We start from the raw sequence: 57,671 nt of genomic DNA, 5'->3' as shown, positions 1-57,671 counted from the left end.
TGAATACTAGGAAAATTGAATGAAAGTCACCCTGTTGATCCCTGCACGCTATGGTTCCAGCCGTTTTCCCGGCAAACCTCTGGCACCGATTAACGGTAAACCTATGATCCAGCACGTTTATGAGCGCGCCGGACTGGCCAAAGGGTTGGATAACATCTATGTGGCAACCGATGATGTACGCATCAAGGACGCTGTAGAGGCCTTTGGCGGCAATGTTGTGATGACCGGCGCCGAAGCGGCCTCCGGCACCGACAGGATTAACGATGCCATTACCCAATTGGGGTTGGCGGATGACGATCTGGTGATCAACCTGCAAGGGGATCAACCCCTGATCGATCCCATCTCCATAGAGCAGATCATCAGTCTGTTCCAGCGTCATCCCGGTGAGTTTGAAATGGCCACCCTCGGCTATCAGATCACCGAAGAGGAAGAGCTGGACGATCCCAAGCATGTGAAGATGGTGTTCGACAACGAATTCTATGCGCTTTATTTCTCCCGCGCCCGGATCCCATTCGGCCGTGATGTCAGCGACTACCCTGTCTATAAGCATCTTGGGGTTTATGCCTACACCCGTCGTTTTGTCGAGACCTTTGCCAAGCTGCCTTTGGGCAGACTGGAAGATCTGGAAAAACTGGAGCAACTGCGGGCCCTGGAATATGGTCACAAGATCAAGGTCGCCATCAGCGCATTTGACTCGCCAGAGGTAGATACACCTGAAGATATCCGCCGCTGTGAACAGCGCCTGGCCGTAGACTGAAGCAGGTAGCAAGAGATGGAAATGTCATCTTTGGAAGTCTGGTTGATCATCATTTTGGTGATAGGCGTTATTGCCAGCAACCTGGCAGTGCTCAAGTACAGTGCCAAGTTCAAAATGCCGCAATTTGGCCAGCACAGTAAAGACAAGCAGATAAAGCGTAAGGGTGAAGCCGCTGGCAACACGGATAAAGCCCCGAGCTCCCAGGCTGATGGAAAACATCAGGACAAAAACAAAGACTGACACAAAAAAGGCGCCATTGGCGCCTTTTCCATATCCATCTCTACTTAAACCTAGACTTGAACAGGGCTTAGGCTCAATAAAACTGCACATCGGAAACCCGGGTCAACCGGACACCATCAACCACCATCTGCCAGTCGCTTCCGACCCTGTGTGGCGGCTCTGACACTTCAAAACGACTGGAGATAAAACCGATCCCCACTTCAAAGTCGTTACCATCAAATTTCTGGATACCACCACTGATCGAGGTGCGGCTGTTGCCATCATAACGCTGATACTCCACAGAGCCATCGTGCTGAATAAGCAGATACATGTCAGCACTCTGCCACTCTCCGGCATACTCGGCCTTGTCCAGCGGCAAGGGCTGGCCGCAACCACCAAGGAGCCAGGCAAAAGCCAAAACCAGCATATATTTGAGACCGGAACATAGCCCGCTCAGTTTGCTGGCTTTAGATGAGTAAACAGATGAAGGAATTACCGCTGAGTCGTACATGACAAAACTCCTTTTAATCAGATCCTGAAACGATTAGTGACGAAAGCCGCTGGCGAAAAAGGTGTTTCCACAGGCAGGGCAAGACATTTTAATGGGTAACGGCTGAAATCCAAGTAAAACCATGATGCAGAGTCCAACTGGTACTGCTAACCAGTTGCCGGCAAAATGAGAAATGATCTTGGCTTCAGTGATATGGTCGGTTTGGGGCTGAAACGAACATGCCTGACAATGACAGGCGTTGTAATGCTTGATGATGCGCTCAAGTCTCACAAAAGGCTCCTCCCTGAGTCATACGGCTTATTTATCGGCAGCCGTTGCAGCAGCAACAGAACTGATCAATAAAAACCAATAGCCTACACTTTCCAAATCAAGCTACCCTAAAGCCAATAACAGTGCAAGCCAGCCTAAAGGACTAAAATTGTTGATTTTGTTGCCTATAAAAACACCGGAGCAAAGAAAAGGCTACCTCGGGTAGCCTTATTCATTCACTGCCTGATGCTCACAACGCTGCGATGGCTTCCTGGCATAGCCTGGTGATCCTGGCCCAGTCGCCCTGCTCCATCGCTTCCACCGGGGCAATCCAGCTGCCACCGATACAATCGACATTCCCCAGCGCCAGGTAGTCTTTATAGCTGCTCGGGGTGATCCCGCCGGTTGGGCAGAAACGGACATCGGCCAGTGGACCACTGAAAGCCTTGAGCGCATTGACCCCGCCTGAAGCCTCTGCCGGGAAGAACTTGAAGTGGGTATAGCCCAGACCCAGTCCCACCATGACTTCGGAGATACTGGCCACCCCAGGAATAAGCGGGATCTTACCGGCTTTACCCGCCTTGAGCAGTTCCACAGTCGCCCCCGGGGTGATGGCAAACTGAGCGCCGGCCTCTGCTGCCTGCGCCAATTGCGCTTCATTCAGTATGGTGCCGGCGCCGACCAAGGCTTCCGGTACCTCGGCAGCTATCCGCCCTATGGCCTCGAGGGCACAATCGGTACGCAGCGTCACTTCCAGTACCCGAATACCACCGGCAACCAAGGCCTTGGCCAGGGGCACCGCATGTTCAATCTTGTTGATAACCATTACCGGAATGATCGGGCTCAGTTTAAATATGTCCTGAGGTTGCAAGGACCAGTTATTCTCAAGCATGTACTTTATTCCTTAATGATTAGTAATAGTCATCTATGGCACTGGTACTGCGAGCACCGGTTTCAGGGCTGCTGAGATTGGCGCGCAGCGCACTGAACAACTCACGGCCCATACCGTAACGCACACTTCTCAATTCCACTTTATCGGCACTTCTTGCGGCCAGTTGCTGCTCATCGACCAGCAGACTGAGTTCGCCTTTTTCGGCATCGACCCGCACCAAATCACCGCTGTGCACCTTGGCTATCATACCGCCATCGAGCGCTTCCGGCGTCAGGTGAATGGCTGCGGGCACCTTGCCTGAGGCTCCTGACATGCGGCCATCGGTCACCAGGGCAACTTTAAAGCCCCTGTCCTGCAAAGTCCCGAGAATAGGCGTCAGCTTATGCAGCTCAGGCATGCCGTTGGCCTTGGGGCCTTGCCCCTTGACCACCACCACGCAGTCCTTATCCAGCTGACCACTGGTAAAGAGCTCATTGAGTTGATTCTGATCGTCGATAACCACAGCCGGTGCTTCCACCACTCTGTGTTGCTCCTGCACCGCAGAAACCTTGATAACCGCCCGGCCCAGATTGCCCTTGAGCAGCTTAAGACCACCGTTGCTCTGAAACGGCTTGACCACTGAAGTCAGCACTTCGCTGTCCAGACTTTCGGTCGGGCCATCCACCCAGCTGAGCTCGCCATTGAGCAACTTGGGCTCTTTGGTGTAACGCTCAAGACCAAAGCCGGCCACTGTGTTGACGTCTTGATGCAGTAAACCGGCATCCAGCAACTGCCGCACCAGATAAGCCATCCCACCGGCGGCATGGAAATGGTTGATGTCGGCATGGCCGTTGGGATAAACCCTGGCCAGCAGCGGCACTACATCCGACAGTTCGGAGAAATCGTCCCAGTTGACTATGATGCCGGCCGCACGGGCCGCCGCCACTATATGCATGGTGAGATTGGTCGAACCACCGGTGGCCAGCAGAGCCACTATGCCGTTGACTATCGACTTTTCACAAACCAGTTCGCCTATGGGGCTGTATTGGCTGCCAAGTTCGGTCAGACGGCACACCTGTTTGGCGGCCGCTTTATTGAGCGCCTCACGCAAAGGGTCGTCCGGATTAACAAATGAGGAGCCGGGTAACTGCAGCCCCATGACTTCCAGCATCAACTGGTTGCTGTTGGCCGTACCGTAGAAGGTACAGGTTCCCGCGCTGTGATAGGACTTGGACTCGGCTTCGAGCAAGGCGGCTCTATCGACCTTTCCTTCAGCAAACTGTTGGCGAATACGGGCTTTTTCCTTGTTGGGGATCCCGGACTTCATCGGTCCCGCCGGCACAAACAGCATGGGCAGATGACCAAAACTCAGGGCGCCAATCAGTAGCCCAGGGACTATCTTGTCACAAATACCCAGCAGTAAGGCACCATCAAACATATTGTGGGACAGGCCAACAGCGGTAGCCATGGCAATCACTTCACGGCTCAGCAGGCTGAGCTCCATTCCGGGTTGGCCCTGGGTAACACCGTCACACATGGCCGGTACACCGCCTGCCACCTGAGCAACGCTGCCCACTTCATTGCAGGCCTGTTTCAGCAATTCGGGATAGTGTTCATAGGGTTGGTGCGCCGAAAGCATGTCATTGAATGCTGTTACTATGCCTATGTTGGCCTTGGTCAGCTGGCGCAGGCTGTCTTTATCGGCCGGCTGACAAGCGGCAAACCCATGGGCCAGATTGCCGCAGCTCAAGCTGCTGCGGTGCACGCCCTTGGCTCTGGCTTCGGCCAATGCCGCCAGGTACTTACCCCTGTGCTCTTGGCTGCGGGCAATAATCCTGTCTGTTACGGCTTGAACTCTTGGGTGCATCTTGCCTCCTTAAGCGCTCCAGAACACATCGACCGGGGTCTTGCGCTGCGCCAACACGGCGCGGATCGGCATTTCCCTGGGATCGTCACTCTCGAGAGCTTGGTGATATACGGAAAGTTTGGTTTCACCGACCAGATGCAGATAGATCTGGCGGCTGCCGAGCACGGCTTTACGGCTCAGGCTGATCCTGGCGTGAGGCGCATTGCCCGGATGCACGGCACACAGCAGTGCATCGGTTTCCAGCGCCTCGGTCAGTTGCGCTTCGGGGGCGCAGGGAAACCAGGAGCAGGTATGACCATCATTGCCCATTCCCAGCACTACCACATCGAAAGGCCGTGGGAAGTTGGCCAACTGCTCTGTGGCCATACTCAAACCCGCTTCCGGGCTGGCAAACATATTCTTCAGGCCACGAAACTTGGCGCTGGCGGCGCGATTTTGCAGTAGATGCTCGCGCACCAGCCGCTCGTTGGAGTCCTTGTCTTCGGCATCCACCCAGCGCTCGTCGGCGAGCGTAATGTAAACATCACTCCAGTCGATCATCTTGTGGCTGAGCTCGGCAAACAGTTTCAGCGGCGTCGAACCACCGGAAACCACCAGGCTGGCCTTGCCGCGGCTATCTATCGCGTTTTGCAGCGCGCCGGCAATACGCTCGGCCAACTGGGCTTCCAGCGCAGTTGGGTTATCGAACGATTTGAATACGGTTTCTTTAATCATGCTGTCTCCTTATTCATCCCAGGAGCGGCCGTCTTTGGTGATCAAGGCCACTGAGGCCACAGGCCCCCAGGTACCGGCAGGATAAGGCTTGGGCTTTTCGTTGCTCATCTCCCAGGATTGAATAATGCCATCTACCCAGGTCCAGGCCTGCTCCACTTCGTCGCGGCGCACAAACAATGCCTGATTACCCAGCATGGCTTCGAGCAACAAACGTTCATAAGCATCGGCGATACGTTCGTTCTTGAAGGTGTCGGAGAAGCTCAAATCCAGCTTGGTGGTTTGCAATCGCTGTTTCTGCTCAAGCCCGGGCACCTTGTTCATCATCTGGATCTCTACCCCTTCATGCGGTTGCAGACGAATGGTCAGCTTATTGGGCGGCAGATTACGATGGCTTGAACGATACAGGTTATGGGGTGGATTCTTGAAATAGATGACAATTTCAGAACTCTTGAACGGCATACGTTTACCGCTGCGCAGATAGAAAGGCACCCCGGCCCAGCGCCAGTTGTCGATATCGACACGCAAGGCGACAAAGGTCTCTGTGTTGGAATCCACGTTGGCGCCCTCTTCCTCCAGATAACCGGGAACCGGCGATCCTTTGAGGAACCCGGCCGAATACTGGCCGCGCACAGTGTTTTCAAATACATTGTCCTGATTGATGGGACGCAGCGACTTGAGCACCTTCACCTTCTCATCGCGAATGCTATCGGCATCCAGGTTCACAGGTGGGTCCATAGCAATCAAGGTGAGCACCTGCAACAGGTGGTTCTGGATCATGTCTCGCATCTGGCCGGCTTTGTCGAAATAGCCCCAGCGCCCTTCAATGCCCACCTCTTCGGCCACTGTGATCTGTACATGATCTATGGTGCGGTTATCCCACTTGGAGGCAAACAGTGAATTGGCAAAACGCAAAGCAATCAAGTTCTGTACTGTTTCTTTACCCAGATAATGGTCGATACGATAGACCTGACTCTCACTGAAGTAGGCAGAAACCTGGTCATTGATCACTCTTGATGACTGCAGATCTGAGCCTATGGGCTTTTCCAGCACCACTCGGGTATCGGGATGGATCAGTTGTTGTTCATGCAGGCAACGGCAGATATCACCGAAGATGGCTGGAGGCGTCGCAAAATAGTTGACCATCACCCGCTTGGCAGGCTCGAGCAGTTGGTGGAAGGCTTTGTATCCTTCAGATTCGGTAAAATTGGTGCCGACATAATGGCAACGTTCGAGGAAGCGGGAAAGCGTGGTGTCGCACAGGGGTTCTTTAACAAAGGTGCTCAGGGCTGTTTTAACCAGTTCGCGAAAATCTTCGGCAGAGAATTCGTCTTTGGCAACACCTATGACCTTAGTGTCCCGATTGAGCAGGCCAGCCTTATCCAGCTGGTAGAGCGAAGGCAACAATTTGCGCCTTGCCAAGTCGCCCTTGGTACCAAAGAGTACAAAATCACAAGCTTTGGCCTCTGATGTTGTTTTGCCCATTGCTTAATGCTCTCCTTTTGTCGGTGGTGGTTCCGCTATGCGATGAAGAATTCCACACTTTTGTTGTAATATAACAACAGTATTTATTAAATGCATCTATAATTTGCAAATAAAGCCATGAGGCCAGTCTAGGCAGGTTTGGCAATAATCTGGTATGCTTTTCTTGCTTAAAACCTTCTTATCTCGGAAGTTAGCCTGTTTTCATTCCGGTATATACAGGACTTACGTCAAGATTGGTTTGCACCCTACTTTGTAGTGCTCATGCCTCAAAGAAATAATAAAATTACATAATTTCAACCCAGCGGACGTACGCGTATGAATACCCTAGAAAAGGTTCAAAAAAACCTCCCCCATTTCAGCAAGTCAGAACGCAAAGTAGCCGAAGTTATCCTGGCATCTCCCCAGACAGCTATTCACTCAAGCATAGCAACTCTGGCCAAGATGGCGGATGTCAGCGAGCCTACAGTCAACCGCTTCTGTCGTCGTTTGGATACCAAAGGTTTCCCGGATTTTAAATTACATCTGGCCCAAAGTCTCGCGAATGGTACCCCTTACGTCAGTCGTCACGTTGAGGAAGATGATACACCCGAGTCTTACACCACCAAGATCTTCGAATCTTCCATGGCTTCTCTGGATACAGCACGCCAGAGCATAGATACCACGGCTATCAACAAGGCGGTAGACATACTGACTCAAGCGAAAAAGATCTCATTCTTCGGTCTTGGCGCCTCGGCCTCAGTAGCACACGATGCCCAGAACAAGTTCTTCCGCTTTAATGTACCGGTTTTATGTTTCGATGATGTGTTGATGCAACGCATGAGCTGTATCAATAGTGATGAAGGCGATGTAGTGGTGCTGATTTCCCACACTGGCCGCACCAAGTCTTTGATCGATATAGCAAGATTGGCCAGAGAAAACGGCGCTGCTGTGATTGGTATAACAGCGCGCCACTCGCCGCTGTCGCAGGAATGTACCCTGCCGGTTACCATGGAGGTGCCGGAGGACACTGATATGTATCTGCCTATGGCATCACGTTTAGCTCAGTTGGTGATTATTGATGTGCTGGCGACCGGATTCACGCTACGTCGGGGCCCACGCTTCAGGGAAAGTCTCAAGCGGGTCAAAGAGGTATTGAAAGAATCCCGCATCGATAAGAGCGAGCCGCTGTAATCCCCTTTCCCGTAAGCTCCAGGGCAGTTACCAAAATTGGCAACTGCCCATGCCCCGCCTAAAATTAGCCGTAACTCACAAAAATAAAACTTTGAGTTAGATCATTTTGTCTGTAAGTTTCCTACATATTGAGCTGATGTCTGTTAATATAGCGTAAGATTTTTTTAAAACTTAAACGGAGTATATTATGTTCCGCAGAACCAAGATCGTTACCACGCTGGGCCCAGCCACAGATCGTGATGATAACCTGCGTCGTATCATAGCAGCAGGTGCCAACGTTGTTCGCCTCAACTTCTCCCACGGTTCCCCCGAAGATCACCTCAAACGCGCCAGCCAGGCACGCAGTATTGCGAAAGAGCTTGGTGTACACGTTGCCATCCTTGGCGATCTCCAGGGTCCGAAAATCCGTGTTTCCACCTTCAAGGACAATAAGAAAGTCCAACTCAAGCTCGGCCAGCCATTCATTCTGGATGCCGAACTGGGTAAAGGCGAAGGCGATGAAACTCAGGTGGGTATCGATTACAAGGAACTGCCGGACGATGTGGTTGTCGGTGATATCCTGATGCTGGACGATGGCCGGGTACAACTGAAAGTCGAAAAGGTAGAAGGCCGTAAGGTACATACCAGCGTGACAGTTGCCGGTCCCCTGTCCAACAACAAGGGGATCAACAAGAAAGGCGGCGGTCTGTCTGCCGCTGCGCTGACAGATAAAGACAAGCAGGACATTGTCACTGCGGCACAAATTCAGGTGGACTACCTGGCGGTATCCTTCCCCCGCAGCGGCGCCGATCTTAACTATGCCCGCGAACTGGCGCAAAAGGCCGGCAGCAATGCCCTGATAGTATCCAAGGTAGAGCGCGCCGAAGCCGTGGCTTCCGATGAAGCGATGGACGATGTGATCCTCGCCTCCGATGCCGTCATGGTTGCCCGCGGTGACCTGGGGGTTGAAATCGGCGATCCGGCTCTGGTTGCCGTGCAGAAGAAACTGATCAGCCGCTCGCGTCAGCTCAACAAGGTGGTGATCACCGCGACCCAGATGATGGAGTCTATGATCAGCAGCCCTATGCCTACCCGCGCCGAAGTCATGGACGTAGCCAACGCCGTACTCGATGGTACAGACGCAGTGATGCTCTCTGCCGAGACCGCTGCCGGGGATTATCCGGAAGAAACGGTTCAGGCCATGGCCAGGGTTTGTCTCGGCGCCGAAGCACATCCCAGTGTGCGGGTATCCAAGCACCGTCTGGATGAAAGCTTCAGCTCCATAGAAGAAACCATAGCACTGTCTACCATGTATGCCGCCAACCATATGCAGGGTGTGAAGGCGATTATCGCCCTGACCGAATCCGGTGCAACGCCCAAGTTGATGTCACGGATAAGCTCGGCGCTGCCTATCTTCGCCCTCGCCCGTCATCAACCTACTTTGGCCAAGATGGCGCTCTATCGTGGTGTCTATCCGGTTGAGTTTGACTCCACCGTTTATGCCGCCGATGAGCTGGCGAAAAAGGCCCTTGAAAGCCTCAAGGCCAAGGGGTATCTGGAGAGTGGTGACATGGTGCTCATGACCAAGGGTGATGCCATGGAAACCGTAGGTGGCACCAACACCTGTAAGGTGTTGATCGTAGCCTAATGGCTTGCCAATAGCGCTAAGCTGATAACAAAACAGAAAAGGTACGCCGAGGCGTACCTTTTTTATTTCTGCTGCTTTTGTTCTGTTTCAGGCTTGGTGATTTTGTTTACATCAGAGCTAAGCCCGCCCGGGACAGGCTTACCAAACTGAAATTCACATACCAATCAATCTCAATTACAGAGTTTCAAAGTCATCGACATTGATTGCCGCTAACCGCAGCTTATCGGCCTCAAGCAACTGCTCATACTCGGCTTTACTGATAACCTCAACGTCCAATGCCGCCTGATACAGAGATAAAGGGGCCAGTTTGGCAGGCAAACGGCCATCTTTTTGTGCCTTTCTCAGTTTGCCGTGCAGTTCACGGCACTGATATTGAGCCTTGAATGCCGCTTCCACCTCGGCAATACCACTGGTGTCGCCGTCAAACTCAGGACAGAGGAAGGTCAGCCTGTCACGGGCCGGACCAGGTTTAAGCATGCTCTTGACCAGCTCAATGGACTGACTGTCTTTCGGGCCGTTGAAGTGGTTCCCCAGTGGGAATACCAGCACACGCATGACCCAGGCAACCGGACGATTGGGGAAGTTGGCTATCGCCTGCTCAAGCGCCTTGGCAGCCAGTTGCAATCGGGTATCCATCACATGTTTGACTATCGGCAGATCGTCAAACTGGCGGCCATTGTCTTCAAACAGTTTCAATGTGGCCGAGCCCAGATACAGCTGACTGAGCACATCACCGAGTCTGGCCGAAATCATCTCCTTGCGCTTGAGATCGCCGCCCAAGATAAGCATCGACAAGTCAGTCACCAGCGCCAGCGCCTTGGACAGACGGGCCATCTGCTTGTAATAGTCGCGAGTATCGCCACTTACGGGTGAGCGCTCAAAATAGCTACGGCTGAGAGCGTTGCCCAATGAGCCGAAGGCATTACGCAGCGCATAACCTATGTGGCCCATCAGCAAGGAGTCGAAACGCTCCAGTGCTTCACTGTTGTCTTCCATGCCGGCAGCTTCCATCTCGGCCAGCACATAAGGATGACAGCGGGTCGCGCCCTGACCGAAGATCATCAAACTACGGGTCAGGATGTTGGCCCCTTCCACTGTGATGGAGATAGGGTTGGCCATATAGCCATGAGCCAGATAGTTTTTTGGCCCCATCTGAATACCCTTGCCGGACTGAATATCCATGGCATCGTTCATCACCTGACGGCCAAGCTCTGTCATGTGATATTTTGCAATCGCGGTAACCACAGATGGTTTAACCTTGAGATCTATGCCTGTGGTTGTCAGACGACGGGCCGCTTCCAGCTGATAGGTGTTGGCGATGATCCTTGCCAGCGCTTCCTGAACCCCTTCAAACTGGCCTATAGCCATGCCGAACTGTTTACGCACGTAGCTGTAAGCGGTTGTCGTCTTGGTCGCCATATGCCCTGACGCCGTCGCCAGCGCCGGCAGTGAAATACCACGCCCGGCAGAGAGGCACTCCACCAGCATACGCCAGCCGCGACCGGCGTATTGCGGGCCACCTATGATCCAATCCAGCGGAATAAACACCTCTTCCCCTTGAGTGGTACCATTCATAAAGGCCATATTGAGCGGATTGTGACGGCGGCCAATTTTCACGCCGGGATGATCGGTTGGGATCAGGGCGCAGGTGATCCCCAAGTTAACCTTGTCCCCCAACAGCCCGTCTGGGTCACGCATCTGAAATGCCAGCCCCAGCACAGTGGCCACAGGTGCCAGCGTGATGTAACGCTTGTTCCAGCTCAGCTTCAGCCCCAGAGTTTCCTCGCCCTGGAACTCACCGCGGCAGACTATCCCTTCATCGGGAATGGCTCCTGCATCTGAGCCGGCTTCGGGGCCTGTCAGGGCGAAACAAGGGATCTCTTCCCCTTTGGCCAAGGCCGGTAACCAGTGCTCTTTCTGCTCCTTGGTACCATAGTGAGTCAGCAGCTCACCCGGACCGAGTGAGTTGGGTACCATCACAGTCACGGCGGCGCTGACACTGCGGCTCGCCAACTTACTGACTATGGTGGAGTTGGCATAGGCAGAAAACTCACGGCCACCGTATTTTTTGGGGATGATCAGCGCAAAGAAGCCTTCTTTCTTGAAGTACTCCCACAGCTCAGGCGGTAAGTCCTTGCGGTTGTTGACTATGTCATAGTCATCAATCATCTTTAGCGCCGTCATCACCTGATGGTCGATAAAGTCTTTCTCTTCGGCGCTCAGTGCCGGCTTGCCATAGGCGTGCAGGCTTTCCCAGTTGGGTTTACCACGAAACAGCTCGGCTTCCCACCAGACATCACCGGCCTCCATCGCTTCACGCTCTGTATCAGAAAGCGGCGGTAACACCTTACGAAAGAAGGCCAATACCGGCCGTGTCACGAACTGCAGGCGTATATTGCGCACGAAGAACAGCGCTATCAGGGCAACAATTATTAGAAGGATAATACTCATAACCAGACCTTTATTCTGCTTGAGAAACCAGCGGCACAGCCACACCGGCAGCCATGTAGGGGATCACCTTGCGGATGACCGCCTCTATATCATTATGTTCACCAAAGTCGGCTTCGGCTATCTCGTTGAGCGCATCGGCCGATGCCATGGTGAAAACTATAGTTCCCAGGGTAAAGTGCAAGCGCCAGAACATCTCTGCCGGTGGAATGTGAGGTGCACTGCCGGACACAGCCTGAACAAACTGATCCAGATGCTCACCATAGTGGGTGGTAATAAACCAGCGCAAGTGCCCCTGACTTTCGATGTAGCCGCGACCGAGCAGTTGCAGGAAGATACTGGTTCCTTCGTTGCGGACTTTGTTGAGTTCCAGCAGCGGCCCCACCAGGGAGGAAAAAATGGCATCCAAAGAAGCCTGTTTATCCTGGCCGATAAGCTCATTGATGGCGTTGGACGCCGACGGCATAAACACGTCCAGGTAACGTGCCAAAACCGCCCGAATGAGCTCTTTTTTGGAACCAAAATGGTAGTTTACAGATGCAAGATTCACTTCTGCTTTGCTGGTGATAAGCCTGAGGGAGGTTTCTGAAAACCCCCGTTCGGCAAACAGCTTCTCCGCGGCATCGAGAATTCTTGTCTTGGTATCAGATCGACTTGCCATTCCGTGACCTTAGTTAATTTAAAACACTCGTTTAAATTAAACATTGGTTACACTTATGTCAAACTAAATCTCGGCCTCTTGCAAGGCCTGCAAACCGCCGTTAAAAACAGCTCAGCGAAAGCCTGCTCCTTTGTGGTTGGTCTCGCGGGATTCAAGCCGTTTGGCTTCTGATTTAGGCAACATCACATAGAGGGCCCCATAGCCGCCATGTTCGCGCTGAGCGCTGTGAAACGCTTGCACTTCATCCATCTGCGACAACCAGAAGTTGACACAGGACTTGATAAGCCCAGGAAACGGCTTACGATTCTGCCCTTTGCCATGGATCACCAGCACGCAGCGGTGGCCCAAAGCCACCTGAGCTTGAATGAAACCGAGCAGATAATCTCTGGCTTGGCGCACCGACATGGCATGAATATCCAGCTCGGCGGCTATCTTGTATTTGCCGAGACGTAAATTCTTGAATACCGCCTCCTGGATCCCCTGCTGCTTGTAGCTGAGCATATCATCGGGTTTCACTCTGGGGATCAGCGCTAAATCCAAGGTCAGGCGCTGCAGGTACTCATGGGCCTCGGCGGCGGCTTTGCGTGCCTGTTTTGACTCGCTGGAAAGAGGTTTCGCTCTGGTCTGGGCCTGGGTTTGTTGCTTGAGCGGCACCACATCGGCCATTTCTTGCATAAAAAGTGTCAGATCATCTGCTTTCATGATGCGACTCCTCCAACTTATGACGAGGTTTACACACTTTGTAAAGAAATCAATCTTCTGTTACCAAGGGGCTTCTATTATAGTGAGGTCAGATGAGCCTGCTTAGATGATTTTAATGAAATTCCTGACCCTATTGTTCTTTTGCCTGATTTCTGTGCTTCAGCCCCTCAAGGCCGCCGAATTGCAGGATAAAGACCAAGCAGCCCTTAATCGTGTCTATGTCATGTTCAACCGGGCATTTAATGAACTCGACTCAGCTCCTTTGGAGGATATATACGCCGAGGATGCCACTTATATTCCTGAACAGCAAAGCCTTGCCATAGTTCAGGGGCGTGAAAACGTACTCAAACTGTATCAAAAGTTCTTTGACCGAATTCGCCATAAACAAGCCAGGATAGATGTGGATTTTAGGGTTGTTCAGCGTCAGGCACACGGAAAGAGCGCCACTGACATAGGCTATTATCTGGTGCGTTTTCACCCGCCAAAAGATACTGAAGAACCCATGAGCGAGTTTGCCGGTAAAATCGTTATCGTCAGCCACAAAGATAAAAAAGGTAACTGGTTAGTGGATGTTGATACCAGCAACCGCGCCGAGCCTGAGCATTATTTCAACGCCAAACCCCAACCTAACCTGTATTATGGCGAGCAGTTTGCCCCCGTGCCCCCTGCCAGCGATCTCCCACCCAGTGTTGAAATTGAAATCGTTCATGCCAAGTAATTGGCAGTACTTGAGCGTGTGCCCTACGGATATAAGAGCGCTATCGTTTTTGCTGCAATTACAATGACGGATTACCTTGTTCACTTCTCTTGCTGAAGTTCACGACAAATAAAAGGAATTATGAGTCAGATGACGCCATCCTAAGGAAGGTGCAAATAAGTCCTCTTGGCACTCTGGCTTGCACAGCAATTGGCGTTCAAGGCATCTGACTGAAGGCATGTCGGGGCATGTCGAAGTCGGATAACGCAGAGAGCCGGTTGCTGTGAAAGCCCCGAAGGGCGTGGCTTACAGACCTGTCTGCTGTGTTGTGTTTCTTGCAAAGGACTAAGGCCATTTGCTGCAAACCACGCCTTGCATCCAGGCCTGTAAGCCAACGCAGAGCACACATGGGACTTGTTCGCACCTTCCCTGCCTTATTGAACGATTGTAAATGGTTCGATCGCACCTTTACCGGCAAATACACTAACCTGGATTTGGTAAGCGAAATCACTTTGCCCATCTCTTTGAGCTTTTTCACTTTGCCCTGGAGAAAAGAGCTGCCGCTGCTTTTGAGCCTAGTTCCCGTTATTGTGCTGGCCACTCTGCTGGCACCTTTTATGGGAAAGGTTCAGTTGCTGTTGCTCCCTGCCTGTCAGGGCGGGATCCCACTTTAAATTGAACTTTTACGGTTGGTCATGATCTGATCTGCCTTGCCCTTAATCCACAGATGACCATGACCCTTTTGAAACAACTAGAACAGATTACCGATCCCCGTAAGGACATCAATCTAAAGCATAATTTAGTGGATGTGGTGTTCCTGACACTCAGTGCTATCCTCAGCGGTGCGACTGGGTGGAAGTCTATTCAGGAATTCGGAGAAGAACAGCTAGATTGGCTCCGTCTGTACCGAAAATTCGAAAATGGCATCCCTAAAAGGCATTGTATCAGTAATATAATCAAAGCATTGGACAGCGAACTGCTCCTTCAAGCCATATTTGGCTGGATCAATGAGCAACGGCAAACGGAAGGGAAAACCGTTATCGCGCTGGATGGAAAAACCCTGCGCGGGGCGTGGAGTGAGGATGCTAAGAATGCACTCCATGTTGTCAGCGCATTTGATGTCGGCAACGGCATTACACTTTACCAAGACAGTTCACATTCTAAAGGGAAAGAAGCTGAAGTCGCCCGCAACATGATTGATGCTATGGCACTGGATAATGCCGTTCTGACGCTGGATGCACTGCATTGTCAGGTGTCTACCATGAACAAAATTAAACAGGGGAACGGTGATTTCATTATTCAGCTCAAGTCGAACCAGCCGGGATTATTTGAAGCAGTCAAAACCAGCTTCAGTAAAGCGTATGAGCAGCCAGAACTGGCTATATTTGAGCAGTTCAACATGGGTCATGGCCGCAGGGAGCGCCGAACAGTCATGCAGATAGAAGCAGAATTATCAGCGGAACTTAAGAAAAAGTGGCCGCACATCACCTCATTTATCGAAGTTGCCAGTGAACGGACAGTCGATGGAATAACATCATGTTCTTCACGCTGGTATGTCAGTTCCTTACCGCTCAATGCCGAAGAGGCCGCGAGGACTATTCGAGAGCATTGGGGGGTAGAAAATCAGCTCCATTGGGTGCTGGATGTGGTCTTCCGCGAAGATGCGCTGAAGGTAACGGATCCTGATGGCGCAAAGCATCTCGCCCTATTTAACCGAGCGGCTCTGAGTGCGATAAGGCAGCACCAAGGCAAAAAAGACAGTCTGGCAGGTAAGCGCCGCCGTGCTGGTTGGAGTCCTACATTTCGCTCAGAGTTGTTATTTGGTTAAGATATAAACAAAGTGGAATCCCGCCCTGCCCTGCCTGTAGCGTCATCTGGTTTTTGATATATATCCAGGTACGCAAAGGCCGGATACTGACTCAGTTAGGCGTGAAAAGCAGTGCCAAAGACGAGCGGCAGATAAGGATAAACCAAACCCGTATTCTCCTGCCTCAATATCTCACGGGAGCAACGACCGCTGTCGCCAAAGAGGATATCGCGAGTCTGGTGTTCCACTGGGTGGGCTATCATGACAATCATCAGCTTGAGCGCAAGCGAGCTCACGCCTTGACAGTTAAGCTGAAAAACGGCCGGGAGTACCGGCTCTCGGGTACGGCCTATCCCTTACGAAGCCTGCTTTATCTGGCCATTTTCTTTGACTACCCGCTGCAGCTGATAGAAGCCTCGCCCGCCAAAGAACGCCTTATCCAATTTGCCATAGGGCTTGCGTTCAGTGTTTTGATGCTCAATCTGGTAATGATTTTCATCATCCACTAACCAAAGCTTCCAAGGCCTGGCAATATAGCCGCTTTTCAATGCAAGGCTGCCGTCAAAGCGCTATTATGAGCGCAACTCAAGCCGGGATGCCGGCGCCTTATTACCATTCACGATTGAAACAGAGATTGAAACAGAAAATCCCGATGCCAACCAATACCCTTTGCCCTTGCCACTCCAAGCTCCCCTACTGCGAATGCTGTCAGCCGCTGCACACTAAGCAGCACACAGCAGCTACTCCAGAGCAGTTGATGCGCTCCCGCTATGCCGCCTTTGTCAAACAGGAGTTTGACTATCTTATCGATACCCATCACCAGGACTATCGACAGGGACTCACGACGCAAATCCTGGCCCAAATGCCAAAGACCCAGTGGCTGGGACTGCAGATTGTCGAGCGGGAACCTTTGACTCCGGGACAAACCCAGGCCAGAGTCACTTTCAAGGCCTGGTATTTGGCCGATGGCCAGTTGGACGCTATTTTTGAAGAATCGAAATTTATACTTGAGGCCGGCCACTGGTTTTACACCGAGGGCAAGCAGTTCGCCGTCAGCTATCCCAAACGCAATGAACCCTGCATTTGCAACAGCGGTCACAAGTTCAAACACTGCTGCCTGAAACGGATTTAGCTAGGAGTTATTTAAGTTCGGCCCCAAGTTGGCCAGAGTGGGCTTGGGCTGGCTAATCAGTGCAGCAACAGCGGTTGACTCTGCTGCAAGAAAGCGCTGAATTCAGCTTCTCTGAGTGCCGGGCTGTACAGGAACCCCTGGGCCTGATGACACATGCAGGATGTGAGAAAACGTTCCTGCTCGGCGGTTTCAACTCCTTCTGCTGTCAGAGAGATATTCAGCGCCTTGGCCATGGCGATAATCGCGCTGACGATTTCGCGACTCTCGCGGCTAATATTGAGATCTGAGATAAAAGACCTGTCTATCTTGAGCTTGCTGATGGGAAACTGTTTCAAATAGCGCATTGAACTGTAGCCCGTACCGAAATCATCAATGGCAAGCCCTACCCCCAAATCTGCCAACTCCTGGCATAGATTGGTGGCATAGCGTATATCTTCCATCAACTCGGTTTCGGTGATCTCCAGAATAAGCGTACCTGGCTTCAAGCGGTAACGATTGAGCAGTTGCCACACCTGCTCATAAAGATTGCTGCCGAAAAACTGCCGCGCCGACACGTTCACATGCATGGCGATATTAATATTGTGGTGCTGCCACAAATTAAGCTGGCGACAGGCGGCCTCCAGCACCCAGGTACCTATGGCATTGATAAGCCCAGACTGTTCGGCAATATCGATAAAGGCGCCGGGATACAGTACTCCCCGCTTGGGATGGTGCCAGCGGATCAGTGCTTCGGCACCTATGTAACTGCAGCTTTGCAAATCTTTAAGCGGCTGATAATAAAGTTCAAACTGTCTGCCCCGAATGGCGGCGTGCAGATCTCTTTCTATCTGGGCATCATCTTTGAACGCCTTGAGCAACGCGCTGTTGAAAAACTGGATTGCCGTACCCTGCTTCTTCTTGGCGTATTGCAGCGCAATATCGGCACAAGTCAGCGGCGCTACCAATTCGGCGACTTCGGCAATGTCCACCGCCGCCAGTGCCGGCTTGGGATCCACTTGCTCACGGCCGATATTGATGGGATTGCACAATTGTTGATAGAGGCGATGACAGCAAACATCGATATCAAGCTCGTTGTTATCATCGAGCAGGAGGGCAAACTCATCACTGCCTACCCTGGCAATATTGCAGCCGGGATAAAGAGAGGCAAAATGTTTCAAACGGCGGGCCACTTCAATCAGCAAGGCATCACCCTGTTCATGCCCATAGGTATCATTGAAGCGTTTAAAACCAATCAAATCGATCAACAGCAACTGCCCGCTATAGGATCTATCGAGTAAACGATTGAAATGGGTGCGGTTGTATAGTCCGGTCAGGCTGCAACGCCAGGCCAAGCGCTCAAGTTCGGCCTGATAATTATGCTGCTCGGTACAATCTTCGCTGGAGACCAAGACATAATGGTTACCGCGCTGAGTGATAAATTGACTGGCATGGTATCTTAGCCAGTATTCCTGGCCCTGCTCACGATTGAGCATCACTTCACCGGTCGCCACTTCACCGCGCAGCACTTTGGCCAAGGTCATTTCAGCCTGTTTGGGTTGCTGATGAAAAAAGGCCAATTGCTTCAGGCTGGCACCAAGCATTTTTTCTTTCGGGATACCGGTGATCTGTTCATGGGCGCTGTTGATGTATTCAATCGCTTCTGTGTGCAGATTGATTAGCATGGTGACCTGGGCCGACTGCTCCGCGGCCGACTGAAACAGCGTCAGTAGTTCATCTTTACGGTAGGCATCATAGGTCGCCAGAGTCAGCGCCAGTTGATCAGCGACTTGCGATGCCAGGTGGATTTCCAAATCGCTCCAGAGTTCGCCGGCAATGGTTCGCTCCAGGCTCAATACGCCTTCAATGTGGCCATTGATCCTGATAGCGATATCCAGGGCACTGGCAATACCGTTGGCGTTAAAGTAGACCTCGGCAAGCTCGCTCATCCGCCAATCCGCTAGCGCGTCATTGGCGTCAATGTGGCGTCTTTGTTTGAGTTGATCTATATAGGCGGGTATTTGACTGAGGTGTTGCGGTCTGGGCGTCTGAATAGGTCGCCCTGAGCCAAAGCGGGCAACTTCAAACTGCACATGTTGATCCCTGGACCAGGACCAGACACTGGCGTGTTGCACATCAAGGTACTGACACAAGAGCTCAGTAGCCAGTTCAGCCGTCTTGGCGAAATCGCCCTGCTGCTTGGCAACCGAGTTGGTCAACAACTCCAGCAATCGCTGATACCTACGTTGCTTCACACATGTCCTCAGGTTCCCTTTCGGGCTTAAAGAAACCCGCGCCGAATGCGCGGGCCTGTTATCACTTCTCTGCGCGAGATTACACTTTTACATAATATCCAGCAAGATAACTCATACTTTCTTACATTTACCCTGCCATGGCCGGCCTCACAAGCTTTCGGATCAGGCCACCTTTGACCATTTACTTAAGTCACTTATGCCAAGCCGTTTTCCAACTGAAAAATCATTTTCTCGGCACTACAGGAAAAAGTCAGCGCCAGGGTAACAGTCTGCTCATCGTTGCAGAGCTCAGCCTTGACATCGGCGAAGCGGCCTTCGGCCAATTGCTTTAGCGCCTCGGCATCGGCCACTGCCGACTCACCTTGAAAAGTCAACGAAAGCAAGGTGTCTCCTTCTTCGACCACTGTCCCTATATCCACATAGCTGCCACACTCGGCACAAGTGTCCTGCACATTGGCGGCCTGAGCCTGTTCAATACTCTTCATCTATATGTCTCCGATGCTGATAAGCATTCACCATTATACGACATAGACAAGACCCGGACTGAGGCAAGACTCACGCAGTTTGATAAAGACCGGCCAACCTGCGCTGCTCGGAGAGTTGGTCCACAAACTCCATCGATGCCACCTTGGGTTGGTTCAAGACACCTTCCGTGCGCAGCCTTGTGTGCCAATCGCAGTTATCCAGCGCTTCCTGCATTCCGCTATCTCTCTTTCCCCTGATAACCAAAGGTTCGGGCATCAAGGCCTGGGCCAGTTGAAAGCTGCGCTCGCCCTCACTGATAAAATGATAACTGTTGTCTACCGGGGAAGGTTCTTGACTCAAGTCCCCAACCAAAGGTTGAGACGCAGGCAGATCAAATTGCTGCCGCAGGACAGCGTCCTTTTCAACATCGTCATGCAGGTGAAACTGGGGCCAATCGCGCACATCCTGAGACAGCAACGCCAAAAGCAGGGCAAACTCCCCCCGGCGATGGGACTCAACAGCCAGATTAAGCCGTTCGCCCAATTGCAGTTCATTGATTAAGGAAACATCAGTGCGCATAAAAAAACATCAACAAAACAACTCGTTGTTAGTTAATCGACCAAATGACCACGAACTTTAGCCCTTTTTTTAAAATCGGGCTTTACATGAAAAAGGTTTCTGACTACTATGGCGGCCGCAATTGAGGAGGGGTTCCCGAGTGGCCAAAGGGATCAGACTGTAAATCTGACGGCTCCGCCTTCGAAGGTTCGAATCCTTCTCCCTCCACCATTTGCCTACAATTTAAAAGACACGAAAGTGAAATCGTGGAGGGGTTCCCGAGTGGCCAAAGGGATCAGACTGTAAATCTGACGGCTCCGCCTTCGAAGGTTCGAATCCTTCTCCCTCCACCATCTTTCACTCTAATGTCTGGCTCCAAATATGTGGAGGGGTTCCCGAGTGGCCAAAGGGATCAGACTGTAAATCTGACGGCTCCGCCTTCGAAGGTTCGAATCCTTCTCCCTCCACCATTTCTTTTATATTCCTTTAGTCAATCTTCCAAGTTTTTTATCTACGCCCACCGCGTTTAATTCCTTAACAATCAATTATCTAGCCTGTGGCTGTGTCTTAATGCGCCTGAGTTTTCGCTATCCATTGTCATTACCTTTGGTTATGATTAAGACCATCCTGTTATAAGAAAGAAGAACAACAATGGCCGATCTCTGGGTAAACGAAGCAATTGCCAAAATCGAAGCCGATTTTCAGCGCAGTGCCGACACGCATTTGATTAAACTGGAACTGCCGGCGGTAGCCGGAGTGGATATCTATCTTAAAGACGAAAGCACCCATCCAACCGGAAGCCTCAAGCACCGCTTGGCAAGATCACTGTTTCTGTACGCCTTGTGTAACGGCTGGATCAAACAGGATACTCCTGTCATTGAATCCTCATCCGGCAGCACTGCTGTCTCCGAGGCCTACTTTGCCCGCCTGCTGGGGCTACCCTTTATTGCGGTTATGCCGGCCTCCACCGCCCGCAAGAAGATACAGCAGATAGAGTTTTATGGCGGCCGTTGTCACTTTGTCAATCACTCCAGCGAAATCTACGCTGAGTCTGAGCGGCTGGCGCGGGAGCTGAATGGCCATTATATGGATCAGTTCACCTATGCCGAGCGGGCCACCGACTGGCGCGGCAACAATAATATTGCCAATGCCATTTTCGATCAGATGCAGCGCGAGCCCTTCCCTATTCCCGAGTGGATTGTGATGAGCCCGGGTACCGGCGGCACTTCGGCCACCATTGGCCGTTATATCCGCTATCAACAGCTTTGCACCAAGCTGTGTGTGGTCGACCCGGATAACTCAGTGTTCTATGACTATTTTCAACAAAGAGATGCGGCCATCACCTGTGAGCAAGGCAGCAAGATTGAAGGTATAGGCCGGCCCAGAGTCGAGCCCTCCTTTATCCCGGGGGTTGTCGACTCCATGTTGAAGATCCCTGATGCCGCCTCTGTGGCGACAATCCATTGGCTGGAACAGATCATCGGCCGCAAGACCGGGGCCTCGACCGGCACCAACCTCTATGGTGCCCTGATGCTGGCGGCCGAAATGAAACGCGACAACCGCCAGGGCTCAATAGTGACCCTGATCTGCGATCCCGGTGAGCGCTATCTGGACACTTATTACAACCCCGAGTGGATAGCCGCCAACATAGGGGATATCAGCCAGTATCAAAACAAACTGAAGCAGTTTGAAACCACGGGTGAACTCTGCTGCTAACAACGCGCTTCAGATAACAAAAAGCCGCATCAATGCGGCTTTTTGTCGATTACCACTACGGATTAATCGATATCCAGATACTTGTGAGTCTGAATAGACAAACGCCAGTTGCGTTCGATACAGACTTTCATCGCCAGCGCCGTCGCCCGGCTCTTCTGACTGATGGGCTGCAGGCAGATAGCCTTGTCTTTGAGATCCAATCCCCGCAGCAGTTGATCCAGTTCCTCAATATGAGCCTCGGTCGCCACCGGATGCTTAATCTCATTTGCCCGCTCCAGCGCCTGACGCAGTACCGGCATCCCCCCCTTCATACCGACCTTGGGCGAGACTGTGACCCAGGTATCTGCGCTGCAATTCACCTCAAAGGTGCCACTGGTTTCAATTTGAGTGCGAAAGCCTGCGGCATTAAATGCTTCTGTCATTTCAGTGAGCGGATAGAGACAAGGCTCACCCCCTGTGATCACTATATGCTTAGCATTGAATCCCTGCTGTTTGAACGCCTCCAGTAAAGACTTGGCATCATGCTCTGCCCAGCGACCGATACTGCCATCGGTGCGGATCACATCGGCAGGTTTCACCTGATTATGCTCAAGCTTGTCCCAGGTCTGGCGGGTATCACACCAAGGACACCCCACAGGGCACCCCTGCAAACGCACAAAAATGGCCGGAACGCCGGTAAACACACCTTCTCCCTGCAGGGTTTCAAAGACTTCGTTGACGGGGTAGTACATCGGGGTTCCTCATATTTGCCGGGGCGGCATTTATAGAGGAATTTGGCCCCAAGCGCAAGGATGAGCGAATTTTCCGTTCTTTACCCCGCCGGTGCTGACAGCCGGCCAAATTAGGGTAAACTGTGACGATTGAGTCATCCCTTTGAATAGACACTTATGTCTTCATCCAATCAATCGCTTATGTCATCAGAATCAAACGCACCGCAAACCCAAACCGCAGAGTCGCCCCGGAGCACTAAGCCAGCTATTTCCAAGGCGATAGTCGTTTTCAGCGGCGGTCAGGACTCCACCACCTGCCTTATTCAGGCCTTGGCCCAGTATGATGAAGTACATGCCATCACCTTCGACTATGGCCAGCGCCACAGCCAGGAGATTGAAGTTGCCAAACAACTGGCGCAAAAACTCGGCGCCGCCAGTCACAAGGTGCTGGATGTTACTCTGCTCAATGAGTTGGCCATCTCGGCCCTCACCCGCGACAATATCCCGGTATCAAACGACTTGATGGACAATGGTCTGCCCAATACTTTTGTTCCCGGACGCAATATTCTGTTTCTGACCCTGGCGGGGATCTACGCCTATCAAATAGGCGCCGATGCCGTGATCACAGGTGTCTGCGAGACCGACTTCTCCGGCTACCCGGACTGCCGTAATGACTTTATCAAGGCGATGGAGTCTGCGCTGGTACAAGGCATGGACAGACAGCTGCGTTTGGTTACGCCACTCATGTGGCTCAACAAGGCCGAAACCTGGGCACTGGCAGATAAATACCAGCAACTGCCACTGGTAAGGGATGAAACCCTTACCTGCTATAACGGCATTCTTGGCAAAGGCTGTGGCACCTGCCCCGCCTGTTTACTGCGCCAAAAAGGGCTGGATGAGTATCTGGCAACACCGGACAGCATCCAGGCAATACTGGCGGCCAAGACAGCGTGAAGCCGAGTTCCGCTTATTTTTCAGGTGTTGTGTTAACAGCCCTGGCGCTGCTGTTGTATTCTCTGCCGCTCACTGAGCTGTTGGCATTTCGCCGCAGCGCCATAGAACAAGGTGAGCTGTGGCGGCTTGTCAGCGGCAATCTGCTGCACACCAACTTCTGGCATCTGCTGATGAACCTCGCCGGGTTTTGGGTGATCCTTTATCTGCATAAGGAACACTATAACGCCCTGGGTGTATTGATATTGACCCTGGCACTCTGTCTGTTTGAAGGTGTAGGGCTATATCTTTGCTACCCGAAGCTTATGGGTTATGTAGGACTCAGTGGCATACTGCACGGCCTGTTTGCCTTCGGCGCCCTGGCCGATATTCGCAGCGGTCGCAGTTCAGGTTACCTGCTGCTTGCTGGCGTTATTGCTAAAGTCGGCTGGGAGCAATGGCAAGGGGCGGCCGCTGAAGTCAGCGCCCTGATTGGCGCCAGAGTCGCGGTTGAAGCGCATCTTGTTGGCCTGATTGGCGGTATCGCACTGTTTGGCTTGTGGCGACTGAGTGCCTATAAAGCGCCGAAACTTTGATGCCAAGCCTAAGCATTTAAATAGGTTTTTTAAATTAGGCTTTTAAATCAAGCTTTTTAAAGTCGTTGACAGATGAACAGCATAAAGAACCCGGCTTTTGCCGGGTTCTTTGTCAATGGGGCGATTTTAGGGAAGGTGCGAACAAGCCCTATGTGTGCTTTAGGCCTTGATAAGCTCCTCTCTGAGCCTTGCCACTTCATCACGCAGCGCAGCTGCCTGCTCAAACTCCAGATCTCTGGCATGCTGGTGCATCTGTTTTTCCAGCCTGTCGATTTCATGCGCCAGATTGGCAGCGTCCACCTGATAAGCCGACTTGCGCTCCGCCACCTTGCGGGCACCCGGCTGGGGTGCTGCCGATGAGGGGGAATCTCCCACATCCATAACATCTGTGATCTTCTTCACCAAGCCCTTGGGCACTATGCCATTGGCCAGGTTGAAGGCGTGCTGTTTCTCACGGCGACGATTGGTTTCATCCATGGCCTTTGCCATTGAAGGGGTCACCTTATCGGCGTAAAGGATCACCTTGCCGTTAATGTTACGGGCGGCGCGGCCTATGGTCTGGATAAGCGAGCGCTCGGAGCGCAGGAAGCCCTCTTTATCGGCGTCGAGTATGCACACCAGAGACACTTCCGGCATGTCCAGCCCTTCCCTGAGCAAGTTGATGCCGACCAGCACGTCGAAGACACCCTTACGTAAATCGCGAATGATCTCTACCCGCTCCACGGTATCCACGTCCGAGTGCAAGTAACGCACCTTAACGCCGTGTTCATCGAGATATTCGGTGAGATCTTCCGCCATCCGCTTGGTCAGCGTAGTCACCAACACACGTTCATTGACGGCAATGCGCTTGTTGGCCTCAGAGAGCAGATCATCCACTTGAATCGCCACCGGCCGCACTTCCAGCTCGGGATCCAACAAACCTGTAGGCCTGACCACTTGCTCGGCCACGTCGCCGCCGCTGCGTTCAAGTTCATAACCGCCCGGTGTAGCCGAAACATAAATCGTCTGCGGCATCAAGGACTCGAACTCTTCAAACTTGAGCGGTCTGTTATCCAGTGCCGATGGCAGGCGGAAACCGTACTCCACCAGAGTGGTTTTCCTCGAACGGTCGCCCTTGTACATGGCACCTATCTGCGGCACAGTTACATGGGACTCGTCGATGATCAGCAGACCATCCGGCGGCAGATAATCCAGCAAAGTCGGCGGCCCTTCTCCCGGTGCACGCCCGGAGAGATAACGGGAGTAGTTTTCGATACCGGAGCAATAACCCAGCTCTGTCATCATCTCCACATCGTACTGCACCCGCTCGCTGATCCTTTGTGCCTCAATCAGCTTATTGGCATCCAGCAACTGCTGACGGCGCTCTCTGAGCTCGGCCTTTATCTGCTCTGTGGCCGCCAATATTTTTTCTCTCGGGGTCACGTAGTGAGTCTTGGGGTAAACCGTGGCCCGGGCAATGCGTTTACGTACCTGGCCGGTCAAAGGGTCGAACAGCGACAGCTGCTCTATCTCATCATCGAACAACTCGACCCGAATGGCATCCCGGTCCGATTCGGCCGGGAAGATATCTATTACCTCACCGCGCACCCTGAAGGTACCGCGCTGCAGTTCAATATCGTTGCGGCTGTATTGCAACTCGCTGAGCCGCTGCAGTATATCCCGCTGGCCCATGATGTCGCCCTGGCGCAGGTGCAGCAGCATCTTCATATAAGAATCAGGGTCGCCAAGACCATAAATGGCTGAAACCGAGGCCACCAACACCACATCACGCCGCTCCAGCAAGGCCTTGGTGGCCGAGAGTCGCATCTGCTCGATATGAGCGTTGACCGAAGCATCCTTCTCAATAAAGGTGTTGGTCGAAGGCACATAGGCTTCCGGTTGGTAGTAGTCATAGTAGGAAACGAAGTATTCCACCGCGTTATGGGGGAAAAACTCTTTCATCTCACCGTAGAGTTGCGCCGCCAACGTTTTATTGGGCGCCATAATGATGGTTGGCCGCCCTTGATTGGCAATCACATTGGCAATGGTGAAAGTTTTTCCTGAGCCGGTAACCCCCAGCAAAGTCTGGTTGGCGAGCCCAGACTCCAGGCCATCAACCAGTTTGGCAATGGCGGAGGGCTGATCTCCGGCAGGAGAATACTGAGACTCCAAACGAAACGGCGTAGCTGACACTTTAATGCTCCTTCGGTTAAGCCTTTCATTTTACTCATTGGGCCGAATTACGCCAAGCCAAAAGCCGCATTACTCCTGCCAACATGATGTCAGCAGCAGCTTGTGCTGAAACTCAGCAACGAGACGGCAGATGTGGCGGCCAAATATAAAAAATCCATCCGAATGAATCACTGAGATGGATTTAATGCACAAGGATTGGCAGATACTTCCTTACAGCTTTGTTACAAAAATCACCAAGCAAACCAAAGCGGCTTGACTTTTATATCTTGCTGTTTTTGTTATGTTTATATTTTAGCCTCCCAAATTGACCATTTTAAGTTCAATGCTGATGCCACAAGGGTTTGCAGCCCATAAAGCGGGGAAGCTCACAGGTTTATCCACAGATTTAGTGGATAAGTCAGTGTAACCCTTTAGCCATGGGGGCTTGAGGCATCCAGTTCCATTTATCCTACCCTGGTGGGTATTTTGTAATAAAAGAACATATGAAAGTGTGGTACTCACAAAGCGGATTAAGCTGCACCAAAAATGAACACAAAATGATTGTGCTGCCCTTTTTTGAGCGGTGTTCTATCTTGCTTGAAGCGCTCAGTTTGATGCCCCTTTCATAATCCCCCATGGTATTTATCTATGGCATGGCAGCTCAATCGCTAGAAAAGGGCTCATTAAGGTCGATATCCTTGTTGCAAATGGCAAGAGGTCTGAGTCAAACGCCTGGCACATAAGTGTTTAGCCGTTATTTTTTAAGCAAAAAATATCCATAAAGCAGTTTTATCCATCACTGTGAGCATTAGATAAGCAATTAACAGCTTAATGACACTTTTTTTGGGGATGCGAGTTGACTCCACCCACAGAGCGATTTACTATGCGCTCCGTTCTCAGCGAGACAAGCGAGAAATTGCGATTCCCCTGTAGTTCAGTCGGTAGAACGGCGGACTGTTAATCCGTATGTCACTGGTTCAAGTCCAGTCAGGGGAGCCACTTCAAGCAAGTCTTATGAAAACAATAGGTTAATCCTAGCTAAATTATTCCCCTGTAGTTCAGTCGGTAGAACGGCGGACTGTTAATCCGTATGTCACTGGTTCGAATCCAGTCAGGGGAGCCAATTTAGTTAGCTTGAAATCTGTTCCCCTGTAGTTCAGTCGGTAGAACGGCGGACTGTTAATCCGTATGTCACTGGTTCGAATCCAGTCAGGGGAGCCACTTCAAGTTTGACCTAAGCGAAATCTGTTCCCCTGTAGTTCAGTCGGTAGAACGGCGGACTGTTAATCCGTATGTCACTGGTTCAAGTCCAGTCAGGGGAGCCACTTCGATTTCCGCTCAGCATCATATTCTATTCCCCTGTAGTTCAGTTGGTAGAACGGCGGACTGTTAATCCGTATGTCACTGGTTCGAGTCCAGTCAGGGGAGCCACCTCACCTCTTTCTGCGTTTTGTATTTATAACAAATACGTATACAATTTCGACAATCGTCTCGACATTGGTCTGAACTCAGATAAAGATGGGCATTTCGCGCTTTTTTCAACTGTTACTATTATTGGGGTTTCTGGCTACCGGCATGGTGCTGCTAAAGCAGGAGCGGCAGATTCTGGAGCAGGAAGGTAATGCCCTGTTGCAGCGATTACAACAAGCGCAGGAGCAAGCCCAGAACGCAGATGATGCCGCAATCCTTTACCGGCAGCTGCAGGACACTGCGCCGCTGCAGTTTTTCCAATATACAGATGACGCCGACGGCCAAAATAATCTTACCAGAGGCAGTTTCCTGCCTGAGATGAACTGGCAATATTATCTGTTGCCGTTGCAACTCGAATCCCAATACCGCTTCGCTTCCGGGCGGGTTTTACTTAAGCCCGACCTCAGCCCTCTTAGAGATCAAGGGATCCATACACTCTGGCTCGCAGGATTACGCTTACTGCCTCTTTATCTGGCCCTGGCGTTAATCTTTGCCTTGATGATGGGCCGTCATAAACGCGTCCTCAAATATGCGGCAGAGTATTTAACCAAGATGTCCCAAGGCCAGTTTGATTCTCTGGCACAGAGCCGCTTTCGGGGTGAACTCAAGCCCTTGGGGCAAGCATTGGAGCAAAGTCGGCAGCTGTTCAAGCAGCAGTTTGAGAAACTAGAGTCGGAAAATCTGGCATTGAAGAAGCTCGCCTATGAAGATCCGGTAACCGGCTTTGGCACCCGCCAGCACTTCACCGAAAAACTGCAGCAACTGTCTCTTTCCGGCAAATCACAAATTGGAGTGTTAATCCTGGTAAAAGCCACTGAGCTTGGTCATATCAATCAACTGCACGGCCGTCAGGGCGGCGATGACTATCTTGCCCGTGTCGCGGTTTGTATTCGCCGGGCACTCCAGGGCTACAAAAACAGCGAAAGCTTTCGTATTGCCAGTACTGACTTTGCCATCTTTATCCCCTCAATTGTGCTGAAAGACGCGCAAACCTTTGCCACCCAGCTCAAGCGTGAGCTGGAAGAGTATCAAGCAGAACTGCAAACAGACTCCATTGCCCATACAGGTATAGTGGCCTACGCCAGCGACAAAGATCCCATGGGTATTCTCGCCATGGCCGATACCGCCGCCAACGTCGCGCAAACCTTGGGCCCTAATGCGGTGCAGTTCCAGGATAAGAATATGCTGGATGAAAAACTCGGGGATAACCGCTGGAAACTGGCCATTGAAGACTTGCTGAAGCGCCGGGCGCTCAAGTTTTACCAGCAACCCATTCAGCCCTGTCGCAGCGAGGTAGATGGCTACCGGGAGTTGTTGGCACGCTTTTACAACAGTGAAGGCAAGTTTCTACCTACAGCCACGGTGATCGCCATGGCCGAACGTCACAGCATGAGTCAGGAACTGGATAAACTGGTACTGCTCAGCGCCTTGAAACTACTGCAGAGCCTGCCAAACCTCAGCGGTAATATCGGTGTCAATCTGAGCCCGGGTTCAGCCTCCAAAGAAAACTTTATAGCCTGGGCCCGAGATCTGCTCTCCAAACACCCGAGATTGGCCTCAAGGCTGGTGTTTGAGATCAATGAAGCAGGTATGCAGGGCAATCTGGCCGCCAGTCACAAGTTCGTTCGCGCCATGCACAGCGTTGGCTGCAGGGTATCGGTAGAACGCTTCGGCATGGGCTTTACCTCATTCAAATTCTTCCGAGAGGTGCGCCCCGACTATATCAAACTGGATCCCAGCTATACCCAGGCAATAGATGAAGACACCAATAACCAGTTCTTTGTCCGTATGTTGGTCGATGTGGCTCGCCGCAGTGGTGTCAGGGTGATAGCCTGCGGCATCGAGCGTCAGGAAGAGAAGATGGTGGTGGAGAAATTGCTGGTCGACGGCATGCAGGGCTTCTATATCGCCAAGCCACAACAGCTGGATCCCGCCGAAATGAACAGAAATTAATGCCATTTATGGCCAAATACGGGCGCAAAGAAGGTAAACCCTGCTTTCTATATGTTGTTTATGACCACTGAAACACTGATAATAACCGCTAAGAAATCACAACGCCTGTAATGAGATGAGTGAGTATCTCCTGTTGTTGATTGGCACTGTGCTGGTCAACAATTTTGTATTAGTGAAATTCCTTGGCTTATGCCCGTTTATGGGGGTGTCCAGCAAGCTGGAATCTGCCATAGGTATGTCCATGGCAACCACCTTTGTCATGACCTTGGCTGCCATTCTCAGCTATCTGGTCAACCAGTATCTGCTGCGGCCCTTCGATCTGGGCTACCTGCGCACCATGAGCTTTATTCTGGTTATCGCCGTGGTGGTACAGTTCACCGAAATGGTCGTACAGAAAACCAGTGCGACTCTGCATAGGGCGCTGGGGATCTACCTGCCGCTTATCACCACCAACTGTGCCGTATTGGGTGTGGCCCTGCTGAACATCAATGAAAACCACGATTTTATGCAGAGTGCCATCTATGGTTTTGGCGCTGCCGCCGGGTTTTCACTGGTGCTTATCCTGTTTTCGGCGATGCGCGAACGTCTGGCGGCGGCCGATGTCCCAGCGCCTTTCAAAGGCAGTGCCATCGCCATGATCACCGCCGGCCTGATGTCGCTGGCCTTCATGGGCTTTACCGGTTTAGTCAAATAGAGTTATGTCTTCCATGCTAATTGCAGTCATTTTATTGTCTCTGCTGGCGCTGGTATTCGGCGTTTTACTCGGCTTCGCCGCCGAGAAGTTTAAAGTTCAGGGCAATCCGATAGTGGATCAGGTCGAAGCCCTGTTGCCACAAACCCAGTGTGGTCAATGCGGCTACCCTGGTTGCCGCCCCTACGCCGAGGCCATAGCCAACGGCGAGAAGATCAATCGCTGCCCTCCGGGCGGTACCGCCACTATGGAGAAACTGGCCGATCTTATGGGGGTCGATCCCGAGCCTCTCGATGCCAGCGTTGAAACCCAGGTCAAAAAGGTCGCCTACATTCGTGAAGAGGAATGTATCGGCTGTACCAAATGTATTCAGGCCTGTCCGGTAGACGCCATTATAGGAACGGGCAAGCTGATGCACACAGTCCTGACCAGCAACTGCACCGGCTGCGATCTCTGTGTTGAACCCTGCCCTGTGGATTGTATCGATATGATCCCGGTGAAACAGGATCTGAAAACCTGGGACTGGCAGCTTAACGCAATTCCAGTGAAGTTGGTGGAAGAGGACAAGCCGTGCTGACATTACTCGAACAGTTGGATAAAGGAACTCAGTGGCGCCTGACCGGCGGAATTCATCCGCCGCAGGTGAAAGACCTCTCCAATGGCAGCCCTATTGGGCGTCTACCACTTGCCAGTGAATTCTTATTGCCCGTACCTCAGGTTGGTGACAGCGCCGTGCTCGAAGTCAAAGTCGGCGACAGAGTGCTCAAGGGCCAAGCGCTGACCCGCGGACTGAGCGCCATGTATCTGGCGGTGCATGCCCCCACCTCAGGCATCATTCGCGCCATAGAGCAAAGACCCAGCAACCACCCTTCTGCCCTGCCGGTATTGACCTGTGTGCTGGAAGCCGATGGCCAGGATCAAGCCATAGATTTTGATCTGCAAGACATCGCAGCATTGAGCCGCGAGCAGATCCTCAGCCGCATTCGCCAAGCCGGGATAGCCGGATTGGGCGGCGCCATGTTTCCGGCCCACATCAAACTCAACCCCGCCAGTGAGATTGAACTGCTGTTGATCAACGGCGTGGAATGCGAGCCTTATATCAGCGCCGATGACAGATTGATGCGCGAACACGCCAGGGAAATTCTGGATGGTATTGAAATTGTTCACGGGCTGCTAAATCCCAAACGGGTGATTATCGCCATCGAGGATAACAAGCCCGAAGCCGTACAGGCGATGCAGCAGGCGCTTGATAGCTGCCAACTGCCCAAGGGAAGTATCAGGATCACTGTGATCCCGACAAAATACCCTTCCGGCGGTGAAAAGCAGCTGATCCAGATCATTACCGGGCAGGAAGTGCCTTCCGGCGCCATTCCGGCGCAACTTGGGATAGTAGTGCACAACGTAGGCACCGCCTTCGCCATTCGTGAAGCCGTTTGCCTGGGTAAGCCTCTCATAGAGCGGGTCGTCACAGTAACCGGCGGCAATATTCCAAAGCCGGGTAATTACTGGGTGCCACTGGGCACGCCCATAGCCCATATACTTGAGCAAAGTGGCTTCACCCCCAGCGGTCAGGATACCGTCATCATAGGCGGCCCCATGATGGGCCACACCTTACCCCTTATCAAGGTGCCGCTGCTCAAAGGCAGTAACTGTATTCTGGTGCCATCTGCCAGCGAGATCAGCCCTCCAGCCGAGGAGAAGGCCTGCATTCGCTGCGGTGAATGCGCTCAGGTGTGCCCGGCATCTCTATTGCCCCAGCAACTCTACTGGCACAGTAAAGCCGAAGAATATGACAAGGCCAGCGCCTACAACCTCAGAGACTGCATCGAATGTGGCTGCTGTAGTTATGTTTGTCCGTCGGATATTCCTCTGGTGGAGTATTACCGCATTGCCAAGGCGGCCATTAAGCGTAATCACGAAGAGAAACAGCTGGCCGAGCAGGCCAAGCAAAGATTCGATGCCAGGCTCAAACGGCTGGAGGCCGAGAAACAGGCCCGGGAAGCCAAAGCCAAGGCCGCAGCCGATAAGCGCCGCGCCGCCATGGGCAGTGGTGAGAAAGACGCCGTCGCCGAAGCCATGGCCAGGATCAAGGCGAAAAAAGCCGCAGAAGCCTCTGTGGTGGCCGCCGAAAGCCCGGCAGAAAAAGCCGTCGAAACTGCCGAGTCGGCAGTTATCCAGCCAAAGGCGGACAAGAGAAAGAGCGATGTCGCGGCAGCGATTGCCAGGGCCAAGGCCAAAAAGACCGCTGCACAAGGCACTGTTCCTGCTGAAGAAGTTGCTGATGCGACTACAGATAATGCAGCTGAAGGCACAACACCTGGCTCGGACAAGAAAGCTCAGATCGCAGCCGCTATCGCCCGCGCCAAGGAGAAAAAGGCCGCTGCAGCCTCAGGGCAGGCCGAAACTGGCACTTGCGAAACTCAAGATGCACAGGCCAACAGCACTCAAGCGACAGCCGCCGAAGCAAGCCAAACCGTAAGCGATGATAGCAAGCAGGCCCGTATCGCAGCAGCGGTTGCCAGAGCCAAGGCCAAGAAAGCCGCGGCTGCGTCTGAGTCAACTCCAGCAACGGATGTCGACGGAGGATCAGCGCAAGGTGCCGAAGTAAACCAAGTCGCAAGCCAAGCAGCAAAACAAGCCACAAGCGACGATAGCAAGCAGGCTCGTATCGCGGCGGCGGTTGCCAAAGCCAAAGCCAAGGCCAAGAAAGCCGCGACTGCATCTGAGTCAACTCCAGCAACGGATTTCGACGGAGGATCAGCGCAAGGTGCCGAAGTAAACCAAGTCGCAAGCCAAGCAGCAAAACAAGCCACAAGCGATGATAGCAAGCAGGCTCGTATCGCGGCGGCGGTTGCCAAAGCCAAGGCCAAGAAAGCCGCGGCGGCGTCTGAGTCAGCTGAATCAATTGCGGCCGATGATAACGGTGGGAAACAAGCGCAAGCCGCCGAAGTAAACCAAGTCGCAAGCCAAGCAGCAAAACAAGCCACAAGCGATGACAGCAAGCAGGCTCGTATCGCGGCGGCGGTTGCCAAAGCCAAGGCCAAGAAAGCCGCGGCGGCAAGTGAACAACCACAGGACAAAGGCGCGGTAAATACGCCTGTTTCGGCTGAAAGTCGGCCTCCAAGCGAGTCGACAACCGCTACCGAGCCCACGTCCGCTGGTAGTACCCCGTCTGATGACAGTAAACAGGCGCGTATTGCCAGGGCAGTAGCCAAAGCCAAACAAAAGGCCAAAGAGAAGGCGCTCAGCGCACAGGAGAAAGATTGATATGGCGTTTAAAATAGCCTCCTCCCCCCATGTCAGCCGGTCGCTGCAAACCAGCACTGTGATGCAAAGGGTGCTGCTCTGCGCCCTGCCCGGCCTGGTAGTGCAGTGTGTATTTTTTGGTTGGGGCAGCCTTATTCAGGTACTGCTGGCTGTGACGGTCGCTTTGATTTCAGAGGCCGCCATCCTCAAGTTGCGTAAGCGCAAGGTACTTTCGACTTTGTCGGATAACAGCGCGGCTCTGACAGCAGTTCTTATCGGTATTGCCGTACCGCCACTCGCCCCTTGGTGGATGGTGGTGATAGGTACAAGTTTTGCCATCATCATGGTCAAACAGCTGTATGGCGGTTTGGGAAACAACCTGTTCAATCCGGCCATGGCCGCCTATGTACTGCTGTTGGTGGCCTTCCCGGTACAGATGACCAGTTGGGTCGCACCGGCGACTGTTGCCCAGCACTCTCCGGATTTTCTCACCAGTTTGCAGGTGATTTTCGGCGCCAGCCAAGGCAGCGTTGCCGAGTACTTCCAGCTCGGTATCGATGGCGTCACCATGGCGACACCACTCGATACGCTGAAAACGGATCTATCTATGGGAATGACCACCACCGAGAGCCTGCAAAAACCGATTTTTGCCGGCACTATCAACAGTGGCTGGTTCTGGGTCAACCTGGCCTACCTGTGCGGCGGCCTGGCGCTGTTGAAGATGAAGCTTATCCGCTGGCATATCAGTGTTGGTGTATTGGCATCGCTGTTTATCTGTAGCGGCTTTGCCTATGCGCTTGGGCCAGATACCCATGTCAGCCCGCTTATTCACCTGTTCAGTGGCGCCACCATGCTGGCGGCTTTCTTTATTGCCACAGATCCTGTAACCGCGCCCGCCAGTAACCGGGGCCGATTGATCTTCGGCGCCCTTATCGGCCTGGTGGTTTACCTTATCCGAAGCTTTGGCGGGTACCCTGACGCCTTTGCTTTTGCGGTGCTGCTGGCCAACCTGTGCGCCCCTTTGATCGACTACTATGTCAAACCCCGAGCCTATGGCCATCGTGCCGGACATTGATAGCAAGAGAGATAGACAGTGCAAAAATCCATGTTGAAAAATGGCCTGCTTTTAGGCCTGTTTGCCCTGATATGCACCGCAGTGGTGGCGGTTGTCAATGACAGTACCCGGGATGCGATTATGGCTCAGCAAAAGTTGGAGCTCAGGCGCACTCTGGAGCAGATCATCCCTAATGAACTGCACGACAATCCGCTCGAGGAAAGCTGCATTCTATTGCAGGACAGAGACGCCCTGGGCACGACTCAGCCCATGCCGGCCTATATCGCTACCCAAAATGCCCAGCCAGTCGCCATTGCCATCGAAACCATAGCCCCAGATGGCTACAATGGTGAAATACGCTTGATCATAGGTATCAAGACTGACGGCACTGTGCTTGGGGTTCGCACCCTGTCGCATCAGGAAACCCCTGGGCTGGGTGACAAGATTGAGCGCAAAAAATCTGATTGGGTGGACAGCTTTATCGGCAGAAAGCTTCAGGGCAGTGATGACAAGGCCTGGCATGTGAAAAAAGACGGTGGTGAAATCGATCAGTTTACCGGGGCGACCATTACCCCCAGGGCCTACGTCAAGTCGATAAGAAATACCCTGGCCTTCTTTGAAGCCAATAAGCAGGCCCTCTTTTCGCAATCACAGACATGTGAGGCAAGCCAATGAGTTTATATCGTGATATCGCCTGGCAAGGCTTGTGGAAAAATAACCCCGGACTGGTGCAGATGTTGGGACTCTGCCCCCTGTTGGCGGTGACCTCTACCTTTACCAACGCCCTGGGGCTCGGACTCGCTACCGCAGTAGTGTTAATTGGTTCCAACACCACAGTATCCCTGGTGCGCAACTTTGTCCCCAAAGAGATCCGCATCCCCATCTTTGTGATGATCATTGCCGCACTGGTAACCGCAGTGCAGTTGCTAATCAATGCCTACGCCTACGGCCTCTACCTGTCTCTCGGTATTTTCCTGCCGCTTATCGTAACAAACTGCGTCATCATAGGCCGCGCCGAAGCCTTTGCCTCGCGTAATTCACCTATGGATGCCGCCTTTGACGGCTTGATGATGGGTATTGGCTTTACCTTGGTATTGATGGTGCTCGGTGGCGGCAGGGAAATACTGGGGCAAGGCACCCTATTTGACGGCGCCGATCTGCTTCTTGGGCCTTGGGCTGCGAGCCTGCGCATTGAAGTCTGGCAAGTCGATACCCCCTTCCTGCTGGCGATGTTGCCTCCCGGTGCCTTTTTGGGTATGGGACTGCTGATTGCCCTGAAAAACGCAATCGACAAGAAACTCGCCGATCGTCAACCCAGAGAGCAAACTGCGCCAGTGGAACGCGCCAGGATCACCAAAGTCAACTGAGGTCATTGAGTGAACAAAGACAAGAGACGGGCGATACTCGAACGCCTGCGGGACAATAATCCTCATCCCCAGACAGAGCTGAATTATTCCAGCCCTTTTGAATTACTGGTGGCGGTAACGCTTTCGGCGCAGGCAACCGACGTCAGTGTCAACAAGGCCACTGACAAGCTGTTTCCGGTGGCCAATACCCCACAGGCTATCGCAGACCTTGGGGTTGATGGGCTGAAGGAGTATATCAAGACCATAGGGCTCTATAACAATAAGGCCATCAATGTGGTGGCACTGTCCAAGATCCTTGTCGAGCAGTACAACGGCGAAGTCCCTGAAAACCGCGAGGCGTTGGAGTCTCTGCCCGGGGTCGGCCGTAAGACGGCCAATGTGGTGCTCAACACCGCCTTTGGTTGGCCAACCATAGCGGTCGACACTCATATTTTCCGGGTCAGCAATCGCACCCGCTTTGCGCCGGGGAAAAATGTGCAGGAAGTAGAAGATAAACTGCTCAAAGTGGTGCCAGCCGAGTTCAAAGTTGACGTCCACCACTGGCTTATTCTTCACGGGCGCTATACCTGCATTGCCAGAAAGCCCCGCTGCGGCAGTTGTCTGATTGAAGATCTGTGTGAATTCAAAGAAAAAATCTATCCGGAAGATTAATCCAGAAACGACAATGCCGCCCTAAGGCGGCATTGGCTTACATATTCTTGCTCAGCGCCAATCAAAAAATCTGTACAATCATAGCGGCGAAAACGATTGCAATTACCAAGGTAGATCCAATAGCCATTTTCAATTCTGTAGTCATGCTTGTCTCCTGCATCCAGCTAAGATAGGGTTAACACCATTATTAATGAAGCAGACACAAATACCATGTTTATTTCATGGATTTGTGAACTGGCTATCAAGTTCGCAGCGGTCAGAGCCAATCCATTTGGGAGAGATTCTCAGTTCGCTGAATATTGCTTGATTATCCACGCTACGGAAACTCATTCAGTTTCCGCTATAGAACCAAAAGAGGTAGTAATGTCACAAGTTCTGCATACCATGCTCAGGGTCGGTAACCTTGAACGCAGCATCCACTTCTATACAGAAATCATGGGAATGAAGCTGCTGCGTCAATCAGAAAACCCTGAATATAAATATACCCTCGCCTTCGTCGGCTACGGCGAAGAATCAACCGGCCAGGCAGTCATAGAGCTCACCTACAACTGGGGAACAGAGCAATATGATATGGGTAATGCCTTTGGACATATTGCCATAGGCGAAGAAGATATCTACGCCCGCTGTGAAGCCATCAGCGCCGCCGGTGGCAAGGTTATCCGCGCCCCAGGCCCTGTTGCCGGCGGAACCACTGAAATCGCTTTTGTTGAAGATCCTGACGGTTACAAAATCGAGCTTATTCAAATGAGCTCGGCTGAGCACGGCCTGGGTTAAACAATCAGACATTAAAAAAGCGCCCGAAGGCGCTTTTTTTCATTCCATGATATGGCTTAGAACTTGTAAGTCACACCACCGTAGATTTGACGACCGATAGTGTCATAGACTTCAGGTACCGTACCCGCATCACTACCATTGGACACAAATGAAGGTTCTTCATCAGTTAAGTTCTTAACACCCAGTGAAGCTGTGAAGCCATCCGTGAAGTGATAAGTACCGACAATGTTGTGGTACATTACAGCATCAGCCTTTGCAACTGCAGTGAACGGTTTATCATTCTGATCGTAATCAGTATAGATATCATCCATCTTACCTATATAACGGTTGTAATACATCAAACTCCAATCGCCACGACTTGCCTGAATACTGAAGTTGTTACGAACTTCTGCATAAGCGCCAAAGTTACCATCGATAGTACCGTCATAGGCAACGCCATCTTGCTCAAACTCCAGCAGATAGGTCAGGTCATTGTTGATCTTCCAATCCAGCCCCAGACCTTCAAAGCTGTAAGCCAGGTTGAAATCGATACCACTGGTATTCTGGCTACCCACGTTGGTTAGAGGGTTGGTGAAGTTGGACAGATCGCCATCCATAGTGATCTTGAAGGTATCACAGGCAACCTGGTTACCAGCGTGACAGTCATTCAAGCCTTTCTGGGCATCCAGACGGGTAATGGCATTGCTCACCCGGAAGCGCCAGTAGTCCAGTGTCAGAGACATGCCATCGATAAAGCGTGGCGAGTAAACCAGACCGGCAGTGTAAGACTCAGACTCTTCCGGTTGCAAATCTGGGTCTGATGTTCTGTTTACCAGGATCTGTGGATCTTGTTCATTGCCCCATGGATCAGTCAGATAGTCATAAGACCCTGTGTTACCACCGTAGAGCTCGCTGACGTTTGGCGCCCGGAAACCGGTAGCCGCCACGGCGCGCAGCATCAAATCATCTGTGGCTTCATAGGTCAGACCTATCTTCCAGGTCGTTGCCTTGCCGAAAGTTGAGTAGTCATCGAAACGCAGGGCAAATTCACCGGTCAGTTTTTCAGTGAAAGGTACACTGACTTCCTGATAGATAGAGATAACGTCGTAATTACCATCAGTTGGGTCTTGCTGGGCGGCAGTACCGTCACCGGCAACAATCACAGGATCTGGGTTAAAGTAACCACTGTCGTAACGGTATTCGGCACCGATAGCGAAGCTGACAGGACCGGCACTCAGATCAAACAGCTCACCACTCAATACGCCGGCAACCACGTGTTGTTCGTTACCACCATCATTGCGCTCGGTGAAACCGATGTCATTGATGATCTCTTGAGTCAGCGGGGCACCACTAAGCCAGGCATCCAGATTGTTGTAGACAGAGTTTTCCATCTTCTTGGCATTGATGGAGTTTTCAACCCAGGTATCGGCCTTGTTTTTGCCATAAGTGTAGGAAAGATCCCAAGTCATACCCGTGTTGACATCGAGTGTGCCCTGCAGGCCAATCGAGGCGCGCAGAGTATCGATGTCCTGGTTGTAGATACGAGGGCCTACATCATTGGTACGGCGACGGTAGTTAACACGGCCGGTTTTATCGGCCTTGATGCCGGCGTCCAGCATGGACTGATCCAGGGTGATACAACGGTCAGGATCTATCCCTGTTTGGCCACAAACACCCAGCATAATATCGGCAGGCTGAGCGGCCATTTGCTGATCTGACTTACGCTTGGTGTACAGAATATCACCTGTCAGTACCAATTCATTGCCCAGCTCCTGGATCATGTTGGCAAACAGACTATAGCGTTTACTAGGCGTCTGGAACCAGCTGTCTTGGGTATAGTCGTAACCTGTGCTGCGCTCAACCCAGTTGCCGTTGGCATCTTTAACCATACCAGCCAGAGAGCCGGTTGGAATGAAGGAACTGGCACCTGGCTCGGTCCAGTCACGGTCGCCCTGAATAACACCGCGACGGTCAGAGTAAGCCGCACCAAAGGTATAGTTACCGCCGTTGTCTGTGTTGAAACCGTACAGCAGGCTCAGTTCGCCGTTTTCACCGTCGCCCTTATCGGTTCCGCTGCCGTTGAAATCCAGCTGGAAGCCTTCAAAATCTTTCTTGGTGATGATGTTGACCACACCGGCAATAGCATCTGAGCCGTATACCGCCGAGGCGCCATCCTTAAGAATCTCTACCCGGGCAATCATCGCTACTGGGATTGAGTTCAAGTCCACTGCACTGTCTGCACCTGAGCCTGAGTTCACCATACGGCGGCCATTGAGCAGTACCAGAGTACGTTCAGCACCCATACCACGCAGATCAACCTGAGCCGCGCCATTGGCACCATTGTTGGTGGTTGAACCTACAGCCGCACCGGCCATAGAGGTCTGAGCCTGCAGCAGTTGGTCAACAGAAGTGAAGCCTTCTGCACGAATAGCATCAGCACTGATCACTGTCACTGGAGAAGCGGTTTCCATATCCTGACGCTGGATACGTGAACCTGTTACTTCGATACGTTCTACCTTGGCACCGTCTTCTGCGGCGTAAGCCACCTGAGACACAGATGCAGCTCCCGTTGAAACCGCAGCAAACAGAGCCAGTCTGACTGCGCCAGTCAGCTTATTGGTTCTTGTCATTTTAAACTCCCTTACTTCCTGGTTTGTTTTTATTTTCACCGCGCTTATTAACACGGCGTTGCCAAGATACTGTCGCCTCGTTTCAACATCGTCAATAACAGGATTTTAATCTGACAAACCCGCAAATGTTTAATTTATGTTTTACATTTGTTTTATTTAATGACAAATAGAACCCGCCTATCCTACAGCGAATAGATATGCAGCCAATTACCGAGAGTTGTTAAAAAATAAACTTTGATTTTTTGTTAATTTTCAGCATATTAATTAACATTACCCATCTCGCAAAGTGTGATGGGTGTCACACTTTTAATTGTTTCCACACTGATACATCACAGTAAATAGTCGAAATTTTTCTCAATACAATTCCCTGCCTTGAATCATCGCAAAAGCCTTAATTGCATATACAACAAGCCTGACCAGTCACATTTGGTAAGTAATAAAACGATACAGATAATACATTTGTTGCAATCTTGTTTTGTTTTGAGGTTACCCCAAACTGCTTTGGTAGTCTTTTATGCTGCAAACAACAGGATTTAATCGGCAGATAAGTGGCCAATAAAACAAAAATCAGAGTAGATTGTTAAAATGAAAGGTAATTTAAGATGATGACACCTATCGAAGATAGGCGCGCAAAAACGGGCAGAAAAAAGGCCGGAATATATCCGGCCTCATCTTTTAAATGCTTAAAGGTACTGAAATTAACCTTAGGCTTCATCCTGCTTGTACTTGGCAGCAGTGTCCTTGATCAAGGTCTGTAACTCACCTTTTTGGTACATCTCGGTCAGGATATCGCAACCACCGACCAGCTCACCTTCAACCCACAACTGAGGGAACGTTGGCCAATTGGCATACTTGGGCAGTTCAGCACGGATATCAGGATGCTGCAAAATATCAACAAACGCGAACTGCTCGCCGATATTGATCATGATTTGAGCCACCTGAGAGGAAAAACCACAGCTGGGTAATTTGGGCGAACCTTTCATGTAAAGGATGATGGGGTTTTCAGCGATTTGCTGCTTAATTTTTTCAACAGTTTCCATTTACGTTCCTGAGTACGACACTATATTTGATTCACTATTGTACGCGAGAGAAACGCAGAACAAAATCACACTATTTGTAAGGTTATTTAGTCATTTGATTTTTCAATGATGTCAATCTGCTCAATCACTCAAACAATGATTCACTTCACAAATTTTATCGGTACAATAGATGGCAGTGAGCAAGTCTGAAAATGATAAACCAAGTCCATGGAGAGATACTAATGGCTTTCGAATTACCTGCATTACCATATGCCAAGAACGCACTGGAACCCCACATTTCTCAGGAAACCATCGAATACCACTACGGTAAGCACCACAACACTTACGTGGTTAAGCTGAACGGTATGATCGAAGGCACTGAATTTGCCGGCAAGACCCTGGAAGAGATCGTAAAAACCTCCAGCGGCGGTATTTTCAACAACGCCGCTCAGGTTTGGAACCACACTTTTTACTGGAATTGTCTGGCGCCTAACGGCGGCGGCGAAGCCACTGGTGCTGTAGCCGAAGCTATCAATGCTGCTTTCGGTTCTTTTGAAGCCTTCAAGACTCAGTTCACTGAGTCTGCTGTCAACAACTTTGGTAGCGGCTGGACCTGGCTGGTTAAAAAGGCTGATGGCACTGTCGCTATCGTTAACACCAGCAACGCGGCCACTCCGCTGACTGATGCTTCAGTGACCCCACTGCTGACCGTTGACGTTTGGGAGCACGCTTACTACATCGACTACCGTAATGTTCGCCCTGACTACATGGCGCACTTCTGGCAGTTGCTGAACTGGGACTTTGTTAACCAAAACTTCGCCGGTTAATAATACTCAAACTGAGTGCCTGAAAAGGAGCCTTATGGCTCCTTTTTTATTGCCCATAAGCACTCTCCAACAAGCCGACCGCACATCAACAAGCTCACCCTCCGGCAGTAATTCACAAGTGCAACTATTGCTTTTGCAACTATTTGCCTTTGTTTTTATTTATGTTTTTTGACATGAAGCATGAATTAGTGTCTAAGATTAATGGTAGGCAACTGCTAAAGACAGTTCCCTTCCCAGACATATTTGGCGTTTCAGGGGGTTTAAAATGGGCATATTTGAGCACTACCAACAGCGCTATGAGAAGAAACTCGATGAAGAATACACATTACAGGAGTTTCTCGATATCTGTAAGCAAGATCGCAGCGCCTACGCTTCGGCTGCAGAAAGACTGCTTATCGCCATCGGCGAGCCGGAAGTGGTCGACACTTCCAAGAATCAGGTTCTGAGCCGGATATTTTCCAACCGCTTAATCTCTCGCTATCCCGCGTTTAAAGACTTCTACGGCATGGAAGATGCCATAGAGCAGATAGTCTCCTACCTTAAACACTCGGCCCAAGGGCTGGAAGAATCCAAGCAGATCCTCTATCTGCTGGGACCTGTCGGTGGCGGTAAATCTTCGCTGGCAGAGAAGCTCAAGGCTTTGATGCAGCAAGTCCCCATCTATATTCTTAGCGCCGATGGAGTCAGAAGTCCGGTCAACGACCACCCTTTCTGCCTGTTTGATGCCGAGGAAGATGGCAAGTTGCTGCAGGAAGAATACCAGATCCCGACCCGTTACCTGCGCAGCATAATGTCGCCCTGGGCGGTCAAGCGCTTGCATGACTTTGGCGGCGATATCTCCCGCTTCCGGGTCGTTAAGGTATTCCCTTCGGTGCTGGATCAAATTGCCATCGCCAAGACTGAACCCGGTGATGACAACAACCAGGATATCTCTTCTCTTGTGGGCAAAGTCGACATTCGCCAACTGGAGCACTTTGCCCAGAATGATGCCGATGCCTACTCCTATTCAGGAGCACTGTGCCGTGCCAACCAGGGTTTAATGGAGTTTGTGGAGATGTTCAAGGCGCCGATCAAGGTGCTGCACCCACTGCTGACCGCCACTCAGGAAGGTAACTATAACGGTACCGAAGGCTTATCGGCCCTGCCCTTTAACGGCATTATTCTGGCTCACTCCAACGAGTCTGAATGGAGCAGCTTTAAAAATAATAAAAACAATGAAGCCTTCCTCGACCGTGTTTATATCGTTAAGGTGCCTTACTGTCTGCGCGTGTCGGAAGAGATCCAGATTTACCGCAAGCTTATCGCCAATTCAGAACTGACCAAGGCGCCCTGTGCCCCAGGCACACTGGAGACCTTGGCTCAATTCAGCGTGCTCTCAAGGATCAAAACCCCGGAGAACTCCTCTGTCTACTCCAAGATGCGGGTCTATGACGGTGAAAGCCTCAAGGATACCGATCCCAAGGCCAAGTCTTACCAGGAATATCGAGACTATGCCGGGGTCGATGAGGGGATGCACGGACTGTCGACCCGCTTCGCGTTCAAAATCCTCTCCAAGGTCTTTAACTTCGACCACTCTGAAATTGCCGCCAACCCGGTGCATCTCTTCTATGTACTGGAGCGGCAGATAGAGCAAGAGCAGTTCCCTTCCGATACCGCAGAAAGGTATATGGAGTTTCTGAAGGGCTATCTGATCCCTAAATATGTTGAGTTTATCGGTAAGGAGATCCAGACCGCTTATCTGGAATCTTACTCGGAATATGGTCAGAACATCTTCGACCGCTATGTCACCTATGCCGACTTCTGGATCCAGGATCAGGAATACAGAGACCCGGAAACCGGCCAACTGTTTGACCGGGCCGCACTCAACGCCGAATTGGAGAAAATTGAAAAGCCGGCCGGGATAAGTAATCCCAAAGACTTCCGCAATGAGATAGTCAACTTTGTGCTCAGGGCAAGGGCCAATAATGATGGCAACAACCCGCAATGGACCAGCTATGAGAAACTCAGAACCGTGATAGAGAAGAAGATGTTCTCAAATACGGAAGATCTCCTGCCGGTCATTTCTTTCAACGCCAAGACCTCCACAGACGATCAGCGCAAGCATGATGATTTTGTCAATCGTATGATGGAGAAAGGCTACACCAAGAAACAGGTGCGCCTGTTGTCCGAGTGGTACTTACGGGTACGTAAGTCCTCATAGCTGTGCCCTTTCGGGGCTCTCGGGCCCCGGTATTTGCTTTGGGAGGTGCGTATGGCGAACTTTATCGACAGGCGGTTGAATGCCAAAGGAAAGAGCACGGTTAACCGTCAGCGGTTTATTAACCGTTATAAACAACAAATTAAAAAAGCGGTTAGTGATGCCGTCACTCACCGTAGCGTCACAGATGTCGACAAGGGAGAAAAAATCAGTATCCCCACCAAGGACATCAGCGAACCCGTATTCCATCAGGGTCGCGGCGGCGTGCGTGAGCGAGTGCATCCGGGCAACGACCAGTTTACCCGCGGCGACAAGATAGACAGGCCTCAGGGCGGCGGTGGTGGTGGCAGCGGCAAGGGCGACGCCTCGGACTCAGGCGAGGGTCAGGATGACTTTGTATTTCAAATCTCCAAAGATGAGTACCTCGAGCTCTTGTTTGAAGATCTTGAGTTGCCCAACCTGCAGAAAAACCGCCTGAACAAACTGGTGGAATATCAAACTTACCGAGCCGGTTATACCAATGATGGTGTGCCCTCAAATATCAATATCGTCCGCTCTTTGAGATCCTCTCTGGCGCGGCGCACCGCCATGTCCGCAGACAAGAAACGGCGACTGCATGAACTGGAAAACGAACTGGCAGAGTTGGAAAACACTCCGGGTGCCAGTGCCGAGCGGATATTGCAGCTCAAAGAGGAGATTGAAGAGCTTAAACAGCGCATCGCCAAGGTGCCCTTTATCGACACTTTCGATCTGCGCTACAACAACTTTGCCAAGCGGGAAGTGCCCACCAGTCAGGCGGTGATGTTCTGTCTTATGGATGTCTCCGGCTCCATGGATCAGGCCACCAAGGATATGGCCAAACGCTTTTATATATTGCTGTACCTGTTTCTGACCCGCACTTATAAGAATCTTGAGGTCGTTTATATCCGTCATCATACCCAGGCCAAAGAAGTGGATGAACACGAGTTCTTCTACTCCCAGGAAACGGGCGGCACCATAGTTTCCAGTGCACTGAAACTGATGTACGAAATTCAACAGGAGCGTTATCCGGCCAATGAATGGAATATCTATGCCGCCCAGGCATCCGATGGTGACAACTGGGCCGATGATTCACCCACCTGTTATCAGATCCTCGAAACACAACTGCTGCCCGTAGTACGCTATTTCAGCTACATAGAAATCACCAACAGGGCGCATCAGACGCTCTGGCGTGAATATGAAACCCTGCAAAAACAATTCGACAATATGGCGGTACAACATATTCGTCAGGCAGAGGATATCTATCCCGTATTCAGAGAGTTGTTCAAGAAGCAGGCGGTTTAGGGGGAAGCGATTATGAGCAAAAAGAAAACACGCCAGCCATTGAGTGACGGGCCTGAATGGACTTTTGAGCTGCTGGAAACCTATGAAAAGGAAATCGCCCGGGTCGCGGAGCATTATCGTCTGGGGACCTATCCCAATCAGATAGAGGTGATCACCGCCGAGCAGATGATGGACGCCTACGCCAGCATAGGCATGCCCATAGGGTATACTCACTGGTCCTTCGGTAAGCGTTTTATCGAAACCGAGCAGGGTTACAAGCGCGGCCAGATGGGGCTGGCCTATGAGATAGTCATCAACTCCAACCCCTGTATCGCCTATCTGATGGAGGAAAACACCCTCACCATGCAAGCCTTGGTGATAGCTCACGCCTGCTTTGGCCATAACAGTTTCTTCAAAAACAACTACCTGTTCCGCACCTGGACAGATGCCGGCTCCATCATTGATTACTTGGTCTTTGCCAAGCAATACATCAGTGAATGCGAGCGTAAATATGGCATAGATGAGGTGGAAAACCTGTTGGACTCCTGCCACGCCCTGATGAATTATGGCGTCGACCGCTACAAGCGCCCAACAGAAATCTCGTTTCGTGAAGAGCAGGCACGCCAGAAAGAGCGCGAGGCCTATCTGCAAACCCAGGTCAACGATCTCTGGCGCACCATCCCCTCTCAGCAGACCAAGGAGGAAGCCAAACAGCAAAAACGTTTTCCGTCAGAGCCACAGGAAAACATTCTCTACTTTATCGAGAAGCACGCTCCGCTGCTGGAGCCCTGGCAACGGGAGTTGGTGCGTATCGTACGCAAGATGGGGCAGTATTTTTACCCGCAACGCCAGACCCAGGTGATGAACGAGGGCTGGGCCACCTTCTGGCATTACACCTTGCTCAACCACCTCTATGACGAAGGTCTGGTTACCGACAGATTTATGTTGGAGTTTTTACAGAGTCACACCAATGTGGTGGCTCAGCCCCCCTACAACAGCCCTTATTACAACGGCATTAACCCCTATGCCCTGGGGTTCAATATGTTCTGCGACATTCGCCGTATCTGCGAACAGCCAACAGACGAGGATAGATATTGGTTCCCGGATATCGCCGGCAGCGATTGGTTGAAAACGCTGCATTTCGCCATGGAAAACTTCAAGGATGAAAGCTTCATCAGCCAGTATCTTTCCCCCACCATCATCCGCAAGTTCAAGCTGTTTGGTGTGCTTGATGATGAAAGCAAAAACTATCTGTCGGTATCTGCCATTCATGATGAACAGGGATACCGGGAGATCAGGCAAATTTTGTCTTCACAATATAACCTGTCCAATAATGAACCCAATATCCAGGTTCATAATGTCATGGTCAATGGCGATCGCTCGCTGACACTGAGGTATATCCCCAGCAAGGGCATCCCTCTGGCAGACAGTTGCCGGGAAGTACTCAAACACCTGCACCGTCTTTGGGGCTTTGATGTCACTCTGGAGCAGAAAGAAGATGATGGCGAGATAAGAGTACTGGCCTCGTGCCCGGACAGAAGCGAATTGATTTAGGCAGCTTTGGTCATAGAAAACCCTGGACAATAAAAAAGACCGCTAATAGCGGTCTTTTTTATTGTGTGCCAACGGCTCATCGGCAACTATTGATTGTCCTGGGCCATCTCCAGCGGCATGGCATCGCGCAGTTTCTGCCACATAATGCCACTGTCGATACCGTAAGCGCGCATCAAAGCAGGCACCTGGGTATAGTTTTTATCTTTAGCCAGGATTTCAAGCTTTTGATAGAAGGCCAGTGCCAAGGCTCTTGCTTCCTGACTACTGAAGTAGTAGCGCCCGACTCTGGCATACAGTCCCTTGAAACCATTGAGGATCAGCACGTACAGCGGGTTACCTGATGAAAACGCCAAGGTGTGATGCAACTGGTAATCAAATTCGGCATAGGCCTCGGCCTCATCTTCCAGCTCGTGGATTTTTGACAGCACTTCCACCGCCGTCTCAGGATTATGCCGTAGTGCGCCACGGAAGTAGATGGCACTGACATTGGTTCTGGCCGACAGCAGTTGGTCAACCAATACCGGGAAACCTTCGGGATTCAGATCGGCAATGGTCTCCAAAATATTCAGGCCAGAGGTTTCCCAGAAATTATTCACCCGGGTGGGTTTGCCATGTTGAATCGTCAACCAACCGTCACGGGCCAAACGCTGCAGCACTTCCCTGAGTGTTGTACGGGTCACACCGATCAGCTCTGATAATTCCCGCTCCGCAGGAAGTATGGAGCCGGGGGGAAATTTATTTTCCCAGATTGAACGCACTATATATTTCTCTGCAAAACTTGCAGGTCCTTTGGCATTGATTATCATCAGCCCGGTTTTCCGATTGTTAGCATTATTCTGGCCACAGATCATACCAGAGCGACGAAAAATGAAAACCACCAGATCACTGATGAAAAATTCAACCCTGCCAAGCTCTCAATAACTGCTATAAAAGTGACCAGGTTCAAATCAGTTGTCACTGAATTTTGCGTTAGAGATCCGCTTTTTGAAATCCCTGTATACCCTAATCATTACATTGAGTTTATCTTTAGGCTAGACTGAACTACGCAAATTTTACCGTTCGTCAACCAAAGACGTAACTACCACACTTAATAACAGATTCACTTATAACAGATTAGAGAGGAAGACATGCCTGCTACACCGATTCAGGCTTTTATGAGTAACTTCTTGGGCAACTCGCCCAAGTGGTACAAGCTTGCGATACTGATTTTTCTTATCATCAACCCGATACTCTTCAGTATCAACCCCTTTGTTGCGGGCTGGTTTTTGGTCGTGCAGTTTATCTTCACTCTGGCCATGGCGCTTAAATGCTATCCTCTGCAACCCGGTGGTTTATTGGCGATTGAGGCCGTGTTTATCGGTATGACCAGTCCCAGCCAGGTACTGCACGAGATTGAAGCCAACCTCGAAGTACTACTGCTATTGGTATTCATGGTGGCCGGTATCTACTTTATGAAGCAGTTGCTGCTTTATGTATTTACCAAGATGATCACCAAGGTGCGTTCCAAAATGGTCGTATCCCTGATGTTCTGTGTTGCCTCAGCCTTCCTGTCTGCGTTCCTCGATGCCTTGACAGTTATTGCGGTTATCATCGCTGTAGCAGTCGGTTTCTACTCCATCTATCATAAGGTCGCATCCGGTAAAGATTTCAGCGCCGATCATGACCATACCTCTGACGGGAATGACCAGCTTAACGCCCAAGAGTTGGAAGACTTCCGGGGCTTCCTGCGTAACCTGTTGATGCACGCCGGTGTCGGTACCGCCCTCGGTGGTGTGTGCACCATGGTAGGTGAGCCGCAAAACCTGATCATCGCCGCCCAGGCTAACTGGCAGTTCTCTGAATTCGCCTTGCGGATGTCACCTGTGACTGTACCCGTATTCTTTGCCGGTATCCTCACCTGTGTCTTGGTGGAAAAATTCCGTATCTGTGGTTATGGCGCCCAACTGCCAGACGCTGTACACAAAATTCTGGTGGAATTTGCCGCCCATGAAGATGCCCACAGAACCAGCAAAGATAAGATGAAGCTGGTTATCCAGGCTCTGGTCGGTGTATGGCTGATTGTCGGTCTGGCCTTCCACCTGGCATCGGTTGGTCTTATCGGTCTTTCAGTTATCATCCTGACCACTGCCTTCAACGGTATTACCGATGAGCACGCTCTGGGTAAAGCCTTCGAAGAAGCCCTGCCCTTTACCGCTCTACTGGCAGTATTCTTCGCCGTGGTGGGTGTGATTATTGACCAAGGCCTGTTTGCTCCTGTTATTCAATGGGCTCTCGGCTTTGAAGGCAATATGCAGCTGGTTATCTTCTATGTTGCCAACGGCTTGTTGTCCATGGTCAGTGATAACGTGTTTGTGGGTACCGTTTATATCAACGAGGTGAAAGCCGCGCTGATTGATGGCCAGATCACCCGCGATCAGTTTGACCTGCTTGCCGTTGCCATCAACACAGGAACCAACCTGCCATCAGTGGCTACCCCTAACGGTCAGGCGGCCTTCCTGTTCCTGCTGACTTCCGCTCTGGCTCCCCTCATTCGTCTCTCTTATGGCCGCATGGTATGGATGGCACTGCCTTACACTATCGTGTTGTCCATTGTTGGTGTACTGGCAATTGAGACAGGTTTCCTGGAGCAGATGACCCAATACTTCTACGACTCAGGCATGATCCTGCACCACAGTGCTCAGGAAGTGCTCGGTAAAGGTGCGGCCGTAGGCCATTAGTCTATGTATTGACTGAACCTTTTGGTTTCAGTAGAGTCCAAAAAACGCCCCTCTAGGGCGTTTTTTTATGGGTGTCATATCCATCTGAGGAGTTATCCCACCTCGCCTTGGACTGATGGGTAATCAATGGAGAATAGTTTTGACAGCAATGATACGTTTCGCCCACTCCCGCATGGCCTGGGGAATTCTGGCGCTCAGCGCCCTGTCTCTGGAGCTGGCTGCGTTGTACTTTCAACATGTGATGCACCTCGAGCCTTGCGTCATGTGTATTTACCAGCGTTTGGCCGTATTGGGATTGCTGCTGGCCGGCATCATAGGCTTTCTTGCGCCGAGTGTACGTCCAGTGCGACTTGTGGCGGCCTTGCTGTGGGGGGTAAGCGCCAGTTGGGGACTGAGATTGGCCATTGAACTCAACGATATGCAGCAAAACCCATCGCCTTTTTCCACCTGTTCATTCCTGCCGGACTTCCCCTCCTGGATGCCACTGCATGAATGGCTGCCTTCGATATTTATGCCAACAGGCATGTGCACTGATATTCCCTGGAGCTTTATCGGCATCACTATGTCGCAGTGGATGATTGTTGCTTTTGCCACATATCTGGTAGCACTGATGCTCTATGTTGTACCTATTCTGAGCAAGGGCCGTAACTAGGTATTCAATTCAAGCTAGCGGGTTTCCTATGAGCATAAAAAAGCCAAACAATCGTGTTTGGCTTTTTACTCTTGATGCCTGGATGACATCAATCCAAGTCCTTCAGTGGCCAGAGTACAATATGATCTTCAAGATCGCGCACTTTACTCTCGCAAAGCGTCTTGCCCTTCACCGACATCCCTACTTCGTGCATGGCATCCTTGGAGCCGGTCAAAAGTGGATGCCAGGAAGGCAATGGCCGCCCCAGATACAGACGCCGATAAGCACAACTATCCGGCAGCCAGTCCAGCTCACCGATATTCGTCGCCGTCACCGCGGTGCACAGAGGCACAAATTCAAAGCGTTTTTCATAGTGAATGCAGCTGCAGTCTTTATCAGACAACAATTTGCAAGCCGCATTGGTATAGTAAAGCTCATCGGTTTCATCATCGATGAGCTTATTGAGACAGCATTTCCCACAGCCATCACAGAGAGACTCCCACTCATCCGGAGTCATTTCGGCCAGGGTCTTGGTTAACCAGAAGGACATAAATTTGTTGGTTCGTTCTTGAAAGCTTGCGTGATGGCTATTTTACACTATTTCCGGGGTGGATACTTGATCCGCTCGGAAAGATAAGCCGCCGCCAAAGCGAAATAGTCTGAATTTTGCCAGCTTCGCAAGGCGCGGTAGTTCTGGTATACCAGATAGTGCCTTCCTGTGACACCATCTGGCATGATCAATGAAACTTGCATATCGGTCCGGCCAGGCAGATCGCCGCCATCGTAACGACGAACGCCCAACTGCTGCCAATGGCTGAAACTCGCCTGATAATCCACCCCGAGTTGGCTGTTCTCTATGGACTCGGGCGCTTTGACCTGGCGTCCCCAGGTTTGGGTGTCATCCCAGCCCGTTTGCTGCAGGTAGTTGGCCACAGATGCCAAGCCATCGGCAAAGCTGTTACAGATATCGACCTTGCCATCACCGTCGCCGTCGTTGCCGTATTGCAGATAGGCACTTGGCATCAATCCTAAAGGCCCCATGGCACCGGTACTCGAACCCTTGAGCTCGTTAAAGTCGAGCGATTGCGACGCGAGTATTTTCAGCGCCGCAAAAAACTCATCGCGGTAAACCTCTTGTCCCTCATAGGCCAGTGACGCCGTCACGGAAAGCACAGGATAACCGCCCTGCTGATTGCCAAAATCTGACTCGAGCCCCCAAAGGGCCAGAATAAACCTGGGCTGCACCCGATATTGTTTACCAAGTTTGACCAGCAGCGGTCGATATTCTTCGGCCAGTACCCGACCCTTTACCACCATCTCCTCACTGATCGCCTTGGGGATATAGTGCTCCAGATCCTTTGGCGGTTCGGGGGCTGTCTTGTCATCATTGGAGGCTTTTTTAAACAGTTTTATCTGGCTGAAGGCCTTATCCAATATGAGTTGATCTATCCCTTGCGTTGCTGCGTCCTGTTTTAATTTATCAAGATACTGCTCAAAACTGCCTTCGGTCGCTGCACAGACATTGGTCAGCGACGCGCCCAGCAGCGAAATAAACACCAGGGAAAGTCTATCCATAAAACGCGTTATTCCTTAAGCAGAATGATCATCCAGGCCCTTGCAGCGTCTCAGCTCCTTCAGCATATCCACCTGCGGTGGCGGCAATTGCAAATAATAGCCCTTTTCCGCCAGTTCTGCTTTGACCTTGTTGATATCGGCGATACCCAGTTGCTGTCTTTTCTGCAGCGGCAACAGCATTACCAGTTGTGGCGGCCCAAATACCTGCATCAAGGGAGCAGGTACATCATCAAAATGGCCTTTCTTGTTGACGAATAAATAGGTGTCGGCTTTTTTCAGGCTCTTATAGACAGCACAGATCATAATTGTATCAATTTCCATGGGTTCAAACTTGCCACTCATCGGGGCACACTATAACATGGACGCCTTGGAATATAACGCTGTCACGCAATCTGACTGCTCATTTTCTGGAGAATGACGCCGGGATGCCAAAACCTAGTCTAGAGCTAAAGGGCTCTTCTTTTACGCTCTCTGTACTTCATATCAATACCCCAGATCTGGACGCCCTTTTTAAAGAGCTCGATGGCAAGCTCGCCCAGGCTCCCCAGTTTTTCCTCAATGCTCCACTGGTGCTCAACTTAAGTCAGGTCAACGGCACAGACATAGATCTCAAAGGGCTGCGCCAGGGACTGACCGAAAGACAACTGGTGATAGTCGGTGTGACTGCCGCCGATAAGGCACTTAATGAAGCCGCCAAGGCGCAGGGATTGGCCAGCATCAAAGCCGGGAAACAGTCGGAATTGCCACCGCCCCCCCCGAGAGTCACCAAGATAGTCAAACAAAACGTGCGCTCCGGGCAACAAATCTATGCCAAAGACGGTGATTTAATCGTTTTTGGTGCAGTAGGGAATGGCGCAGAAGTCATTGCAGATGGTAGCATTCATGTATACGGGGCACTGCGTGGTAAGGCAATGGCGGGAGCCAGCGGTGATAAACATGCCGTGATCCTGGCCCAGTCCATGGAAGCTGAACTGGTTTCGATTGCGGGACAGTACTGGTTGACTGAAAACCTGCAGCAACACTGTACCGCCAAGAGTGGTTGTATCAGGCTCAGCGGTGAGTCATTAATCGTTGAATCGCTGCCCGGATAAGGCAGATGGAAAGGATAAAATAGAACATGGCACAAATTATTGTTGTCACCTCAGGTAAAGGCGGTGTGGGCAAAACCACATCGAGCGCGGCTATCGCTACCGGCTTGGCGCTTAAAGGACACAAGACTGTTGTTATCGATTTTGATATCGGCCTGCGTAATCTGGATTTGGTCATGGGCTGTGAGCGTCGGGTTGTTTACGACTTTGTCAATGTCATCAACGGCGAGTCCAATCTGAACCAAACGCTGATCAAAGATAAACGCTGCGATAAACTGTTCGTTTTACCGGCTTCCCAAACCAGGGACAAAGATGCCCTGACCAAAGAAGGTGTCGGCAAGGTACTTGATGATTTGAGCAAAGACTTTGACTACATCATCTGTGACTCTCCGGCAGGTATTGAAACCGGCGCCATGATGGCACTCTATTTTGCCGATATCGCCATAGTGACAACCAACCCTGAGGTCAGCTCGGTCAGAGACTCAGACAGGATCCTTGGCATGCTGCAAAGCCGTAGCCGTCGTGCCGAGCAAGGGCTTGAGCCCATCAAGGAATATCTGCTGCTGACTCGCTACTCCCCTGCCAGAGTGAAAACCGGCGAAATGCTCAGTGTGGAAGATGTGCAGGAAATTCTCGCAATACAACTGCTCGGAGTTATTCCTGAGTCTCAGGCAGTGCTCAAGGCTTCCAACTCAGGGGTGCCGGTGATCATAGATCACGACAGCGATGCCGGACAGGCCTACGAGGACACAGTGGCTCGTCTGCTGGGTGAAGAGCTTCCGCTGCGCTTCGTCGCGGAAGAGAAGAAGGGATTCCTTAAACGAATATTTGGTAGCTAAATTATGTCATTACTCGATTATTTCAGAAGCAGCAAGAAAAGCAGCACCGCGGCAACCGCCAAGGAACGTTTGCAGATCATCGTTGCCCATCAACGCGGCGAGCGCGGGGCACCGGATTACTTTCCGCAGATGAAGCAGGAGATAATTGAAGTGATCCGCAAGTATGTGCACATCTCCGAAGAGCAGGTATCTGTGCAGCTGGATCAAAACGATGACAACCTGTCGGTACTCGAGCTCAATGTAACTCTGCCGGACCGCCCTTGAGGCAAGCTTTTTCGGTAAAAAGCAAAGGGTATCAAGAGCATACATTTGAAGCCAAAGTATGAATAAAGCATCTATGTAAAATAAAGTATCTATGTAAAGTACTGCTGCAGTCACAAAAAGGCGCCCTTGGGCGTAATGCCGATCAGTTAAGACAGATCGCTTGACGATCTCACTGAAAGGATCAAAATCCGATGACCCCATGTCATCGGATTTTTTTATGCAACTTTCAGAAGCTTTGGCGCGTACTCATATCAATCGTCTTACCGAATTCACCTGTCTGGCCGATGTACTTGAGCCTGAGTTAATTCAGTCGTGCCTTGATTCACATGGTGTTGCCAGTTTAAGACGACGTAAGTTACCTATGGATGCCATGATTTGGGCGGTGATTGGTATGGCTCTGTTCAGAGGCGAGTCCGTCCGTTCACTCATCAATAAGCTTGATATCGTCTTACCGCAAGAGGTGGATTACGTTGCGCGCAGTGCTGTCACGCAAGCGCGTAAGCGATTGGGCTCTGACGTTGTTCAGGATGTGTTTAAGCGAAGTGCCAAGACCTGGCATGAAAGAGCAGAGCATCCTCATTGGTGTGGGCTCAACCTCTACGGTGTCGATGGTGTCGTGTGGCGAACACCTGATAGTGAGCAAAACAATCAGGTGTTCGCCAAAACCGCCAACGCTTCTGGTGATGCTGCCTATCCTCAAATTCGCATGGTTTGCATGATGGAGTTAAGCAGCCACCTGGTATTGAACAGTGCCTTTGATTCTGTTGCTGTCAGTGAAATGAATTTAGCCGCCGAACTGATATCAAGCATACCCAATAACAGCCTGACGCTGTTTGACAGAGGCTTTTATTCGTTGGGGCTTTTGCACGCCTGGCAACAGGCTCAACCGAACAGTCACTGGCTGCTGCCGTTGAAGAAAGGGACACAATATGAAGTGGTACGCTCTTTAGGAAAACACGACCAACTGGTGCAGTTAGCCACCACGCCTCAAGCCAGAAAGAAGTGGCCTATGCTACCTGACAATATTGAAGCTCGCTTACTGACAAAGACGATAAAAGGTAAGTCGGTTTCCATTTTGACCTCATTAACAGACCCCTTGCGTTATCCGGGGGCAGAGATAGCGGATTTATATGCCCATCGATGGGAGATAGAAGTGGGCTATCGGGAGATGAAGCAGCATCTTCTGGAGAGTCGCTTTACGTTGCGTAGTCAATTGCCAGAGTTGGTTATCCAAGAATTGTGGGGGGTACTATTGGCCTATAACCTCATCAGATACAAGATGATGTTGATGGCTAAGAGCTTACCGTCGTTACATCCGAACCAATTAAGCTTTAGAGATGCATCGAGTTATATCATTTTTAAACTGACTCAACTGTCATCTCAAACGCCTGGAAATGTCCCGAGAGAGGTCTTGGACATAGTGCGTAATGCGAGGCAGTTCAAGCTTGATGGGAAACGGGATAGAGCCTATCCACGTGCGTTAAAAATGAGTAAAAACAAGTATCCCATTAAGCCTAAGAAAAATGCCGTTCACACTAAGTGAACGGCATTACCCTTGGGCGCCTTTTTACTTTTATCAACCAGGTTCAGAGTGCCAGCTTGGCCAATTTGTCAGCCACCAGTTGGCCACGCCAGCCCAGCAACACCAAGGGCGTGGGTCCCTGTTTGCCGTCCCATACCCACTCAAGATATTCGTGAATATGACGCTTGGATCCAAGCAACTCCATAGGCACACTTTCGGATTCAGCAATCTCGGTCAAGCACTGCTTAATACTCTTGAAGGCGCTCTTATATCCCGGCTTGAGAGCCAACACATCCAAGGGCTCCGGCAGATTGCTCATATCCGCCTTGGCCATGACCTTGAGCACATCTTTGGCGTAGAGACGCTTTTCATGATCCGTCAGCTCTTTCATGGAAAGCACGTCATTAATCCCTCTTGGCTGACGCTTAGCCAAGCCGATAAGGGCATGATCTTTCATGACAAAACCCAGCGCCATGTCCTTTGCCAACGCTTTACGCAAACGCCAAGCCGCCAGCACCTTGAGCACAGCCAATTGTGGTGTACTCAACTGAAAGGCGTTCTTGACCCTAAGATAGGCCGTGTCTTCATCCGGCGCGTCCAGACGCCCTTCTGTCATGCGCTGGCTTTCTTCCAATACCCACTCGAGCCTGCCCTGCTGCTCCAGTTTCTGCTGCAGCTGAGGATAGAGTTGGTAGAGATAATAGACATCATTGGCGGCATAACTGAGCTGCGCCTCTGATAGCGGTCGTTTCAGCCAGTCGGTGCGGGACTCGCCCTTGTCGAGCTCCACTCCCAGGCACTCATGCACCAGCTTGGCATAACCCAGGCCATGGCCCATGCCGGCAATGGCCGCCGCCAATTGGCTGTCAAACAAAGGCTTGGGCTGACACTGGCCTTGGCGGGCAAACACTTCCAAGTCTTCACTGCAGGAGTGCAACAACTTGGTGATCTTCTCATCGGTCAGCAAGGCCCAAAATCCCGACAGATCCGAGATGGCCAAGGGATCTATCAGAGCCAGGGTCTTGCCGTCATAGGCCTGAATGAGCCCTAAACAAGCATAGTAAGTGCGGGTGCGTACAAATTCGGTATCCAGTACCAGCAATTTAGCCTCGCGATACTGTTCCACCAGCTGCGCCAGAGTGGCGTCATCTTTTACATACAGGTAATCTTGCAAATTCAACTCCCATCCTGCGCGAGTTTCCAGGTCCCGGAAACACAAGAGCCGGCTGGCGCCGGCTCTCTATATTATGCAGATTTGGCCTCATCTCTGAGTTCTCTGCGCAGGATCTTTCCTACGTTGGTTTTCGGCAATTCGTCCCTGAATTCTACCAGCTTCGGCACCTTATATCCTGTTAAATGATGGCGACAGTGCTTGATAAGCTCCTTCTCGGTCAAAGATTTGTCTTTTGCCACCACAAAAATCTTCACCAGTTCACCACTGACCTCATGCGGCACGCCCACGGCGGCCACTTCAACCACCTTGGGATGCAAGGCCACCACCTCTTCCACTTCATTGGGGAAGACGTTGAAGCCGGAAACCAGGATCATATCCTTCTTGCGATCGACAATATAGAAAAAGCCTTTTTCATCCATATAGCCGATATCGCCTGTGGCCAGCCAACCGTCTTTGTCGATCACTTTGGCGGTTTCTTCCGGACGTTGCCAGTATCCCAACATCACCTGAGGCCCCTTGGCAAAAAGTTCGCCCGTCTCTCCCTGAGGCAATACCTGACCGTCGTCACCCCGCACTTGAATTTGCGTCGAAGGTGCAGGTAAACCGATAGAGCCGTTGTAACCGGCCAGATCGTAAGGGCAGCAAGCTACCAGAGGTGAAGCTTCGGTCAGGCCATAGCCTTCGAGCAAGCGAGTCTTGGTGATGCTCTGCCATTTGTCAGCCACGGCGCGCTGCACCGCCATACCGCCACCAATAGAGAGTTTGAGGCGGGAGAAGTCCAGAGCGGCAAACTCTTCGCTGTTGACCAGGGCGTTAAACAGGGTGTTCACCCCAGTGAGAGCCGTAAAAGGTGTCTTCCTGAGTTCGGCCACAAAT

Annotated in this window: 52 protein-coding genes and 8 tRNA genes (1 of these 60 only partly in view); 38 read left to right on the top strand and 22 right to left on the bottom strand. The window is 51.4% G+C overall.

Features of this window, described 5'->3' with window-relative positions; translation table 11 throughout:
- Positions 1-19 precede the first annotated feature (19 nt).
- Positions 20-757, top strand: a complete 738-nt coding sequence (gene kdsB / locus ACSHSR_RS09925) for an 8-amino-3,8-dideoxy-manno-octulosonate cytidylyltransferase KdsB (protein WP_025010251.1) — start codon at positions 20-22, stop codon at positions 755-757.
- A 21-nt stretch (positions 758-778) separates the two neighbouring features.
- Positions 779-997 (top strand): DUF2897 family protein, encoded by a 219-nt coding sequence (locus tag ACSHSR_RS09920; RefSeq protein ID WP_025010250.1) that lies wholly within the window; start codon positions 779-781, stop codon positions 995-997.
- A 73-nt stretch (positions 998-1,070) separates the two neighbouring features.
- Here ACSHSR_RS09920 and ACSHSR_RS09915 read toward each other — a convergent pair whose 3' ends face one another.
- The 6 genes from ACSHSR_RS09915 to zwf all read right to left on the bottom strand — a co-directional run bounded on the left by ACSHSR_RS09915 (position 1,071) and on the right by zwf (position 6,670).
- Positions 1,071-1,487: a hypothetical protein gene (locus ACSHSR_RS09915; RefSeq protein ID WP_232785992.1), complete on the bottom strand. Its 417-nt coding sequence runs from the start codon at positions 1,485-1,487 to the stop codon at positions 1,071-1,073.
- Positions 1,488-1,520: 33 nt separating this feature from the next.
- On the bottom strand, positions 1,521-1,757 hold the full coding sequence (locus ACSHSR_RS09910; protein WP_141250904.1) for a hypothetical protein: 237 nt from the start codon (positions 1,755-1,757) through the stop codon (positions 1,521-1,523).
- A gap of 229 nt (positions 1,758-1,986) precedes the next feature.
- Positions 1,987-2,628: a bifunctional 4-hydroxy-2-oxoglutarate aldolase/2-dehydro-3-deoxy-phosphogluconate aldolase gene (locus ACSHSR_RS09905; RefSeq protein WP_096141904.1), complete on the bottom strand. Its 642-nt coding sequence runs from the start codon at positions 2,626-2,628 to the stop codon at positions 1,987-1,989.
- 19 nt (positions 2,629-2,647) lie between these two features.
- Positions 2,648-4,474 (bottom strand): phosphogluconate dehydratase, encoded by a 1,827-nt coding sequence (gene edd, locus ACSHSR_RS09900; protein WP_096141903.1) that lies wholly within the window; start codon positions 4,472-4,474, stop codon positions 2,648-2,650.
- Between the two features lie 9 nt (positions 4,475-4,483).
- A complete protein-coding gene (pgl, locus tag ACSHSR_RS09895; RefSeq protein ID WP_044734564.1) occupies positions 4,484-5,188 on the bottom strand; it encodes a 6-phosphogluconolactonase in 705 nt (234 codons plus the stop codon).
- Between the two features lie 9 nt (positions 5,189-5,197).
- Positions 5,198-6,670 (bottom strand): glucose-6-phosphate dehydrogenase, encoded by a 1,473-nt coding sequence (zwf, locus tag ACSHSR_RS09890; protein ID WP_025010246.1) that lies wholly within the window; start codon positions 6,668-6,670, stop codon positions 5,198-5,200.
- 315 nt (positions 6,671-6,985) lie between these two features.
- On the opposite strand from zwf, the gene ACSHSR_RS09885 reads away from it, so the two are divergent.
- Positions 6,986-7,840, top strand: coding sequence for a MurR/RpiR family transcriptional regulator (locus ACSHSR_RS09885; protein WP_028781506.1), 855 nt, complete (start codon positions 6,986-6,988; stop codon positions 7,838-7,840).
- Between the two features lie 187 nt (positions 7,841-8,027).
- A complete protein-coding gene (gene pyk, locus ACSHSR_RS09880; protein ID WP_025889941.1) occupies positions 8,028-9,467 on the top strand; it encodes a pyruvate kinase in 1,440 nt (479 codons plus the stop codon).
- Positions 9,468-9,641: 174 nt separating this feature from the next.
- Here the strand turns inward: pyk and ACSHSR_RS09875 are convergent, their stop codons facing one another.
- The 3 genes from ACSHSR_RS09875 to smrA all read right to left on the bottom strand — a co-directional run bounded on the left by ACSHSR_RS09875 (position 9,642) and on the right by smrA (position 13,278).
- Positions 9,642-11,918 carry an acyl-CoA dehydrogenase gene (locus tag ACSHSR_RS09875; RefSeq protein ID WP_101058818.1) on the bottom strand — a complete coding sequence of 759 codons (2,277 nt, stop codon included), beginning with the start codon at positions 11,916-11,918 and terminating at the stop codon, positions 9,642-9,644.
- 10 nt (positions 11,919-11,928) lie between these two features.
- Positions 11,929-12,576: a TetR family transcriptional repressor PsrA gene (gene psrA, locus ACSHSR_RS09870; RefSeq protein WP_096141902.1), complete on the bottom strand. Its 648-nt coding sequence runs from the start codon at positions 12,574-12,576 to the stop codon at positions 11,929-11,931.
- A gap of 111 nt (positions 12,577-12,687) precedes the next feature.
- A complete protein-coding gene (smrA, locus tag ACSHSR_RS09865) occupies positions 12,688-13,278 on the bottom strand; it encodes a DNA endonuclease SmrA (protein WP_025010243.1) in 591 nt (196 codons plus the stop codon).
- 115 nt (positions 13,279-13,393) lie between these two features.
- Here smrA and ACSHSR_RS09860 point away from each other — a divergent pair, with 115 nt between their 5' ends.
- The 4 genes from ACSHSR_RS09860 to ACSHSR_RS09845 all read left to right on the top strand — a co-directional run bounded on the left by ACSHSR_RS09860 (position 13,394) and on the right by ACSHSR_RS09845 (position 16,914).
- Positions 13,394-13,996, top strand: a complete 603-nt coding sequence (locus tag ACSHSR_RS09860; RefSeq protein WP_025010242.1) for a YybH family protein — start codon at positions 13,394-13,396, stop codon at positions 13,994-13,996.
- A 712-nt stretch (positions 13,997-14,708) separates the two neighbouring features.
- Positions 14,709-15,803, top strand: a complete 1,095-nt coding sequence (locus ACSHSR_RS09855; protein WP_109248997.1) for an ISAs1 family transposase — start codon at positions 14,709-14,711, stop codon at positions 15,801-15,803.
- Between the two features lie 101 nt (positions 15,804-15,904).
- Entirely contained in the window at positions 15,905-16,291 is a 387-nt protein-coding gene (locus tag ACSHSR_RS09850; protein WP_479631464.1) for a hypothetical protein, read from the top strand.
- A gap of 143 nt (positions 16,292-16,434) precedes the next feature.
- Positions 16,435-16,914 (top strand): YchJ family protein, encoded by a 480-nt coding sequence (locus ACSHSR_RS09845; RefSeq protein WP_107004888.1) that lies wholly within the window; start codon positions 16,435-16,437, stop codon positions 16,912-16,914.
- Positions 16,915-16,970: 56 nt separating this feature from the next.
- On the opposite strand, the gene ACSHSR_RS09840 is transcribed toward ACSHSR_RS09845, so the two are convergent.
- The 3 genes from ACSHSR_RS09840 to ACSHSR_RS09830 form a co-directional block, all read right to left on the bottom strand.
- Positions 16,971-19,145, bottom strand: coding sequence for a putative bifunctional diguanylate cyclase/phosphodiesterase (locus ACSHSR_RS09840; RefSeq protein WP_479631463.1), 2,175 nt, complete (start codon positions 19,143-19,145; stop codon positions 16,971-16,973).
- Positions 19,146-19,339: 194 nt separating this feature from the next.
- Positions 19,340-19,630, bottom strand: coding sequence for a DUF406 family protein (locus ACSHSR_RS09835; protein WP_071237437.1), 291 nt, complete (start codon positions 19,628-19,630; stop codon positions 19,340-19,342).
- Positions 19,631-19,700: 70 nt separating this feature from the next.
- Positions 19,701-20,189 carry a VC2046/SO_2500 family protein gene (locus tag ACSHSR_RS09830; RefSeq protein WP_071237438.1) on the bottom strand — a complete coding sequence of 163 codons (489 nt, stop codon included), beginning with the start codon at positions 20,187-20,189 and terminating at the stop codon, positions 19,701-19,703.
- Between the two features lie 125 nt (positions 20,190-20,314).
- On the opposite strand from ACSHSR_RS09830, the gene ACSHSR_RS09825 reads away from it, so the two are divergent.
- The 4 genes from ACSHSR_RS09825 (at position 20,315) to ACSHSR_RS09810 (ending at position 21,884) form a co-directional block, all read left to right on the top strand.
- Positions 20,315-20,399, top strand: a tRNA-Tyr gene (locus ACSHSR_RS09825).
- Positions 20,400-20,436: 37 nt separating this feature from the next.
- A tRNA-Tyr gene (locus ACSHSR_RS09820) sits at positions 20,437-20,521 on the top strand.
- Positions 20,522-20,553: 32 nt separating this feature from the next.
- Positions 20,554-20,638, top strand: a tRNA-Tyr gene (locus ACSHSR_RS09815).
- 181 nt (positions 20,639-20,819) lie between these two features.
- On the top strand, positions 20,820-21,884 hold the full coding sequence (locus tag ACSHSR_RS09810; RefSeq protein ID WP_025010238.1) for a PLP-dependent cysteine synthase family protein: 1,065 nt from the start codon (positions 20,820-20,822) through the stop codon (positions 21,882-21,884).
- A gap of 62 nt (positions 21,885-21,946) precedes the next feature.
- On the opposite strand, the gene queE is transcribed toward ACSHSR_RS09810, so the two are convergent.
- Positions 21,947-22,615 (bottom strand): 7-carboxy-7-deazaguanine synthase QueE, encoded by a 669-nt coding sequence (gene queE / locus ACSHSR_RS09805; protein WP_025010237.1) that lies wholly within the window; start codon positions 22,613-22,615, stop codon positions 21,947-21,949.
- Positions 22,616-22,795: 180 nt separating this feature from the next.
- Here queE and queC point away from each other — a divergent pair, with 180 nt between their 5' ends.
- Together queC and rrtA are read left to right on the top strand one after the other, a co-directional pair.
- A complete protein-coding gene (gene queC, locus ACSHSR_RS09800; RefSeq protein ID WP_045282884.1) occupies positions 22,796-23,548 on the top strand; it encodes a 7-cyano-7-deazaguanine synthase QueC in 753 nt (250 codons plus the stop codon).
- A gap of 29 nt (positions 23,549-23,577) precedes the next feature.
- On the top strand, positions 23,578-24,120 hold the full coding sequence (rrtA, locus tag ACSHSR_RS09795) for a rhombosortase (protein WP_252348020.1): 543 nt from the start codon (positions 23,578-23,580) through the stop codon (positions 24,118-24,120).
- A 159-nt stretch (positions 24,121-24,279) separates the two neighbouring features.
- On the opposite strand, the gene uvrB is transcribed toward rrtA, so the two are convergent.
- Positions 24,280-26,292: an excinuclease ABC subunit UvrB gene (uvrB, locus tag ACSHSR_RS09790; RefSeq protein WP_044734574.1), complete on the bottom strand. Its 2,013-nt coding sequence runs from the start codon at positions 26,290-26,292 to the stop codon at positions 24,280-24,282.
- A gap of 902 nt (positions 26,293-27,194) precedes the next feature.
- On the opposite strand from uvrB, the gene ACSHSR_RS09785 reads away from it, so the two are divergent.
- The 14 genes from ACSHSR_RS09785 (at position 27,195) to gloA (ending at position 37,477) form a co-directional block, all read left to right on the top strand.
- A tRNA-Asn gene (locus ACSHSR_RS09785) sits at positions 27,195-27,270 on the top strand.
- A 48-nt stretch (positions 27,271-27,318) separates the two neighbouring features.
- Positions 27,319-27,394 (top strand) — tRNA-Asn (locus ACSHSR_RS09780).
- A gap of 22 nt (positions 27,395-27,416) precedes the next feature.
- Positions 27,417-27,492: transfer RNA gene (locus ACSHSR_RS09775), tRNA-Asn, on the top strand.
- 28 nt (positions 27,493-27,520) lie between these two features.
- Positions 27,521-27,596 (top strand) — tRNA-Asn (locus ACSHSR_RS09770).
- Between the two features lie 30 nt (positions 27,597-27,626).
- Positions 27,627-27,702 (top strand) — tRNA-Asn (locus ACSHSR_RS09765).
- A gap of 87 nt (positions 27,703-27,789) precedes the next feature.
- Positions 27,790-29,694, top strand: coding sequence for an EAL domain-containing protein (locus ACSHSR_RS09760; RefSeq protein ID WP_144131125.1), 1,905 nt, complete (start codon positions 27,790-27,792; stop codon positions 29,692-29,694).
- Positions 29,695-29,809: 115 nt separating this feature from the next.
- On the top strand, positions 29,810-30,388 hold the full coding sequence (gene rsxA, locus ACSHSR_RS09755; RefSeq protein ID WP_144131127.1) for an electron transport complex subunit RsxA: 579 nt from the start codon (positions 29,810-29,812) through the stop codon (positions 30,386-30,388).
- Positions 30,389-30,392: 4 nt separating this feature from the next.
- Entirely contained in the window at positions 30,393-30,962 is a 570-nt protein-coding gene (gene rsxB, locus ACSHSR_RS09750; RefSeq protein ID WP_025010231.1) for an electron transport complex subunit RsxB, read from the top strand.
- Complete coding sequence (gene rsxC, locus ACSHSR_RS09745) at positions 30,956-33,652, top strand: electron transport complex subunit RsxC (protein WP_479631462.1); 2,697 nt, start codon at positions 30,956-30,958, stop codon at positions 33,650-33,652. Before rsxB ends, rsxC begins: the two co-directional genes overlap by 7 nt.
- A 1-nt stretch (position 33,653) precedes the next feature.
- On the top strand, positions 33,654-34,706 hold the full coding sequence (rsxD, locus tag ACSHSR_RS09740; protein ID WP_479631461.1) for an electron transport complex subunit RsxD: 1,053 nt from the start codon (positions 33,654-33,656) through the stop codon (positions 34,704-34,706).
- A gap of 18 nt (positions 34,707-34,724) precedes the next feature.
- A complete protein-coding gene (gene rsxG, locus ACSHSR_RS09735) occupies positions 34,725-35,360 on the top strand; it encodes an electron transport complex subunit RsxG (protein ID WP_479631460.1) in 636 nt (211 codons plus the stop codon).
- Positions 35,357-36,052, top strand: coding sequence for an electron transport complex subunit E (locus ACSHSR_RS09730; RefSeq protein WP_039033976.1), 696 nt, complete (start codon positions 35,357-35,359; stop codon positions 36,050-36,052). Before rsxG ends, ACSHSR_RS09730 begins: the two co-directional genes overlap by 4 nt.
- A gap of 9 nt (positions 36,053-36,061) precedes the next feature.
- On the top strand, positions 36,062-36,703 hold the full coding sequence (gene nth, locus ACSHSR_RS09725; protein WP_479631459.1) for an endonuclease III: 642 nt from the start codon (positions 36,062-36,064) through the stop codon (positions 36,701-36,703).
- Between the two features lie 363 nt (positions 36,704-37,066).
- Complete coding sequence (gloA, locus tag ACSHSR_RS09720; protein WP_025011617.1) at positions 37,067-37,477, top strand: lactoylglutathione lyase; 411 nt, start codon at positions 37,067-37,069, stop codon at positions 37,475-37,477.
- Between the two features lie 56 nt (positions 37,478-37,533).
- Here gloA and ACSHSR_RS09715 read toward each other — a convergent pair whose 3' ends face one another.
- Both ACSHSR_RS09715 and ACSHSR_RS09710 read right to left on the bottom strand, forming a co-directional pair.
- A complete protein-coding gene (locus ACSHSR_RS09715; protein WP_071237443.1) occupies positions 37,534-40,086 on the bottom strand; it encodes a TonB-dependent receptor plug domain-containing protein in 2,553 nt (850 codons plus the stop codon).
- Positions 40,087-40,790: 704 nt separating this feature from the next.
- Positions 40,791-41,126 carry a Grx4 family monothiol glutaredoxin gene (locus ACSHSR_RS09710; RefSeq protein WP_025011618.1) on the bottom strand — a complete coding sequence of 112 codons (336 nt, stop codon included), beginning with the start codon at positions 41,124-41,126 and terminating at the stop codon, positions 40,791-40,793.
- 221 nt (positions 41,127-41,347) lie between these two features.
- Here ACSHSR_RS09710 and sodB point away from each other — a divergent pair, with 221 nt between their 5' ends.
- The 4 genes from sodB to ACSHSR_RS09690 all read left to right on the top strand — a co-directional run bounded on the left by sodB (position 41,348) and on the right by ACSHSR_RS09690 (position 46,985).
- Entirely contained in the window at positions 41,348-41,932 is a 585-nt protein-coding gene (sodB, locus tag ACSHSR_RS09705; RefSeq protein ID WP_479631458.1) for a superoxide dismutase [Fe], read from the top strand.
- A gap of 265 nt (positions 41,933-42,197) precedes the next feature.
- A complete protein-coding gene (locus ACSHSR_RS09700) occupies positions 42,198-44,132 on the top strand; it encodes a PrkA family serine protein kinase (RefSeq protein WP_025011620.1) in 1,935 nt (644 codons plus the stop codon).
- Positions 44,133-44,183: 51 nt separating this feature from the next.
- The gene (locus ACSHSR_RS09695) at positions 44,184-45,452 is read left to right on the top strand and encodes a YeaH/YhbH family protein (protein ID WP_187575545.1); all 1,269 of its coding nucleotides are present in this window, start codon (positions 44,184-44,186) and stop codon (positions 45,450-45,452) included.
- 12 nt (positions 45,453-45,464) lie between these two features.
- Positions 45,465-46,985: a SpoVR family protein gene (locus tag ACSHSR_RS09690; RefSeq protein ID WP_144166636.1), complete on the top strand. Its 1,521-nt coding sequence runs from the start codon at positions 45,465-45,467 to the stop codon at positions 46,983-46,985.
- Between the two features lie 86 nt (positions 46,986-47,071).
- Here ACSHSR_RS09690 and fadR read toward each other — a convergent pair whose 3' ends face one another.
- Positions 47,072-47,791: a fatty acid metabolism transcriptional regulator FadR gene (fadR, locus tag ACSHSR_RS09685; RefSeq protein ID WP_025011622.1), complete on the bottom strand. Its 720-nt coding sequence runs from the start codon at positions 47,789-47,791 to the stop codon at positions 47,072-47,074.
- Positions 47,792-48,112: 321 nt separating this feature from the next.
- On the opposite strand from fadR, the gene nhaB reads away from it, so the two are divergent.
- Together nhaB and dsbB are read left to right on the top strand one after the other, a co-directional pair.
- On the top strand, positions 48,113-49,702 hold the full coding sequence (nhaB, locus tag ACSHSR_RS09680; protein ID WP_025887756.1) for a sodium/proton antiporter NhaB: 1,590 nt from the start codon (positions 48,113-48,115) through the stop codon (positions 49,700-49,702).
- A 139-nt stretch (positions 49,703-49,841) separates the two neighbouring features.
- Positions 49,842-50,354: a disulfide bond formation protein DsbB gene (gene dsbB / locus ACSHSR_RS09675; protein ID WP_025011624.1), complete on the top strand. Its 513-nt coding sequence runs from the start codon at positions 49,842-49,844 to the stop codon at positions 50,352-50,354.
- A gap of 88 nt (positions 50,355-50,442) precedes the next feature.
- On the opposite strand, the gene ACSHSR_RS09670 is transcribed toward dsbB, so the two are convergent.
- From ACSHSR_RS09670 to ACSHSR_RS09660, 3 genes are read right to left on the bottom strand one after another with little or no spacing between them, the layout of a single operon-like run.
- A complete protein-coding gene (locus ACSHSR_RS09670; protein ID WP_025887752.1) occupies positions 50,443-50,883 on the bottom strand; it encodes a YcgN family cysteine cluster protein in 441 nt (146 codons plus the stop codon).
- A gap of 47 nt (positions 50,884-50,930) precedes the next feature.
- Positions 50,931-51,908 carry a lytic murein transglycosylase gene (locus tag ACSHSR_RS09665; protein WP_479631457.1) on the bottom strand — a complete coding sequence of 326 codons (978 nt, stop codon included), beginning with the start codon at positions 51,906-51,908 and terminating at the stop codon, positions 50,931-50,933.
- A gap of 15 nt (positions 51,909-51,923) precedes the next feature.
- Positions 51,924-52,211 carry a YcgL domain-containing protein gene (locus ACSHSR_RS09660; protein WP_479631515.1) on the bottom strand — a complete coding sequence of 96 codons (288 nt, stop codon included), beginning with the start codon at positions 52,209-52,211 and terminating at the stop codon, positions 51,924-51,926.
- Between the two features lie 122 nt (positions 52,212-52,333).
- Here ACSHSR_RS09660 and minC point away from each other — a divergent pair, with 122 nt between their 5' ends.
- The 4 genes from minC to ACSHSR_RS09640 all read left to right on the top strand — a co-directional run bounded on the left by minC (position 52,334) and on the right by ACSHSR_RS09640 (position 55,642).
- Positions 52,334-52,999: a septum site-determining protein MinC gene (gene minC / locus ACSHSR_RS09655; RefSeq protein ID WP_028781479.1), complete on the top strand. Its 666-nt coding sequence runs from the start codon at positions 52,334-52,336 to the stop codon at positions 52,997-52,999.
- A 26-nt stretch (positions 53,000-53,025) separates the two neighbouring features.
- On the top strand, positions 53,026-53,835 hold the full coding sequence (gene minD / locus ACSHSR_RS09650; RefSeq protein WP_025011627.1) for a septum site-determining protein MinD: 810 nt from the start codon (positions 53,026-53,028) through the stop codon (positions 53,833-53,835).
- A gap of 3 nt (positions 53,836-53,838) precedes the next feature.
- A complete protein-coding gene (gene minE, locus ACSHSR_RS09645) occupies positions 53,839-54,099 on the top strand; it encodes a cell division topological specificity factor MinE (RefSeq protein ID WP_028781478.1) in 261 nt (86 codons plus the stop codon).
- 217 nt (positions 54,100-54,316) lie between these two features.
- A complete protein-coding gene (locus tag ACSHSR_RS09640) occupies positions 54,317-55,642 on the top strand; it encodes an IS4 family transposase (RefSeq protein WP_208184440.1) in 1,326 nt (441 codons plus the stop codon).
- 43 nt (positions 55,643-55,685) lie between these two features.
- Here ACSHSR_RS09640 and rnd read toward each other — a convergent pair whose 3' ends face one another.
- Complete coding sequence (gene rnd / locus ACSHSR_RS09635) at positions 55,686-56,795, bottom strand: ribonuclease D (protein ID WP_479631514.1); 1,110 nt, start codon at positions 56,793-56,795, stop codon at positions 55,686-55,688.
- 71 nt (positions 56,796-56,866) lie between these two features.
- A protein-coding gene (fadD, locus tag ACSHSR_RS09630) for a long-chain-fatty-acid--CoA ligase FadD (protein WP_418070418.1) crosses the window boundary here: on the bottom strand, positions 56,867-57,671 show its 3' end. 869 nt of this gene lie beyond the right edge of the window; the window shows 805 of its 1,674 coding nt (coding positions 870-1,674); the start codon falls outside the window, past its right edge; its stop codon occupies positions 56,867-56,869.

The organism is Shewanella sp. VK101 (genome assembly GCF_056497865.1).
This window is presented reverse-complemented; position numbering and strand designations above follow the sequence as displayed.

Coding starts and splice junctions, on each gene's coding strand:
- rsxB (WP_025010231.1), top strand. CDS start 30,393: ATGTCTTCCATGCTAATTGCAGTCATTTTATTGTCTCTGCTGGCGCTG.
- pgl (WP_044734564.1), bottom strand. CDS start 5,188: ATGATTAAAGAAACCGTATTCAAATCGTTCGATAACCCAACTGCGCTG.
- minC (WP_028781479.1), top strand. CDS start 52,334: ATGCCAAAACCTAGTCTAGAGCTAAAGGGCTCTTCTTTTACGCTCTCT.
- queE (WP_025010237.1), bottom strand. CDS start 22,615: ATGTACTACCCCGTCAACGAAGTCTTTGAAACCCTGCAGGGAGAAGGT.
- kdsB (WP_025010251.1), top strand. CDS start 20: ATGAAAGTCACCCTGTTGATCCCTGCACGCTATGGTTCCAGCCGTTTT.
- ACSHSR_RS09915 (WP_232785992.1), bottom strand. CDS start 1,487: ATGTACGACTCAGCGGTAATTCCTTCATCTGTTTACTCATCTAAAGCC.
- ACSHSR_RS09710 (WP_025011618.1), bottom strand. CDS start 41,126: ATGGAAACTGTTGAAAAAATTAAGCAGCAAATCGCTGAAAACCCCATC.
- gloA (WP_025011617.1), top strand. CDS start 37,067: ATGTCACAAGTTCTGCATACCATGCTCAGGGTCGGTAACCTTGAACGC.
- ACSHSR_RS09665 (WP_479631457.1), bottom strand. CDS start 51,908: ATGGATAGACTTTCCCTGGTGTTTATTTCGCTGCTGGGCGCGTCGCTG.
- ACSHSR_RS09855 (WP_109248997.1), top strand. CDS start 14,709: ATGACCCTTTTGAAACAACTAGAACAGATTACCGATCCCCGTAAGGAC.
- ACSHSR_RS09700 (WP_025011620.1), top strand. CDS start 42,198: ATGGGCATATTTGAGCACTACCAACAGCGCTATGAGAAGAAACTCGAT.
- ACSHSR_RS09860 (WP_025010242.1), top strand. CDS start 13,394: ATGAAATTCCTGACCCTATTGTTCTTTTGCCTGATTTCTGTGCTTCAG.
- edd (WP_096141903.1), bottom strand. CDS start 4,474: ATGCACCCAAGAGTTCAAGCCGTAACAGACAGGATTATTGCCCGCAGC.
- nhaB (WP_025887756.1), top strand. CDS start 48,113: ATGCCTGCTACACCGATTCAGGCTTTTATGAGTAACTTCTTGGGCAAC.
- ACSHSR_RS09885 (WP_028781506.1), top strand. CDS start 6,986: ATGAATACCCTAGAAAAGGTTCAAAAAAACCTCCCCCATTTCAGCAAG.
- fadR (WP_025011622.1), bottom strand. CDS start 47,791: ATGATAATCAATGCCAAAGGACCTGCAAGTTTTGCAGAGAAATATATA.
- ACSHSR_RS09920 (WP_025010250.1), top strand. CDS start 779: ATGTCATCTTTGGAAGTCTGGTTGATCATCATTTTGGTGATAGGCGTT.
- ACSHSR_RS09810 (WP_025010238.1), top strand. CDS start 20,820: ATGGCCGATCTCTGGGTAAACGAAGCAATTGCCAAAATCGAAGCCGAT.
- zwf (WP_025010246.1), bottom strand. CDS start 6,670: ATGGGCAAAACAACATCAGAGGCCAAAGCTTGTGATTTTGTACTCTTT.
- ACSHSR_RS09670 (WP_025887752.1), bottom strand. CDS start 50,883: ATGTCCTTCTGGTTAACCAAGACCCTGGCCGAAATGACTCCGGATGAG.
- psrA (WP_096141902.1), bottom strand. CDS start 12,576: ATGGCAAGTCGATCTGATACCAAGACAAGAATTCTCGATGCCGCGGAG.
- ACSHSR_RS09845 (WP_107004888.1), top strand. CDS start 16,435: ATGCCAACCAATACCCTTTGCCCTTGCCACTCCAAGCTCCCCTACTGC.
- ACSHSR_RS09715 (WP_071237443.1), bottom strand. CDS start 40,086: ATGACAAGAACCAATAAGCTGACTGGCGCAGTCAGACTGGCTCTGTTT.
- minD (WP_025011627.1), top strand. CDS start 53,026: ATGGCACAAATTATTGTTGTCACCTCAGGTAAAGGCGGTGTGGGCAAA.
- rsxA (WP_144131127.1), top strand. CDS start 29,810: ATGAGTGAGTATCTCCTGTTGTTGATTGGCACTGTGCTGGTCAACAAT.
- queC (WP_045282884.1), top strand. CDS start 22,796: ATGTCATCAGAATCAAACGCACCGCAAACCCAAACCGCAGAGTCGCCC.
- smrA (WP_025010243.1), bottom strand. CDS start 13,278: ATGAAAGCAGATGATCTGACACTTTTTATGCAAGAAATGGCCGATGTG.
- ACSHSR_RS09830 (WP_071237438.1), bottom strand. CDS start 20,189: ATGCGCACTGATGTTTCCTTAATCAATGAACTGCAATTGGGCGAACGG.
- ACSHSR_RS09690 (WP_144166636.1), top strand. CDS start 45,465: ATGAGCAAAAAGAAAACACGCCAGCCATTGAGTGACGGGCCTGAATGG.
- ACSHSR_RS09760 (WP_144131125.1), top strand. CDS start 27,790: ATGGGCATTTCGCGCTTTTTTCAACTGTTACTATTATTGGGGTTTCTG.
- ACSHSR_RS09730 (WP_039033976.1), top strand. CDS start 35,357: ATGAGTTTATATCGTGATATCGCCTGGCAAGGCTTGTGGAAAAATAAC.
- ACSHSR_RS09875 (WP_101058818.1), bottom strand. CDS start 11,918: ATGAGTATTATCCTTCTAATAATTGTTGCCCTGATAGCGCTGTTCTTC.
- minE (WP_028781478.1), top strand. CDS start 53,839: ATGTCATTACTCGATTATTTCAGAAGCAGCAAGAAAAGCAGCACCGCG.
- rsxD (WP_479631461.1), top strand. CDS start 33,654: ATGGCGTTTAAAATAGCCTCCTCCCCCCATGTCAGCCGGTCGCTGCAA.
- ACSHSR_RS09905 (WP_096141904.1), bottom strand. CDS start 2,628: ATGCTTGAGAATAACTGGTCCTTGCAACCTCAGGACATATTTAAACTG.
- ACSHSR_RS09695 (WP_187575545.1), top strand. CDS start 44,184: ATGGCGAACTTTATCGACAGGCGGTTGAATGCCAAAGGAAAGAGCACG.
- ACSHSR_RS09640 (WP_208184440.1), top strand. CDS start 54,317: ATGCAACTTTCAGAAGCTTTGGCGCGTACTCATATCAATCGTCTTACC.
- sodB (WP_479631458.1), top strand. CDS start 41,348: ATGGCTTTCGAATTACCTGCATTACCATATGCCAAGAACGCACTGGAA.
- pyk (WP_025889941.1), top strand. CDS start 8,028: ATGTTCCGCAGAACCAAGATCGTTACCACGCTGGGCCCAGCCACAGAT.
- ACSHSR_RS09835 (WP_071237437.1), bottom strand. CDS start 19,630: ATGAAGAGTATTGAACAGGCTCAGGCCGCCAATGTGCAGGACACTTGT.
- ACSHSR_RS09660 (WP_479631515.1), bottom strand. CDS start 52,211: ATGATCTGTGCTGTCTATAAGAGCCTGAAAAAAGCCGACACCTATTTA.